63 protein-coding genes and 1 tRNA gene (1 of these 64 running past the window's edge) are annotated in these 54,511 nt (G+C 75.1%); 29 read left to right on the top strand and 35 right to left on the bottom strand.

Going from position 1 to position 54,511, the window contains the following annotated elements:
- Window positions 1-540, top strand: a complete 540-nt coding sequence (locus tag ACI78Q_RS09830; RefSeq protein WP_456923157.1) for a DUF4188 domain-containing protein — start codon at window positions 1-3, stop codon at window positions 538-540.
- Between the two features lie 191 nt (window positions 541-731).
- On the opposite strand, the gene bcp is transcribed toward ACI78Q_RS09830, so the two are convergent.
- Complete coding sequence (gene bcp, locus ACI78Q_RS09825) at window positions 732-1,232, bottom strand: thioredoxin-dependent thiol peroxidase (RefSeq protein ID WP_456923156.1); 501 nt, start codon at window positions 1,230-1,232, stop codon at window positions 732-734.
- A gap of 144 nt (window positions 1,233-1,376) precedes the next feature.
- Here bcp and ACI78Q_RS09820 point away from each other — a divergent pair, with 144 nt between their 5' ends.
- Window positions 1,377-2,165, top strand: coding sequence for a methyltransferase domain-containing protein (locus tag ACI78Q_RS09820; RefSeq protein ID WP_456923155.1), 789 nt, complete (start codon window positions 1,377-1,379; stop codon window positions 2,163-2,165).
- Between the two features lie 10 nt (window positions 2,166-2,175).
- On the opposite strand, the gene ACI78Q_RS09815 is transcribed toward ACI78Q_RS09820, so the two are convergent.
- Window positions 2,176-2,580 carry a YjbQ family protein gene (locus tag ACI78Q_RS09815; RefSeq protein ID WP_456923154.1) on the bottom strand — a complete coding sequence of 135 codons (405 nt, stop codon included), beginning with the start codon at window positions 2,578-2,580 and terminating at the stop codon, window positions 2,176-2,178.
- Window positions 2,581-2,639: 59 nt separating this feature from the next.
- Between ACI78Q_RS09815 and rph the strand changes: the two genes are divergently transcribed.
- Window positions 2,640-3,395 carry a ribonuclease PH gene (gene rph / locus ACI78Q_RS09810; RefSeq protein WP_456923153.1) on the top strand — a complete coding sequence of 252 codons (756 nt, stop codon included), beginning with the start codon at window positions 2,640-2,642 and terminating at the stop codon, window positions 3,393-3,395.
- Window positions 3,392-4,003: an RdgB/HAM1 family non-canonical purine NTP pyrophosphatase gene (rdgB, locus tag ACI78Q_RS09805; protein WP_456923152.1), complete on the top strand. Its 612-nt coding sequence runs from the start codon at window positions 3,392-3,394 to the stop codon at window positions 4,001-4,003. Before rph ends, rdgB begins: the two co-directional genes overlap by 4 nt.
- A gap of 6 nt (window positions 4,004-4,009) precedes the next feature.
- Here the strand turns inward: rdgB and ACI78Q_RS09800 are convergent, their stop codons facing one another.
- From ACI78Q_RS09800 to ACI78Q_RS09780, 5 genes are all read right to left on the bottom strand, one after another.
- Complete coding sequence (locus ACI78Q_RS09800) at window positions 4,010-4,588, bottom strand: hypothetical protein (protein WP_456923151.1); 579 nt, start codon at window positions 4,586-4,588, stop codon at window positions 4,010-4,012.
- On the bottom strand, window positions 4,585-6,633 hold the full coding sequence (locus ACI78Q_RS09795; RefSeq protein ID WP_456923150.1) for a glycosyltransferase: 2,049 nt from the start codon (window positions 6,631-6,633) through the stop codon (window positions 4,585-4,587). Before ACI78Q_RS09795 ends, ACI78Q_RS09800 begins: the two co-directional genes overlap by 4 nt.
- Before the next feature lie 69 nt (window positions 6,634-6,702).
- Window positions 6,703-6,888: a hypothetical protein gene (locus tag ACI78Q_RS09790; protein WP_456923149.1), complete on the bottom strand. Its 186-nt coding sequence runs from the start codon at window positions 6,886-6,888 to the stop codon at window positions 6,703-6,705.
- 79 nt (window positions 6,889-6,967) lie between these two features.
- Window positions 6,968-7,105 carry a hypothetical protein gene (locus ACI78Q_RS09785; protein ID WP_456923148.1) on the bottom strand — a complete coding sequence of 46 codons (138 nt, stop codon included), beginning with the start codon at window positions 7,103-7,105 and terminating at the stop codon, window positions 6,968-6,970.
- 40 nt (window positions 7,106-7,145) lie between these two features.
- A tRNA-Leu gene (locus tag ACI78Q_RS09780) sits at window positions 7,146-7,226 on the bottom strand.
- Between the two features lie 90 nt (window positions 7,227-7,316).
- Between ACI78Q_RS09780 and ACI78Q_RS09775 the strand changes: the two genes are divergently transcribed.
- Window positions 7,317-7,547 carry a DUF3618 domain-containing protein gene (locus ACI78Q_RS09775; RefSeq protein WP_456923147.1) on the top strand — a complete coding sequence of 77 codons (231 nt, stop codon included), beginning with the start codon at window positions 7,317-7,319 and terminating at the stop codon, window positions 7,545-7,547.
- Between the two features lie 24 nt (window positions 7,548-7,571).
- On the opposite strand, the gene ACI78Q_RS09770 is transcribed toward ACI78Q_RS09775, so the two are convergent.
- Window positions 7,572-8,195, bottom strand: coding sequence for a TetR/AcrR family transcriptional regulator (locus ACI78Q_RS09770; RefSeq protein ID WP_456923146.1), 624 nt, complete (start codon window positions 8,193-8,195; stop codon window positions 7,572-7,574).
- 125 nt (window positions 8,196-8,320) lie between these two features.
- On the opposite strand from ACI78Q_RS09770, the gene ACI78Q_RS09765 reads away from it, so the two are divergent.
- Window positions 8,321-9,415 (top strand): EAL domain-containing protein, encoded by a 1,095-nt coding sequence (locus ACI78Q_RS09765; RefSeq protein ID WP_456923145.1) that lies wholly within the window; start codon window positions 8,321-8,323, stop codon window positions 9,413-9,415.
- 174 nt (window positions 9,416-9,589) lie between these two features.
- On the opposite strand, the gene ACI78Q_RS09760 is transcribed toward ACI78Q_RS09765, so the two are convergent.
- Together ACI78Q_RS09760 and ACI78Q_RS09755 are read right to left on the bottom strand one after the other, a co-directional pair.
- Entirely contained in the window at window positions 9,590-10,171 is a 582-nt protein-coding gene (locus tag ACI78Q_RS09760; protein ID WP_456923144.1) for a histidine phosphatase family protein, read from the bottom strand.
- Between the two features lie 123 nt (window positions 10,172-10,294).
- Window positions 10,295-10,789 (bottom strand): STAS domain-containing protein, encoded by a 495-nt coding sequence (locus ACI78Q_RS09755; RefSeq protein ID WP_456923143.1) that lies wholly within the window; start codon window positions 10,787-10,789, stop codon window positions 10,295-10,297.
- Between the two features lie 173 nt (window positions 10,790-10,962).
- Between ACI78Q_RS09755 and ACI78Q_RS09750 the strand changes: the two genes are divergently transcribed.
- Together ACI78Q_RS09750 and ACI78Q_RS09745 are read left to right on the top strand one after the other, a co-directional pair.
- Window positions 10,963-12,117 carry an acyl-CoA dehydrogenase family protein gene (locus ACI78Q_RS09750; protein WP_456923142.1) on the top strand — a complete coding sequence of 385 codons (1,155 nt, stop codon included), beginning with the start codon at window positions 10,963-10,965 and terminating at the stop codon, window positions 12,115-12,117.
- The gene (locus ACI78Q_RS09745; protein ID WP_456923140.1) at window positions 12,110-12,799 is read left to right on the top strand and encodes a PaaI family thioesterase; all 690 of its coding nucleotides are present in this window, start codon (window positions 12,110-12,112) and stop codon (window positions 12,797-12,799) included. The genes ACI78Q_RS09750 and ACI78Q_RS09745 overlap by 8 nt, the downstream gene beginning before the upstream one ends.
- On the opposite strand, the gene ACI78Q_RS09740 is transcribed toward ACI78Q_RS09745, so the two are convergent.
- Window positions 12,796-13,914: an NAD-dependent epimerase/dehydratase family protein gene (locus ACI78Q_RS09740; protein ID WP_456923139.1), complete on the bottom strand. Its 1,119-nt coding sequence runs from the start codon at window positions 13,912-13,914 to the stop codon at window positions 12,796-12,798. The genes ACI78Q_RS09745 and ACI78Q_RS09740 overlap by 4 nt on opposite strands.
- A gap of 153 nt (window positions 13,915-14,067) precedes the next feature.
- On the opposite strand from ACI78Q_RS09740, the gene ACI78Q_RS09735 reads away from it, so the two are divergent.
- Window positions 14,068-15,423: an ammonium transporter gene (locus tag ACI78Q_RS09735; protein ID WP_456923138.1), complete on the top strand. Its 1,356-nt coding sequence runs from the start codon at window positions 14,068-14,070 to the stop codon at window positions 15,421-15,423.
- A 97-nt stretch (window positions 15,424-15,520) separates the two neighbouring features.
- Here the strand turns inward: ACI78Q_RS09735 and ACI78Q_RS09730 are convergent, their stop codons facing one another.
- The 9 genes from ACI78Q_RS09730 to ACI78Q_RS09690 form a co-directional block, all read right to left on the bottom strand.
- Window positions 15,521-16,861 carry an MFS transporter gene (locus tag ACI78Q_RS09730; RefSeq protein WP_456923137.1) on the bottom strand — a complete coding sequence of 447 codons (1,341 nt, stop codon included), beginning with the start codon at window positions 16,859-16,861 and terminating at the stop codon, window positions 15,521-15,523.
- Between the two features lie 52 nt (window positions 16,862-16,913).
- Window positions 16,914-17,105 (bottom strand): hypothetical protein, encoded by a 192-nt coding sequence (locus ACI78Q_RS09725; protein WP_456923136.1) that lies wholly within the window; start codon window positions 17,103-17,105, stop codon window positions 16,914-16,916.
- A gap of 106 nt (window positions 17,106-17,211) precedes the next feature.
- Entirely contained in the window at window positions 17,212-18,201 is a 990-nt protein-coding gene (locus ACI78Q_RS09720) for a heme-dependent oxidative N-demethylase family protein (protein WP_456923135.1), read from the bottom strand.
- Window positions 18,198-19,136, bottom strand: coding sequence for a PDR/VanB family oxidoreductase (locus ACI78Q_RS09715; protein WP_456923134.1), 939 nt, complete (start codon window positions 19,134-19,136; stop codon window positions 18,198-18,200). The genes ACI78Q_RS09720 and ACI78Q_RS09715 overlap by 4 nt, the downstream gene beginning before the upstream one ends.
- Window positions 19,133-19,687, bottom strand: coding sequence for a dimethylamine monooxygenase subunit DmmA family protein (locus ACI78Q_RS09710; RefSeq protein ID WP_456923133.1), 555 nt, complete (start codon window positions 19,685-19,687; stop codon window positions 19,133-19,135). Before ACI78Q_RS09710 ends, ACI78Q_RS09715 begins: the two co-directional genes overlap by 4 nt.
- Entirely contained in the window at window positions 19,684-20,676 is a 993-nt protein-coding gene (locus tag ACI78Q_RS09705) for a heme-dependent oxidative N-demethylase family protein (protein WP_456923132.1), read from the bottom strand. Before ACI78Q_RS09705 ends, ACI78Q_RS09710 begins: the two co-directional genes overlap by 4 nt.
- Window positions 20,673-21,659: a PDR/VanB family oxidoreductase gene (locus tag ACI78Q_RS09700; RefSeq protein ID WP_456923131.1), complete on the bottom strand. Its 987-nt coding sequence runs from the start codon at window positions 21,657-21,659 to the stop codon at window positions 20,673-20,675. Before ACI78Q_RS09700 ends, ACI78Q_RS09705 begins: the two co-directional genes overlap by 4 nt.
- A complete protein-coding gene (locus ACI78Q_RS09695) occupies window positions 21,656-22,195 on the bottom strand; it encodes a dimethylamine monooxygenase subunit DmmA family protein (protein ID WP_456923130.1) in 540 nt (179 codons plus the stop codon). The genes ACI78Q_RS09700 and ACI78Q_RS09695 overlap by 4 nt, the downstream gene beginning before the upstream one ends.
- Window positions 22,196-22,200: 5 nt before the next feature.
- Window positions 22,201-22,560 carry a cupin domain-containing protein gene (locus ACI78Q_RS09690; protein ID WP_456923129.1) on the bottom strand — a complete coding sequence of 120 codons (360 nt, stop codon included), beginning with the start codon at window positions 22,558-22,560 and terminating at the stop codon, window positions 22,201-22,203.
- A 220-nt stretch (window positions 22,561-22,780) separates the two neighbouring features.
- Between ACI78Q_RS09690 and ACI78Q_RS09685 the strand changes: the two genes are divergently transcribed.
- Window positions 22,781-23,395, top strand: coding sequence for a helix-turn-helix domain-containing protein (locus ACI78Q_RS09685; RefSeq protein ID WP_456923128.1), 615 nt, complete (start codon window positions 22,781-22,783; stop codon window positions 23,393-23,395).
- Window positions 23,396-23,641: 246 nt separating this feature from the next.
- On the top strand, window positions 23,642-24,970 hold the full coding sequence (locus ACI78Q_RS09680) for an ammonium transporter (RefSeq protein ID WP_456923127.1): 1,329 nt from the start codon (window positions 23,642-23,644) through the stop codon (window positions 24,968-24,970).
- A gap of 141 nt (window positions 24,971-25,111) precedes the next feature.
- Here the strand turns inward: ACI78Q_RS09680 and ACI78Q_RS09675 are convergent, their stop codons facing one another.
- On the bottom strand, window positions 25,112-25,597 hold the full coding sequence (locus tag ACI78Q_RS09675) for an SDR family oxidoreductase (RefSeq protein ID WP_456923126.1): 486 nt from the start codon (window positions 25,595-25,597) through the stop codon (window positions 25,112-25,114).
- Window positions 25,598-25,896: 299 nt separating this feature from the next.
- Here ACI78Q_RS09675 and glnT point away from each other — a divergent pair, with 299 nt between their 5' ends.
- From glnT to ACI78Q_RS09650, 5 genes are read left to right on the top strand one after another with little or no spacing between them, the layout of a single operon-like run.
- Window positions 25,897-27,258 (top strand): type III glutamate--ammonia ligase, encoded by a 1,362-nt coding sequence (gene glnT, locus ACI78Q_RS09670; protein WP_456923125.1) that lies wholly within the window; start codon window positions 25,897-25,899, stop codon window positions 27,256-27,258.
- Window positions 27,259-27,290: 32 nt separating this feature from the next.
- The gene (locus tag ACI78Q_RS09665) at window positions 27,291-28,184 is read left to right on the top strand and encodes a hypothetical protein (RefSeq protein WP_456923124.1); all 894 of its coding nucleotides are present in this window, start codon (window positions 27,291-27,293) and stop codon (window positions 28,182-28,184) included.
- Window positions 28,172-28,915: a GltB/FmdC/FwdC-like GXGXG domain-containing protein gene (locus ACI78Q_RS09660; protein WP_456923123.1), complete on the top strand. Its 744-nt coding sequence runs from the start codon at window positions 28,172-28,174 to the stop codon at window positions 28,913-28,915. Before ACI78Q_RS09665 ends, ACI78Q_RS09660 begins: the two co-directional genes overlap by 13 nt.
- Window positions 28,916-28,926: 11 nt before the next feature.
- Window positions 28,927-30,231: an FMN-binding glutamate synthase family protein gene (locus ACI78Q_RS09655; protein WP_456923122.1), complete on the top strand. Its 1,305-nt coding sequence runs from the start codon at window positions 28,927-28,929 to the stop codon at window positions 30,229-30,231.
- Entirely contained in the window at window positions 30,228-31,346 is a 1,119-nt protein-coding gene (locus tag ACI78Q_RS09650) for an FAD-dependent oxidoreductase (protein WP_456923121.1), read from the top strand. Before ACI78Q_RS09655 ends, ACI78Q_RS09650 begins: the two co-directional genes overlap by 4 nt.
- A gap of 44 nt (window positions 31,347-31,390) precedes the next feature.
- On the opposite strand, the gene ACI78Q_RS09645 is transcribed toward ACI78Q_RS09650, so the two are convergent.
- The 5 genes from ACI78Q_RS09645 to paaK form a co-directional block, all read right to left on the bottom strand.
- Window positions 31,391-31,918 carry a DUF6653 family protein gene (locus ACI78Q_RS09645; protein ID WP_456923120.1) on the bottom strand — a complete coding sequence of 176 codons (528 nt, stop codon included), beginning with the start codon at window positions 31,916-31,918 and terminating at the stop codon, window positions 31,391-31,393.
- Window positions 31,919-32,041: 123 nt separating this feature from the next.
- Window positions 32,042-32,281, bottom strand: a complete 240-nt coding sequence (locus tag ACI78Q_RS09640) for a hypothetical protein (protein WP_456923119.1) — start codon at window positions 32,279-32,281, stop codon at window positions 32,042-32,044.
- Window positions 32,282-32,399: 118 nt separating this feature from the next.
- Window positions 32,400-33,233 (bottom strand): alpha/beta fold hydrolase, encoded by an 834-nt coding sequence (locus ACI78Q_RS09635; protein WP_456923118.1) that lies wholly within the window; start codon window positions 33,231-33,233, stop codon window positions 32,400-32,402.
- A 44-nt stretch (window positions 33,234-33,277) separates the two neighbouring features.
- Window positions 33,278-33,874 carry a TetR/AcrR family transcriptional regulator gene (locus ACI78Q_RS09630; protein WP_456923117.1) on the bottom strand — a complete coding sequence of 199 codons (597 nt, stop codon included), beginning with the start codon at window positions 33,872-33,874 and terminating at the stop codon, window positions 33,278-33,280.
- A gap of 94 nt (window positions 33,875-33,968) precedes the next feature.
- Window positions 33,969-35,342 (bottom strand): phenylacetate--CoA ligase PaaK, encoded by a 1,374-nt coding sequence (paaK, locus tag ACI78Q_RS09625; RefSeq protein ID WP_456923116.1) that lies wholly within the window; start codon window positions 35,340-35,342, stop codon window positions 33,969-33,971.
- 117 nt (window positions 35,343-35,459) lie between these two features.
- Here paaK and paaA point away from each other — a divergent pair, with 117 nt between their 5' ends.
- The 9 genes from paaA (at window position 35,460) to ACI78Q_RS09580 (ending at window position 42,045) form a co-directional block, all read left to right on the top strand.
- Window positions 35,460-36,419: a 1,2-phenylacetyl-CoA epoxidase subunit PaaA gene (gene paaA / locus ACI78Q_RS09620; protein ID WP_456923115.1), complete on the top strand. Its 960-nt coding sequence runs from the start codon at window positions 35,460-35,462 to the stop codon at window positions 36,417-36,419.
- Entirely contained in the window at window positions 36,416-36,781 is a 366-nt protein-coding gene (gene paaB, locus ACI78Q_RS09615; protein ID WP_456923114.1) for a 1,2-phenylacetyl-CoA epoxidase subunit PaaB, read from the top strand. Before paaA ends, paaB begins: the two co-directional genes overlap by 4 nt.
- Window positions 36,782-36,873: 92 nt before the next feature.
- Window positions 36,874-37,785, top strand: a complete 912-nt coding sequence (gene paaC / locus ACI78Q_RS09610; RefSeq protein ID WP_456923113.1) for a 1,2-phenylacetyl-CoA epoxidase subunit PaaC — start codon at window positions 36,874-36,876, stop codon at window positions 37,783-37,785.
- A 5-nt stretch (window positions 37,786-37,790) separates the two neighbouring features.
- Window positions 37,791-38,291 (top strand): 1,2-phenylacetyl-CoA epoxidase subunit PaaD, encoded by a 501-nt coding sequence (gene paaD / locus ACI78Q_RS09605; RefSeq protein WP_456923112.1) that lies wholly within the window; start codon window positions 37,791-37,793, stop codon window positions 38,289-38,291.
- Entirely contained in the window at window positions 38,291-39,367 is a 1,077-nt protein-coding gene (gene paaE, locus ACI78Q_RS09600) for a 1,2-phenylacetyl-CoA epoxidase subunit PaaE (protein ID WP_456923111.1), read from the top strand. Before paaD ends, paaE begins: the two co-directional genes overlap by 1 nt.
- Window positions 39,368-39,424: 57 nt before the next feature.
- Window positions 39,425-39,967: an isopentenyl-diphosphate Delta-isomerase gene (idi, locus tag ACI78Q_RS09595; RefSeq protein ID WP_456923110.1), complete on the top strand. Its 543-nt coding sequence runs from the start codon at window positions 39,425-39,427 to the stop codon at window positions 39,965-39,967.
- A gap of 91 nt (window positions 39,968-40,058) precedes the next feature.
- On the top strand, window positions 40,059-40,874 hold the full coding sequence (locus ACI78Q_RS09590) for a polysaccharide deacetylase family protein (RefSeq protein WP_456923109.1): 816 nt from the start codon (window positions 40,059-40,061) through the stop codon (window positions 40,872-40,874).
- A 77-nt stretch (window positions 40,875-40,951) separates the two neighbouring features.
- Window positions 40,952-41,731: an SDR family NAD(P)-dependent oxidoreductase gene (locus ACI78Q_RS09585; protein WP_456923108.1), complete on the top strand. Its 780-nt coding sequence runs from the start codon at window positions 40,952-40,954 to the stop codon at window positions 41,729-41,731.
- A 29-nt stretch (window positions 41,732-41,760) separates the two neighbouring features.
- Window positions 41,761-42,045 carry a hypothetical protein gene (locus tag ACI78Q_RS09580; protein WP_456923107.1) on the top strand — a complete coding sequence of 95 codons (285 nt, stop codon included), beginning with the start codon at window positions 41,761-41,763 and terminating at the stop codon, window positions 42,043-42,045.
- Here the strand turns inward: ACI78Q_RS09580 and ACI78Q_RS09575 are convergent.
- A complete protein-coding gene (locus ACI78Q_RS09575; protein ID WP_456923106.1) occupies window positions 42,042-44,351 on the bottom strand; it encodes a SpoIIE family protein phosphatase in 2,310 nt (769 codons plus the stop codon). The two genes, ACI78Q_RS09580 and ACI78Q_RS09575, sit on opposite strands and share 4 nt — an antisense overlap.
- A complete protein-coding gene (locus ACI78Q_RS09570; RefSeq protein ID WP_456923105.1) occupies window positions 44,348-44,953 on the bottom strand; it encodes a biliverdin-producing heme oxygenase in 606 nt (201 codons plus the stop codon). The genes ACI78Q_RS09575 and ACI78Q_RS09570 overlap by 4 nt, the downstream gene beginning before the upstream one ends.
- A 157-nt stretch (window positions 44,954-45,110) precedes the next feature.
- Between ACI78Q_RS09570 and ACI78Q_RS09565 the strand changes: the two genes are divergently transcribed.
- Window positions 45,111-46,046 (top strand): proline dehydrogenase family protein, encoded by a 936-nt coding sequence (locus tag ACI78Q_RS09565; protein WP_456923103.1) that lies wholly within the window; start codon window positions 45,111-45,113, stop codon window positions 46,044-46,046.
- A gap of 52 nt (window positions 46,047-46,098) precedes the next feature.
- Complete coding sequence (pruA, locus tag ACI78Q_RS09560) at window positions 46,099-47,724, top strand: L-glutamate gamma-semialdehyde dehydrogenase (RefSeq protein WP_456923102.1); 1,626 nt, start codon at window positions 46,099-46,101, stop codon at window positions 47,722-47,724.
- Window positions 47,725-47,768: 44 nt separating this feature from the next.
- Here pruA and ACI78Q_RS09555 read toward each other — a convergent pair whose 3' ends face one another.
- The gene (locus ACI78Q_RS09555; RefSeq protein ID WP_456923101.1) at window positions 47,769-48,413 is read right to left on the bottom strand and encodes a nitroreductase family protein; all 645 of its coding nucleotides are present in this window, start codon (window positions 48,411-48,413) and stop codon (window positions 47,769-47,771) included.
- Complete coding sequence (locus tag ACI78Q_RS09550) at window positions 48,410-48,949, bottom strand: DUF488 domain-containing protein (RefSeq protein WP_456923100.1); 540 nt, start codon at window positions 48,947-48,949, stop codon at window positions 48,410-48,412. The genes ACI78Q_RS09555 and ACI78Q_RS09550 overlap by 4 nt, the downstream gene beginning before the upstream one ends.
- A gap of 87 nt (window positions 48,950-49,036) precedes the next feature.
- On the opposite strand from ACI78Q_RS09550, the gene ACI78Q_RS09545 reads away from it, so the two are divergent.
- Both ACI78Q_RS09545 and ACI78Q_RS09540 read left to right on the top strand, forming a co-directional pair.
- Window positions 49,037-50,185 carry an MFS transporter gene (locus ACI78Q_RS09545; RefSeq protein ID WP_456923099.1) on the top strand — a complete coding sequence of 383 codons (1,149 nt, stop codon included), beginning with the start codon at window positions 49,037-49,039 and terminating at the stop codon, window positions 50,183-50,185.
- 51 nt (window positions 50,186-50,236) lie between these two features.
- Complete coding sequence (locus ACI78Q_RS09540) at window positions 50,237-50,677, top strand: nuclear transport factor 2 family protein (RefSeq protein WP_456923098.1); 441 nt, start codon at window positions 50,237-50,239, stop codon at window positions 50,675-50,677.
- Window positions 50,678-50,680: 3 nt separating this feature from the next.
- Here the strand turns inward: ACI78Q_RS09540 and ACI78Q_RS09535 are convergent, their stop codons facing one another.
- From ACI78Q_RS09535 to ACI78Q_RS09515, 5 genes are all read right to left on the bottom strand, one after another.
- On the bottom strand, window positions 50,681-51,022 hold the full coding sequence (locus tag ACI78Q_RS09535) for a hypothetical protein (protein WP_456923097.1): 342 nt from the start codon (window positions 51,020-51,022) through the stop codon (window positions 50,681-50,683).
- A gap of 96 nt (window positions 51,023-51,118) precedes the next feature.
- Window positions 51,119-51,931: an ABC transporter permease subunit gene (locus tag ACI78Q_RS09530; protein WP_456923095.1), complete on the bottom strand. Its 813-nt coding sequence runs from the start codon at window positions 51,929-51,931 to the stop codon at window positions 51,119-51,121.
- Window positions 51,928-52,845: an ABC transporter ATP-binding protein gene (locus tag ACI78Q_RS09525; RefSeq protein WP_456923094.1), complete on the bottom strand. Its 918-nt coding sequence runs from the start codon at window positions 52,843-52,845 to the stop codon at window positions 51,928-51,930. The genes ACI78Q_RS09530 and ACI78Q_RS09525 overlap by 4 nt, the downstream gene beginning before the upstream one ends.
- A 264-nt stretch (window positions 52,846-53,109) precedes the next feature.
- On the bottom strand, window positions 53,110-54,174 hold the full coding sequence (locus ACI78Q_RS09520; protein ID WP_456923093.1) for an NAD(P)-binding domain-containing protein: 1,065 nt from the start codon (window positions 54,172-54,174) through the stop codon (window positions 53,110-53,112).
- A gap of 51 nt (window positions 54,175-54,225) precedes the next feature.
- A protein-coding gene (locus tag ACI78Q_RS09515) for a hypothetical protein (RefSeq protein ID WP_456923092.1) crosses the window boundary here: on the bottom strand, window positions 54,226-54,511 show its 3' portion. It continues 71 nt past the right edge of the window; 286 of the gene's 357 nt are visible here — the last part of the coding sequence; the start codon falls outside the window, past its right edge; its stop codon occupies window positions 54,226-54,228.

Below are 54,511 nucleotides of genomic sequence, written 5' to 3'. Positions count from 1 at the left end.
ATGGCGCGCATCCACCGCGGTCGCTTCGGCGCCGAGATCGACGGCGACTTCGTCGTCTTCGTCATCGGGGCGCGGCTCAACACCCCGTGGCGGGTGCTGCAGAGCCTGCGCGACCTCGGTGGCCGGCGGCGGGGCATGCAGGCGATGCTCGCGGAGCTGGTGCGCCGGCCGGAGAAGGGGCTGCTCGGCTACCGGATGTCAGGGCTGACCGTGATCCAGTACTGGCGCTCCTTCGAGCACCTGGAGGCCTTCGCCCGGGACCCCGGCGACCTGCACCGGCCGACCTGGCTGGAGTGGTTCCGGCGCGATCCGCAGGGGCGGACCGGCATCTGGCACGAGACGTACCTGGTGCGCGCGGGGGAGTACGAGGCCATCTACAGCGACGTGCCGGAGGCCGGGCTCGCCGCCGCCGGCCGGGTCGTGCCGCTCGCGGGCAACAGCTCGGCCCGGCTCCGGCTGCGCCGGGAGGCGGGTGCGGTGCCGGGGCCGCGGGCGCCGGAGCCGGATCCGGCGCCCGCGACGGGGCCCTCCGGCACCTGAGGCGCGCAGGCCGCGCCCCTCGGACACGAGCGCACCGCCGAGAGCCGTGCTGGGAGTGGTGCTCTCGCGGTGTTGCGCACGCTCCGGCGGCGTTGCCGCACCGCAAGAGCGAGGAGGACACCGCAAGACCCGGCGGCACCGGAGTCCGGCGGGATCTCTGCTCCCACCTCGACGTCACCCGGCTGCCGGCCTCAGGCCAGGCCGAGCTCCCGGCGCAGCTTGGCCACGTGCCCGGTGGCCTTGACGTTGTAGGACGCCTTCTCGATGCGGCCGTCGGCGTCGACGATGAAGGTCGAGCGGATCACGCCGATGACCTCCTTGCCGTAGAGCTTCTTCGGCCCGAACGCGCCGTAGGCCGTGAGCACCTGCTTGTCGACGTCGGAGACCAGGGTGATGTTCAGGCTCTCCTTCTCGCGGAACCGCAGCAGCTTCTCCGGCGGGTCCGGCGAGATGCCGATGATGTCCAGCCCGGCCTCGGCGAGCTCCCCCGCCGAGGCGGTGAAGTCGACGGCCTGGGTGGTGCAGCCGGGGGTGAGGGCAGCGGGGTAGCAGTAGACGATCACCCGGCGTCCGCGGTGGTCGGCGAGGGAGACCGGGGTGCCGTCCGCGTCGGGCAGCGTGAACTCGGGCGCCGGGTCGCCGGGGGCGAGGCGGACGGGGGCCGAGTCGGTGCTGCTGTCGGTGTCGGTCATGTCCGGCATCCTGCCGTGTCCTCCCGACCGGACTCCACGGGGTGCCGGGGTGGACCCGCGCGACGGGTCGTCGGGAACGGGCTGGCCACCGCGGGGGCGGAGGGCCACAGTCGGTCCGTCCGGCCGCACCGGGAGGAGACGGCCATGGCTGGCCCTCTGCACTACGACGACGAGGCGTCGCGCCGGCTCGAGGAGGCCTACACGGGCGACGCCCTGGTGGAGCAGCGCCGCGCGGTCGTGGAGCTGCTGGCCCTGCGTCCGGGGGAGCGGGTGCTCGACGTCGGCGTCGGTCCCGGGCTGCTCGCCGCCGACCTGGCACGGGCCGTCGGGCCGACCGGGCGCGTCTGCGGCGTCGACACCAGCGAGAGCATGCTCGCCCTCGCGGGCCGGCGGGCGACGGCGGAGGGAGCCGCGCCGGTCGAGCTGCGGTGCGCCGACGCGGTCGCCCTCCCGTACGCCGACGCCACGTTCGACGTCGCCGTCTCGACCCAGGTGCTCGAGTACGTCGAGGACGTCGCGGCGGCGGTCGCAGAGCTGTGGCGCGTGCTGCGGCCGGGGGGCCGGGTCCTCGTCCTGGACACCGACTGGGACTCGGTCGTCTGGCACTCGCGCGACCGTGTCCGGACGGCGCGCGTGCTGGAGGCGTGGGAGCAGCACCTGGCCGACCCGCACCTGCCCGTGCGGCTGGCCGGCCACCTGGAACGGGCCGGTTTCCGGGTGGAACCCGTCCGCGTGCTGCCCCTGCTCGACGTCGGCTACGGACCGCGCGCCTTCAGCGCGGGCCTGCTCGACCTGGTCGCGGCCTTCGTGGTGGGCCGGAACGGACTGACGGCGGAGGACGTCGAGGGCTGGGCCGGCGACCTGCGCTCGCTCGGGCCGGAGTACTTCTTCAGCCTCAACCGCTACGTCTTCCGCGGCACGCGGGTCGGGTGAACTGCAGCTGTCAGCCGGAGAGGAACGACAGCCGCACGTGGCGCTGCGGGTTGTCGGCGTTGGTGTCGACGAGGCAGATCCGCTGCCAGGTGCCCAGCTGCATCCGTCCCTCCAGCACCGGGACGCTCGCGTGCGGGGGCACGAACGCCGGCAGCACGTGGTCGCGGCCGTGCCCGCGGCTGCCGTGCCGGTGCCGCCAGCGGTCGTCCCGGGGGAGCAGGACGTCGAGCTGGGCCAGCAGGTCCTCCTCGCTGCCCGAGCCGGTCTCGATGATCGCGACCCCGGCCGTGGCGTGCGGCACGAACACGTGCAGCAGCCCGTCGGCCTCGGCGCGCACGAAGTCGGCGCACTCCTCGGTGAGGTCGACGACGGTGGGGACGCCGCCGGTGCGGACCGCTCGCAGCTCCGATCGCATGCCCGCGATCCTGCCCGGGCCGACCGGGAACCGCCCGGTGCGCACTACTGTCGGCGTACGTGACGGCGACCCCCGCGAAGACCCGCCCCGACGGCCGGGCGGCCGACCAGCTCCGGCCGGTGGGCATCACCCGCAACTGGCTGGACCACGCCGAGGGCTCGGTGCTCGTCGAGTTCGGCCGCACCCGCGTGCTGTGCGCGGCGAGCGTGACCGAGGGCGTGCCCCGCTGGCGGAAGGGCTCGGGCCTGGGCTGGGTGACCGCCGAGTACTCGATGCTGCCGCGCGCCACCCACACCCGCAGCGACCGCGAGTCGGTCAAGGGCCGGATCGGCGGTCGCACCCACGAGATCAGCCGGCTGATCGGGCGGTCCCTGCGCGCGTCCATCGACCTGGCCGCGCTGGGGGAGAACAGCATCGCGATCGACTGCGACGTGCTGCAGGCCGACGGCGGCACCCGGACCGCGGCGATCACCGGGGCCTACGTGGCCCTGGCCGACGCCGTGTCGTGGCTCGGTGCCCGGAAGAAGCTGGCCCGGCCCAAGGCGATCGTGCAGTCGGTGGCCGCGGTCAGCGTCGGCGTCATCGACGGGCAGCCGCGGCTGGACCTCGCCTACGAGGAGGACGTCCGCGCCGGCACCGACATGAACGTCGTCTGCACCGGCGACGGCAGCTTCGTCGAGGTGCAGGGCACCGCGGAGAACGGCGTCTTCGACCGGGCGACGCTCGACGCGCTGCTGGACCTCGCCGTGGGCGGCTGCGCCGAGCTGAGCCGGCTGCAGGCCGAGGCGCTGGCCCGGTCGGAGGGAGCCCGGTGAGCACCCGGCTGCTGCTGGCCACCCGCAACCCCGGCAAGCTCGCCGAGCTGCAGCGGCTGCTGGAGTGCGCCGTCCCGGGGGTGGAGGTCGTCGGCCTGCGGGACGTCGAGGAGTACCCCGAGGCGCCGGAGACCGGTGTCACGTTCGCCGAGAACGCGCTGCTCAAGGCGCGGGAGGCGGTGCGGTACACGGGCCTGCCCGCGGTCGCCGACGACTCCGGGCTGACCGTCGACGCGCTCAACGGCATGCCCGGGGTGCTCAGCGCCCGCTGGTCGGGGCGGCACGGGGACGACGCGGCCAACACCGCGCTGCTGCTGGGCCAGCTGGCCGACGTCCCCGACGAGCGGCGCGGCGGGGCGTTCGTCTGCGCGGCCGCCGTCGTGACGCCGAGCGGTGCCGAGCACGTGCTGGAGCGCTCGTGGCGCGGCCGGGTGGTGCGGGAGGCCCGCGGCGGCAACGGGTTCGGCTACGACCCGGTGTTCCAGCCCGACGGTCTGGAGGTCACCGCGGCCGAGCTGGCCCCGGCGGAGAAGGACGCGCGGAGTCACCGCGGTCAGGCCTTCTCGGCGCTGGTCCCGCTGGTGGCCGAGTTGCTCCGGCCCGCCTGACCGGCCTCACCGCGAGGCGACCCACCCGACGAACCACAGCGACAGGGCGGTGATCGACGGGGGGAAGGCCAGGACGAGGAAGGCGGCGAACGCCCGGTCACCGCGCCAGACGATCCGCTGGCGGGGGCCCCGCATCCGGTGCCGGCCGGTGAGCGGCAGCGCGGCGCGGGCGACACCGGCCTCCTCCCCGGCGGTCAGCGCGACCGAGCGGGCGGCCTGCCACGCCTCGACCCGCGCCCACCCGGGGGCGATCCCGCAGAGCAGCGCGAGCACGGCCGCGCCGGCGAGCACCGGCACCAGCCCGACGACGCCGAGCACGAGCAGGCCCGCGGCGGCGGCACCGGCGGTGAAGCCGGCGACGGTCACCGCGGCGACGCAGAAGACCGCCCCGAAGGTCACCATGAGGATCGCGTAACCGGGCAGCAGGGCCTCGTCCCACGAGCGGCCCATGACCAGCATCAGGGGGATCTCGGCGGCCAGCACCAGGCCGCAGACGAGGAACACCCGCCGCAGGTCGACGCGGGGTGGGCGCACCGCCGAGGTGGCAGCCGGCCGGCCGGTCGCCGGCCGCGAGGTCGTGGTCACCGCTGCACCTCCGGTGCGATGTCGGACCAGGCCACCCGCCCGTGCACGTCGGCGGCGGCGTGCCGGCCGACGTCCGCGGACACCGGCGCCCCGGAGCGCGCCGTCCCCTCGGACGCGGCGGCCGGGGCGCCCGGGCCCTGGACGTGGGCGGAGAGCCCGTGCTGGGTCTTCTCCCAGTAGAACGGCTTGGTCACCAGCTGCCAGGCGGCCTTGTACGAGGCGATCGAGTGCAGCAGCCAGTACAGCGGCGACAGCAGCGCGAAGGGCACCAGGCCGTAGCTGCGCCGCTTGAAGCCGGCCAGCAGCGACAGGTAGATGATCACGCCGTTGCCGAACAGCAGGTTGGCCAGGCTGACGAGGGCGAGCCACTCCGGCAGGTCCGGGACGATCACGCCCGGCACCAGCAGGTCGGCGAGGAACAGCGCGTACAGCCACGGGGTGGCCAGGAACATCAGCGGGGTGCCGCCGATGAGCAGCGCGAAGCCCGCGGTCTGCCGCAGCCCCACGGTCCGGACCAGCGTGAGCGGGTGCCGGGTGTGCACCAGCACCGTCTGCATGTAGCCCTTGATCCAGCGGCTGCGCTGCCGGATCCAGTTGCCGACGGCCATGTTGGCCTCTTCGTAGGTCGTCGAGTTGACGACCGCGACGCGGTGCCCCCGGGCCGAGGCCCGGATGCCCAGGTCGGCGTCCTCGGTGACGTTGTACGGGTCCCAGCCACCGAGCCGGCGGAGCAGGTCGGTGCGGAAGTGGTTGCTCGTGCCGCCCAGCGGGATCGGCAGCCGCAGCTTGTCCAGGCCGGCCAGGGTGTAGTCGAACCACGAGGAGTACTCGAGGGTGAACATGCGGGTCAGCAGGTTCTCCCGCGCGTTGAAGTAGTTCAGCGCGGCCTGCACGCACACCAGGTCCTCGCCGCCCTTGCGGAACGCGATCAGCGACTTCTTCAGCTGGTCGGGATCGGGACGGTCCTCGGCGTCGTAGATGACGACGAACTCACCGCGGGCGAACGCCAGGCCGACGTTGCACGCCCGCGGCTTGGTCTTGGGCAGCGAGTGCGGGACGACGACGATCCGGACGAGGTCCGGCGGGGCCGCGGCCAGGGCGGCGCTCAGCGTCTCCGGGTCGTCCTCCTCCAGCAGCAGGAGGATCTCCAGCTTCTCGCGCGGGTAGTCCAGCGCGGCGAGGTTGCGCATGAGCAGGCCGACGATGCCGGCCTCTCTGTAGACCGGCACGAGGATCGTGTACCGCGGCAGGTCGGTGTCCTCGAGCGCCGCGACCTCGGCGTCGGTGACCTGCTCGACGGTCTCGTACGCGGTGCCCACGGTGCTGATCAGCGCCTTGGTGCCGACGGCGAGGGCGACGGCGACGTTCACGACGGCGACCAGCCAGGACATGGTCGTGGAGAACCACAGGGCGGCGCAGACGACCGTGCCGACGGTGAGGGTGAGGCCCAGGGCGACCTGCGGCCAGACGAAGACCTTGGACGCCGACTCGTCGGGACGCCGCTCGGCCAGGGACCGCACCGCGTCGTGCACCAGCTCCTCCCGCCAGACCGTGCGCAGCGCGCGCTGCACGTCCCAGTCGGTGGTCACCACCTGGCGCACCCGCTGGATGCCGGTGCGCTGCACGACCTCCTGGGCGACGTGCGCCGACGGGCGGCCGGCGGTCGCGACGACCACCTGCGGCTCGCCGTCGGCGTCCTGCTCGACCTGAAGCGGCACCCACACCTCGCGGGCGAGCATCGCCGAGGGGAACAGCCGGGCCAGGTCGGGGTCGACCTCGACCGGGTCGACGAACGCCATGTCCGCGCCCCACACGTCGGCGAGGGCCACGTACAGCTGCCGGCGGGTCACCAGACCACGGGCGAGGAGCACCGCGCCGAGCGGCTCGCCGACCTCCTGGTGCTGGCGGAGCGCGTCGGTGAGCTGGGCCGGGGTGAGCACGCCCTGCTCGACGAGGACGTCACCCAGCCGGCGCTCGGGGGGCGGCAGGACCGCGCCGGGTGCCGCTCGGCCGGAGGCCGCCGGGTGCGAGGGCAGAAGCGTCACGGCGAGGGAGTCGGCAGGCCCGGTGTCCCGGTCGAACCGGGACACCGGGCCGTCACCCGGACGGGTGGGTCAGCCGGCGGCCGGGGCGAACCCCAGCCAGTCGAGCAGGTCGCCGTCCACCCGGGGGTCGTACTCGGTGCGGTCGTCCTCGGGGGCGGCGTGCCGTCCCGGGCCGCGGTCGGCGGCGACGCGCACGACGGCGTCGGCGTCCGGGGCGAGGTGGCGGGGGCCGGTGGGGGAGAGGGAGAGGGGCACGGGACGTCGTCGGCAGGTCCGGCCCCGCGGCGGAGCGTCTCCGGCGAGGACGACCCGATCGGGGGACTGCGACGTGCGGCTACAGCCCGGCCGTGTCCAGGTCCGTGCACGTCCACGCCGGCGTCGCGCGCTGGTGCTCGAGGAAGCCCAGGAGGGTGGCGGTCCCGTCGGCCGCGCGGGGTGGCTCCGGCCGGCCGTGCTCGTCGAGGTCGGTCACGGGCGGAAGCCACCGAGCCACCCCGACCGGGCGGCCCGAGTGCGGGAGGGGGGAGTCGAACCCCCACGCCCGAAGGCACCAGATCCTAAGTCTGGCGTGGCTGCCGTTACACCACTCCCGCTCGAGGGCCGAGTGTAGGGATCGCCCGTGCGGGTGGCCCCCGACCGACGGGAACGCGCTGGACGGTGGTGCGTCTGGCAGGCTGTCGCCCGTGCCTCGCGACCCTCGACAGATCCAGCTGGAGATCGACGCCGCCCGTGAGTCGCTGGCGGCCACCCTGGACCAGCTGGTCTACCGGAGCAGCCCGCAGCGCCTGAAGGCCAAGGGGCAGGCCGCCGTCCAGCAGTTCCTGCAGACGCCGGTCGGCCTCGCCAGCGTCGGGGCGCTCGGCCTGCTGATGAGCCTCGTCGTCGTCCAGAAGGTCCGGCACCGCAACGACTGACCGGTCGCCGCGCGCGGCGGAGGCTCAGGCCTCCGGCCGCGCGTTGGCGATCAGCGGCAGGACGACGACCTCGAGCACGCGCTCCACGTACTCGTCGTCCACCGGCTCGCCGGTGAGCAGCCACCGCTGCACGATCAGCGCGCTCGTGGCCTCCGCCGTCACCGACTGCGCCAGCCCCGGGCGGACCTCGCCGCGGGCCTCGGCGCGCGCCCACATCTGCGCGTAGGCCGCCCGCCACACCGCGAGGGGGCCACTGCGGAACGCCTCGACCAGGGCCGGCTGGTGCTGCATGGCCGGCAGCAGGGAACGGATCGCGGCCCCGGCCGGGCTCGTGGTGGCCATGGCCACCCGGTGCATGAGCTCGCGCAGGTCGCCCTCGATGGTGCCGGTGTCGGCCGGCACGGCCATGGCGTGGCTCATGTCGGAGATGGTGTCGACCACGAGGTCCTGCTTGGTCCGCCAGCGGCGGTAGATGGTCGCCTTCCCGACGCCGGCCTCCGAGGCGACGGCGTCCATCGTCAGCGCGGCGTACCCGACCTCGGCCAGCAGCCGCAGGATCGCCGCCCGGATCACCTCGTCCCGGCTGGGGTCACGAGGGCGTCCGCCCCGGGCGGAGCGCGGCGGATCGATCATCTGTGGTGCGACCATGGAGCTGACCTTAGACATTCAAGTTGGTGACGCCCGACAGGCGTGCAACGTGTGTGTGTTCGGTGGGGTTCCGGCTTCCCGCGCGCCTGTGCGCGCTCGTGTGCCCGCTCGGTCATCCTGCTGGCGTGGGAACCACCGTCGGCGGCGCCCGGCGCCGGGAGTACTGGCACGTGCCCGGCTCGGCCGGCCGGGTGCTCCTGGGCAGCACCGACGGGGAGCTGCTGGGGGAGGTGGCCCGCTTCGCGCGAGCGGTCGGGCTGTCGGTGTCGGGTGGGCCGGACCTCCTCGACCTCACCGACGAGGACGGCGGCCGCGGCATCGACCGCCTGTTCCGGCGCCTCGCCCGTGAGCTGACCACCGCGGAGGCCGAGCACGTGCGGGTGGCCACCGACCCCCCGACGCAGGAGCCCGCGCTCGCGGCCCGGCTGCTGAGCGCACCCACGCTGGCCGTGGAACTGGCCCGCCGCGGGGTGACCGCCGAGATCGGCGTCCTCGCCGAGGCCGAGCTGTGGTCGGTGTACCAGCCGATCGTCCGCCTGTCCGACCGGTCGGTCGTCGCCCACGAGGCGCTGCTGCGCGGCCTGGTCGACGGCCGGGAGGTCGGCGGTGAGGACCTCTTCTTCGTCGCCGAGTCCGCCGGCTGGCTGCCGCGGCTGGACCGGATCGGCCGGGAGTCGGCGATCGCCGGCGCCGCGTCCTGGCTGGGTGACGCCGACCTGTTCGTCAACTCCGACCCGGCGTCGGTCGTCCGCCCGCGGACCGGCCTGGCCTCGACCGAGCAGGCGCTGCACGACGCCGGCATCGAGGCCGGCCGGCTGGTCGTCGAGGTGGGCGAGGTGTCGGCCGTCGCCGACCGGGGGCACCTGCTGTCGGTGCTCGAGCACTCCCGCTCGCTGGGCTGGCGGGTCGCCCTGGACGACGTCGCGGCCGGCTGGTCGAGCCGCTCCCTGCTGTCCACGGTGCGCCCGGACGTCGTCAAGCTGGGCAAGGCCCTGGTGCAGGCCCTGCCCGACGACGGCGCGCGGACGATGGTGCGGTCGGTGGTGGAGGTGGCCCACGGGCTGGGTGCCCAGGTCGTCGCCGAGGGCGTGGAGAGCGAGCGGGTCGCCGAGGAGGTCACCGACCTGGGCGCCGACCTGGGTCAGGGCTGGCTGTTCGGCCGCCCGGTCGCGCCCCCGGGGGACGGCGGGACGGCCGCCGTTCTCCGGGCGCCACGGTGATGGTCGGCTGAGCACTCCGGCAGCGTGCGCGCGGCCGCACGGACACGCGCGGGACCGACGACGTGTTCCGGGGGGTCCGAAGGACCCTGACCCCGGGGTGTCGCGCCCGGGGGTTCCCGCACCGTTCGGCACACCACTGCAGACGCCGCGGACCCCGCCGGATGACGGGTGGGGTCAGTGCAGGCCCCACCCGGTGAGCACCGGGCGGCTGTGCTCGTGGCCGAGGATCCCGTAGGAACCGGCGGGCAGGGCCAGCAGGCGGCCGGCCGCCGGGTCCAGGCCCAGCCAGCGGGCGGTGAGGATCCGCAGCACGTGTCCGTGGGCGACCAGCATCACGTCGCCGTCGTCCAGCAGCGGCCGCGCCCGTTCCAGGACGCGGTCCACGCGCCTGCCGACGTCGGCCAGCGACTCCCCGGGGGTGTCCCCGGCGACGGTGCCGTCGACCCAGATCGACCACGTGCGGCCGAGCTCCTCGCTGATCGCCGCCGTCGTCCGGCCCTCGTAGCCCCCGTAGTCGAGCTCGACGAGGTCATCCTCGGTGCCGGTCGGGGTGAGCCCGGCCAGCTCGGCGGTCCGCCGGGCCCGCAGCCGCGGGCTGACCCACACCGCGGCGAAGGTGCGGTCCCCGAAGACACCGGCCAGCCGCCGCGCCTGCTCCTCGCCCTCGGGGAGCAGGGGGAGGTCGGTGACGCTGGTGTGCTGACCGCTGAGGCTCCACTCCGTCTGCCCGTGCCGCAGTACGACGATCTCGCCCATGGGGCCTCCTGACTGTCCGGGAGGTCACATCGTCGTCAGCGTGCAGGATGCCGACAACCGGACCGACCGGGGTCAGCGGCCCCCCATCGGGCACGGCGCCGCGTCGCTCCCGGCGCCGGCCGGTCACCCCCAGCGGCGCAGCGTCGCCGTGCGGGCCCGCCGCCGGGCCGGCCGGTCGTCGGACCGCCGCGCCGACCGTCCCTGCCGCAGGGCGAGGGCGCGCCGGACGGCGGCCGGCTCGGCCGGCAGCGGCGGCAGGAGCGGGACGGTCGGCCCGGTCCGCACCGGGTCCGCGCCGCCGAGCGGGCCGTCGAGCTCCAGCCGGTCGGCGAGCCCCGCGTCCCGCACCAGCCGGCGGGTGTCGGCGGGGGCGCCGACCACCCGGCACTGCCGGCCCGCGGGCGCCAGCGTGTCGGTGAACGCGGTGAGCGCCTGCAGCCCCGAGCAGTCACGGAAGCGGGCACCGGCGACGTCCACCACCACCCGCCCCGTGCCGAGGCCGGCGGCCCGGCGGAGGGCGTCGGTGAGCCGGTCGACGGTGGAGACGTCCGCGTCGCCGGTCACCCGGACGACGACCTGGTCGGGAGCGGGGACGAGGGCGACCTGCAGGTGCGGCACGGGCACTCCGGCGGGTTGTGCAGGGGCCGCCGCGGGTTCGGGCGACTGCCGTCGACGCTAGTTCCGAGGGCCTCCCGCCACAACAGGCAGTGCTGGTTCGACTGCGCTGTGCGCTGGCGTGTCAGGTGCGACCCGCCGAGGCGGGGCGCTGCCAGTCGCGGCAGCATGACGGCGTGGACGCCGAGGACTTCAGCCAGGTCAGGGACGCCGTCCGGCAGCTGGTGCGGGACGTCGTCATGCCGCTCGAGGAACGCATCGAGGACGAGGACCGCATCCCCGACGAGTTGCGGGCCCGCGCGGCGGAGATGGGCCTGTTCGGGTACGCCCTGCCCGAGGAGTACGGCGGGCTCGGCGTCACCATGGCCGAGGACGTCGAGCTGGCGTTCGAGTTCGGCTACACGACCCCGGCGTTCCGGTCGCTGTTCGGCACCAACAACGGCATCGCCGGCCAGGTCATCGCCCGGTTCGGCAGCGCGGAGCAGAAGCAGCGGTACCTGCCCGGGCTGGCCGCGGGGGAGCTGATCGGGTCCTTCGCCCTCACCGAGGCCGAGGCCGGTTCCGACCCGGCCGGGCTGCGCACCACCGCCCGGCGGGACGGCGGGGAGTGGGTGCTCACCGGCAGCAAGCGCTACATCACCAACGCCCCGCTGGCCGACCTCTTCGTCGTCTTCGCCCGCAGCGACCCCGCCGAGAGGGGCGGCCGCGGCATCTCCAGCTTCGTCGTCGACGCGCGGACGCCCGGGCTCACGGTCGGCCCGCACGACGCGAAGATGGGCCAGTCCGGCGCCTGGACCGCCGAGGTCTTCCTCGACGACGTGCGCGTCCCCGCCGGCGCGCTGGTCGGGGAGGAGGGCCGCGGCTACGCCAAGGCGCTGACCGTCCTGTCCCGCGGTCGGCTGCACATCGCGGCCCTGTGCGTCGGCATGGCGCAGCGGGTGCTCGACGAGTCCGTCGCCTACGCCGCCACCGCCAAGCAGGGCGGGGCGCCGATCGGGCGGTTCCAGCTGGTGCAGGCCCACCTCGCCGACATGCACGCCGAGCTGCTCGCCGGGAGGGCCATGGTGCGCGACGTCGCGGCCCGCTACGACACCGGCGAGGACACCTCGGTCGGGCCGTCGTCGGCGAAGCTGTTCTGCACCGAGATGGTCGGCCGCGCCGTCGACCGGGCGGTGCAGGTGCACGGCGGTCTGGGCTACCTGCGGACCACCCCGGTGGAACGCTTCTACCGCGACGCGCGGCTCTACCGCCTCTACGAGGGCACCAGTGAGGTGCAGCGGGTGATCATCGGCGGCGGCCTGCTCCGCGCGGCGGGCATGCCCCGTGCCTGAGCTGCCGCCGACCGAGCGCGCCGCCCGCCGGGAGGTCGTCGGCGAGCTCGGGACGGCGCTGCGGGACCTCGTCGACGCCGCCGTCCGCACCGAGGTGCCGGCCGACGAGCTGGCCGCCGTCGCTGCGGCGGCCCGCGCGCTCACCGCCCGGCTGCGGGCGGCCGACCGCGGCCTCCACGAGGTCGCCTCCGTCGACGACCCCGAGCGCGGGGAGCGCTGGTACAGCCCGGTCTACGGCCCCGGCAGCCCCGTCGCGCCGCCGCTGGAGGCGACCGACACCCCCGACGGACGGGCCACCGGCCGGGTCACCGTGGGCCGGGCGCACGAGGGCCCGCCCGGGCTGGTGCACGGCGGCGTGGTCGCCACCCTGCTCGACCACGTGCTGGCCCGGGCGGTGCGCGCGGCCGGGCGGGGCGGCCTGACCGCCACGTTGACCGTCCGCTACCGCCGTCCGGTGCCGCTCGGCGTCCCGCTGCTGGTGGCCGCGGAGGCGGGGGAGGCCAACGGCCGGCGGACCCCGGCGACCGCGCGGCTGGTCCCCCAGGACGACACGGGCACCGTGCTCGCCGAGGCCGAGGCCCTGTTCGTGGCCCTGCGCCCCGAGCGGTCAGCGGAGGTGTTCGCGCCGATGGGCCGCCCGATCGCCGCCTGGACTGCCCGGGAGGACAGGGCCGGCGACTAGTCGGCCCGCGGGCCGGGCGCGTTGGCCGGGTCGCCGGCCGGGTCCCGCTCCGGGCCGCCGGCCGGGCGCAGCAGCGGCCCCGGCGCACCCTCGCCGCGGCCGAGTGCGGCGACGAACTGGGTGAGCACGTCGTCGCCCTTGTGGAACGGAGCCCAGTCCAGCAGCTTGCGGGCGCGGGTGGTGTCCAGTGCCGGCGCCTGCGTGCCGAGGTCCAGCCAGCCGGGCTCGGTGGGCACCAGATGGGCGTGGAAGGCGGCCGACAGCCCGGCGCGCAGCACGAACGCCGGCGTCGGCACCCGGACGCTGCCCAGCGCGCGGGCGATGTCGTCGGCGTCCATGACGGGTTCGGCGGCGAGGTTGAACGGGCCCGGGGCGCGGCGGTCCAGCACCCGGCCGAGGGCGTCGGCGACGTCGTCGGCGTGCACGAACGACACGTGCACCGAGGGCAGCGGCAGCGGCAGCAGCCTCGCGACCGCACCCGGCAGGAGACGGGCGGCGCCGAACAACAGCGGGCCGAGGAAGTAGCGGCCGATCTCGCTGCTGGCCTCCGGCTGCAGCACGAGGGTCGGGCGCACCACGGTCAGCGTGGTGTCCGGACGCCGGCCCAGGACCTCCCGCACCACCCGTTCGGCCTCGGACTTGTCCCGGCTGTACTGGGAGCTCGGGATGCCGGTGGTCGGCCAGTCCTCGGTGACCTTCTGCCCGCCGGAGCCGGCGGCGTAGGCGCCGAGGGAGGACATGTGCACGAACTGGGCCACGCCGGCGGCCGCGGCCGCCCGGGCCACCCGCCGCGTGCCCTCCACGTTCACCCGGTGCAGCCGCTCCGGCTGCCGGCCGGGCTGCAGCGCCCAGGCCAGGTGCACCACCGCGTCGGCGCCGTCGAGGAACCGGGTCAGCACGTGCTCGCTGCGGGTCTCCCCGAGGTCGGCCGGGAACCACCGGACGCCGTCGTACGGTGCGCCGTCCGGCGGCCGGCGACGGGCCAGCCCGCGCACCTCGGCCACCCCGCTGCCCGGCGCGGTGAGCCGGCGCAGCAGCGCCGTCCCGACGTTGCCGCTGGCGCCCGTGACGGCGACCGTCAGGCCCTGGAGGTGGTCCCGGGTCAGTTCAGCCATGGAGGGCGGCTACCCCCAGGACGGCCGGTGAACCCGGGAGCCGCGGGCCGGCGCGTCACCCGAATGTCACAGACGACGACCACGGCGGTAACCCGCGTCCCGTCTACTCGCACGCAACCGCGAACACCGCGAGTAGACGATCGAGAGGCCCGCATGGACGTCGGAAGCACAGCTTTCATCCTCGCCGCCACGATGGCCGTCGCCCTGATGATCCCGGGGCTGGCGCTGTTCTACGGGGGGATGGTCTCCTCCCGCGGCATCCTGAACATGATCATGATGGTGTTCGGGGCCGTCGCTGTCGTCGGCGTGCTCTGGACGCTGTTCGGCTTCTCCGCCGTCTTCGGGAACAGCTACGGCGGGACCGGCCTGCTGGGCGACGTGACCGAGTACCTGGGGCTCGGGTCCCTCGTGTCCGGCGACGAGAGCGCGGCCCTGCCACCGGCGCTGGTCGCGGTGTTCCAGGCGCTGTTCGCGGTCATCACGACGGCGCTCATCGCGGGCGCGGTCGCCGACCGGGTGCGGTTCGGCCCGTGGCTGCTGTTCGCCGGGCTCTGGGCCGCGCTGGTGTACTTCCCGGTCGCACACTGGGTGTTCGCCTTCGACTCCGCCGACGGCAGCGTGCTGGGCGGCTGGATCGCCAACGACCTCGCCGCGGTCGACTTCGCCGGTGGCACCGCGGTGCACATCAACGCCGGTGTGGCCGCGCTGGCCGTCGTCCTCGTCGTCGGCAAGCGGACCGGCTGGCCGCGCCAGGCCCGGCCCAACAGCCTGCCGCTGGTCGCCCTCGGCGCCGGCATCCTCTGGTTCGGGTGGTTCGGCTTCAACGGCGGCTCGGCGCTGGCGGCCGGCAACAGCGCGTCGGTCGTCATGCTCAACACCTTCAACGCCACCTGCGCGGCGATCCTCGCCTGGCTGCTGGTCGAGCGGCTGCGGGACGGGCACGCCACGGTGCTCGGCGGGATGTCCGGCGCCATCGCCGGTCTGGTCGCCATCACCCCGGCCTGTGGCGCGGTCACCCCGATGGGCGCGCTCGCCGTCGGTGCCGTCGCCGGCGCGATCTGCCCGCTGGCGGTCGCCCTGAAGTACCGCTTCGGCTACGACGACTCCCTGGACGTCGTCGGCGTCCACCTGGTCGGCGGCATCGTCGGCACCCTGCTGGTCGGCGTCTTCGGCTCGGCCGCGGCGCCCAGCGGCCGCGACGGCCTCCTCTACGGCGGCGGATTCGAGCTGCTCGGCGTGCAGGCGGTCGCGGCGGTCGCGGTGGTCGGCTACTCGTTCGTCGTCTCGCTGCTGATCGCCCTGGCGATCCACAAGACGGTCGGCATGCGGGTGACCAAGGAGGTCGAGGTCAACGGCATCGACCTCGCCGAGCACGCCGAGGTCGCCTACGACCTGGAGGGCGCTCTGCACACGCCGGGAGCGACGAGCACGCCGGAGAGCGTCATCGCCTCCGCCGAGCGGATCGCCGCCGGTGCGCCGTCTCCGCGGGCGGAGACGCCCACGCGCTGACCGGGCCTTCACGGCTCCGCGACGATCATGGCGCCGTGACCACCCGGGACACCCTCCCGGTGGTCACGGCGCCATGATCACGGTGGAGTCGGGCGCGCTACGCCGCGCCGACGTCCTCCAGCGTGCGGCCGCGGTGCTCGGGCAGTGCCCACGAGGCCGCGGCGGTGAGCACGAAGAACGCGGCGAAGGTGCCGAACACCAGGCCGTTGCCGCCGGCCGCGAGCAGCGGCGGCACGCACAGCGGGGCGGCGATCGAGGCGATCCGGCCGAACCCGGCGGCGGCTCCGGCGCCGGTGCCCCGCAGCGCCGTGGGGTAGACCTCCGGCGTCACCGCGTACACCGCGCCCCAGGCGCCGAGGTTGAAGAACGACAGCACCATGCCGGTGACCAGCACGGCGGTGTCGCCGTCGGCCAGCGCGAACAGGCCGGCCCCCACCGCGGAGCCGAGCAGGAACACCACCAGCGTCGGCCGCCGCCCCCACCGCTCGATGAGCACCGCGGCCGCGGCGTAGCCGGGCAGCTGGGCGAGGGTGATCAGCAGGGTGAACCCGAAGGACCGCACCAGCGAGAACCCCGAGGCCACCAGCAGCGTCGGCAGCCAGATGAAGGCGCCGTAGTAGGCGAAGTTGATGCCGAACCAGACCGTCCACAGCGCCGCCGTCCGGCCGCGGTTCTCCCGCGCCCACAGCGCCCCGGGCCCGGGCGGCGCCGCCGGCTCGGGCGTCGTCGACGGCACCGGGGGCACCCCGGCCGCGGACTCGAAGCGGCGCACCGCCGCCTCCGCTTCGTCTTCCCGGCCGCGCAGCTCCAGGAAGCGCACGGACTCCGGCAGCCCGCGGCGGACGACGACCGCGTAGACCGCCGGGACCGCGCCCAGCGCCAGCGCCCACCGCCAGCCCGCGTCGCTGCGGGGGACGACGAAGTAGCCGATCAGCGCCGCGAGCAGCCAGCCGACCGCCCAGAACGCCTCCAGCGCCACGACCACCCGCCCGCGGACCCGCGCCGGCGCGTACTCGCTGACCAGCGTGGAGGCCACCGGCAGCTCGGCGCCCAGGCCGAGGCCGATGAGGAAGCGGAACACCAGCAGTGCGCCGACCGACCACGCCAGCGCCGCGGCGCCCGTGGCCAGGCCGAACAGCAGCAGGGTGAGCGCGAAGACCTGGCGGCGGCCGATCCGGTCGGCCAGCAGCCCGCCGAGGGTCGCGCCCAGGGCCATGCCGACGAAGCCGATCGACCCGATCCAGGACAGCTCGGTGGGGCCCAGCGACCACTGGACGGCGAGCGCGGCCATCACGAAGGAGATGAGGCCGACGTCCATCGCGTCCAGGGCCCAGCCGAGGCCGGAGCCGACGACGAGCCGGCCGTGCTCACGGGTGAACGGCAGCCGGTCCAGCCGCTGGGCCCGGGTCGCCGAGGTCGTCGTCGCGTCGGTGCTCATCGCCCCCGCCCTACCCCGCGGGGTCACCGGTCACGCGGTGGCGCCGGCGGGCTCAGCCGTTCTCGCCGTCCTCGCCGTCGGTGGCGTCCTCCACCTCCTGCTCGACGTCGTCGACGCCCTGCTCGACGTCCTGCTGCACGTCGTCGTCGACCACGTCACTGCCGCAGCCGGCGGTGGTGACGGAGGCGAGGGCGATGGCGAAGCCGGCGGCGACGGTGCGCCAGCGGCGGCTGGATGCGGACACGGGGACCTCCCGGTGGTGTCTCCGATGGGCTCCCGGGGTGCCCGCCGGAGCCCCGCTCCATGCGTGGCGGCGCCCCCACGGTGGCCGCGGGGGCGCCGGGGCCCGGCTACGCCGCGGCGACGTGGGCGCGGGTGGCCTCGGTCAGCCAGGCCACGACCTCGTCGCGGTAGGGCGCGATGCCCTTGTACCCGGCGATGTCGTCGGGCAGTTCGGCGACGACGGCCGCGAGCTGCCCGCTCCACTCGGGGATCGTCGCGATCTCGGCCAGCGGGGCCATGTAGGTGCGGATGTTGAACGTCAGCGTCCCGGTCAACGGCAGCCGGGTGAGGTGCTCCAGCTCGATGCGCAACTGCAGCCGGCCGAAGTCGCCGTCGCGCACCAGCTGCGGCACGTCGGCGTCCCACTCGGGCTTGACCTCGAGGCTGATGTCGCGCCGCGGTGACCCGTGCGCGGAGAACGTCCAGTTGACCCGGCGGTAGGTCTGCTCGGTCGTCAGGCTGCGCATGAACCGGGTCGCGCGGCTGGTCACGCCGCCCTCGTTGAGTCCCGGCACCGGTCCGTGGATCTCGTCCAGGTGCATGCCGACGTCGAACTTCACCGACCATGCGGCCGCCCAGGTCACCAGGGCGGCGTCGAACCACAGCCGCCCACCGCGGTCGCTGACCATGAGGATGTCGTCGGGCACCTGGCAGCCGATCCACGTCAGCGGGTCGGTCGGCAGCGTGGCGGCGTCGCCGAGGACGAACTCCTGCTCGATGCCGAGGAGGTCGTTGCGCCAGCCGAACTCCCGGCCGTCCCCGGAGAGGTGCATCACGTCGGGGCGGGCGGCGACCAGCTCCCGGAGCAGGTACAGGAGCATGTCCCAGCAGGCCGGTTCCATGTGCGGGAGCACCTGCCGCCGTCCCGGGTCGCGCGCGAGCAGCTCACGGCGCATCCGCATCTGCTCCTCGTAGTCGTCCCCGAGGTCGACGACGTGCGCGCCCCAGGAGCCGGCGGGGGTCTCGACGCGGCGGCGGGCCGGCTCGACGTTGACCGCGTACCGGAACGCCCGCTCACCGGGCGCGAACGGCCAGGGCAGCCGGGACAGATCACTCACAGGTCGAGCTCCACTTCGCTGTCGGCCGCCCGCGACACGCAGGCGAGCATGCTGGTCGAGGCCTGTCTGTCGGCCTCGTCGAGGACGAGGTCGCGGTGCTCGACGCGGCCGGCGGTGACGGGCACCAGGCACTGCCCGCAGACGCCCTGGCGGCACATGTTGGGCACGTCGACCCCGGCGCCGAGCACCGCCTCGAGCAGGCTGGTGCCGCTGGGCACCGGCAGCCGGCGGCCGCTGCGCCGCAGTCGCGCGGTGAACGGCCGGCCGGGGTCGAGCGGCGGCGCCGCGAAGTGCTCCAGGTGCACGCGGGCGGACGGCCAGCCGGCCGCCCGGGCCGTCTCGGTGAACAGGTCGAGGACGGCGACCGGTCCGCACGCGTAGGCGTGCGTCCCCCACGGCTGGGCCGGCAGCCGCTCGCGCAGGGCGCCGGCGAGCGCGTACCGGCCCGGCGCCTCGACCAGGTCGGCCCCGGCCAGGTCCCGCAGCTCCGCCAGGTGCGCCGCGGCCCCGGGGCGGTACCCGTAGACCACCTCCACGGGACGGCCCCACATCCTTGCGGCCCTCAGGTGCGACAGGATCGGGGTCACGCCGATGCCCGCCGCCACCAGCAGCGACTTCGTCGATGCCAGCTCGGGCCGGAACGCGGCCCGCGGCCCCTCGACCTCCAGCAGGTCGCCGACCGACACGGAGTCGTGCAGCCAGGCCGACCCCTCGCCGCCCCGGGTGCGCAGCACGGAGATCCGGTAGTCGGCGGGGGCGATCCCGGACCCGGTGAGGGAGTAGGCGTTGCGCTTGCCGCCGGCGGTCACCACCAGGTGGCTGCCCGGTGCGTACCCCGCCAGAGTCCGGCCCTCGGGGTTGGTGAGGACGAACTGTCGGACGCCGTCGGTGACCTGGTCGACCCGGGAAACGCGCATCCGGGTGGTGGCGCTCACGAGGCGCCCCCGGCCACGGCGGAGGCGAGGTAGCTGCCCCGGTGCCCGGAGACGTGCTCGTGCACCTCCAGCCGCGTGCCGCAGCCCGGGCAGTCCACCTCGGCGCCGGGGTCGGCGGCCAGCCGCGAGGTCACCTCGCAGTGGACGCAGAAGACGCGGAGGGACTCCCGCCCGACGGCGAAGGTGGTGATCTCCTCCGGTACGAGACCCGCCCGGCGGGCGTGCGCCGCCATCGCGAGCACGTCGGCCTCCGGGCCGGCGATCACCAGCCGCGCGCCCACGCACAGCGCGCCGAGGCGACGGGCGAGCTCGGCACCCGAGCCCTCGTCGGTCCGCGGCAGGCCCCACAGGCGCACCGGCCGGCCCTGCTCCCGGGCCTGGGCCAGCCACTGCTCGACCACGCCGTGGGCCGCGGGGCCGATGTGCACGATCAGGAACGACCGGCCCGTGAGGTCCAGGGGCGGGGGCTCGGGGGGCCAGACCGGCACGCTGGTGAGGCGGGGCCGCAGGGAGGGCGGGGCGGCTGGGGGAGGGGGCAGCAGGGCGGTCACGCGGCGCTCCTCAGCCAGGCGACCGCGGCCTCGCGGTACCGGGTCAGGCCCTTGTAGTCGGCCATGTCCTCCGGCAGCTCCTCGAGGACGGCGGCGAACCGGTCCCGCCAGGCCGGCACACGGGCGACGTCCTCCAGCGGCAGGAGGTACGTGCGGATGAGGAACAGCACGGCACCGGAGCCGGGCAGGCGGACCAGGTGCTGCACCTCCACCCGGAGATGAAGGCGGGCGCCGAGGTCCTCCTGGAGCACGAGCCTGCGGTCGGGCCCCCACTCGGGATAGGTCTCCGTCGCGGTGTCCAGGCGCCGGCCGACGGTCATCGTCCAGTTCGTCCGCCGGTACACCTCGCCGGGCTGGAGTCGCATGAGGAACTGGTGCGCACGGTTGACCACGCCGGCCGGGTGGACCCGGGGGACGGGACCGTGGATCTCCGGGAAGCTCATGCCGACGTCGAAGCGCATGGACCAGTCGGCGGCCGCGGTGACGACGCCGGCGTCGGCCCAGAGGGATCCCTCGCGCTGGTCGAGGAGCACCAGGTCGTCCTGCACCTGGGGGGCGGTGAAGCGCAGCGGGTCGGTGGGCAGGGTCGCCTCGTCGCCGAGGACGAACTCCTGCTCGATGCCGAGCAGCCGGTTGCGCCAGTGCCAGCGGTCCCCGCCGAGGTGGTCGAGGGTGAAGGCGTCGGGCCGGGCCCGCTGGAGCTCGCCCATGACGTAGAGCATCGCGTCCCAGCACGCCGGCCTCATGTGCGGCAGCTCCTGCAGGCGGGCGGGGTCGGCCGCCAGCAGGGCGGCGCACTCGGCGCTGTCGGACCCGTAGTACTCGTCCACGTGCAGGACGTGCTCGCCCCAGCTGCCGGCCGCGGTCTCGTGGGTCGCACCCGCCGGCTCGACGTTGGTGCTGTAGCGGTAGCGGTCGGTGGGGAACGGGAAGGGGAAGGAGGCGATGCGGTCGGGCAGCGCCCGATCGATCAGGTCGGTGCTGGTCACAGGTCGAGCTCCAGGGACGGACCGGTGCTGCGCGACACGCAGCACATGACGCTGTCGGCGGCGGCCTTCTCCTCCTCGGTGAGGAAGAGGTCGCGGTGGAGGGGACGGCCGGCGAGGACCGGGACGCGGCACTCGCCGCAGACCCCCTGCCGGCAGAGGTTGGGAACGCTGATCCCGTCGCGTTCCAGGGCCTCCAGCAGGCTCACGCCGGAGGGGACGGCGATGCGGCGTCCGGACCGGGCCAGCGTGGCCGCGAAGGGCTCGCCGGGGTCCAGCGTCTCCGCGGAGAAGCGCTCGGTGTGCACCCGGTGCTCCGGCCAGCCGAGCCGGTCCGCCGTGGCGAGCACGAAGTCCAGCAGCGGCGCGGGCCCGCAGGCGTAGAGGTGCGTGCCCAGCGGTGCCGAACCCAGGACGGCCTCGAGGCGGGGCAGGAAGGTCGCGACGTCCGGGTGCTCCTCCAGCCGCGGCCCGCACAGCTCCCGCAGCTCGGCCAGGTGTGCACCCGCACCGGGGCGGTAGCCGTAGAGGAGGGTGAAGTCGCGACGCCAGCGGACCGCCGCCCGGGCGTGGGAGAGCATCGGCGTGATGCCGATGCCGCCGGCGACGAGCAGGTGGTGCCGGGCGGTGGCGACCGGGGCGAAGGCACTGCGCGGCCGCTCGGCGCGGACCACGTCGCCCGCCGCCAGCCGGTGCACCCACCGCGAGCCACCGGCGCCGTCCGGGCAGAGCAGCACCGAGATCGTGTAGCGGTCCGGTGAGGTCCCTGATCCGGTCAGCGAGTAGGCGTTGCGGCGGGCGCCGCAGTGCAGCACGAGGTGGCTGCCCGGGGGATGGGCCGGCAGCATGCTCCCGTCCGCGGCCACCAGGGTGATCGACCGGATGCCGTCGGCGGCCTCCCGCACCTCCGCCACGACGAGGTCGAGCGGGCCCCGACCGGGCGGGACGGCGACCGCGGCCGGGGTCGGCAGGGACAGGGTCGTCACGCGGGGACCCCCGCCGCGAGAGCCGGCTCGGCGTCCTCGGCGTCGACCATGTAGCCGAGGTAGGCGCCCAGACGGCGGGAGACGTGGTGGTAGACGTGCAGCGTGCGGCCGCAGCCGCGGCACGTGCACGTCCCGTCCACGGGGGCGGTCGTCTCCGTCTCCTCGGCGCAGTGCGCGCAGTGGACCCGTCGCACCGGCACCCCGGTGACCGAGGTCAGGATCTCGGCCGGGACGGCGCCGAGCTGCAGCGCCCGGGCGCGGGCCCGGAGGACGTCGGCCTCCGGGCCCGCCACGAGCAACCTCCAGCCGACGACGGCGTCCGCCATCTGCGCCGCCAGCCAGGGCAGCGCCTCCGCGCAGCCCCGGGTGCGCATCGCCCGCGCGTCGATCCCGGCCTCCGCGGCGGCCGCCTCCCAGGAGGTGACGACCTGGTCCGCGGCGTCGTCCAGCGCCAGGAGCGTGACGCTCCGGGCGTTGCCGGGGAGTGCCGGTGCCGCGGTCTCCCACCGCGGCACGCTGGTGTGCTCGATCCCCATGCCGATCAGGGGGCGAAGGACCGCTGGCCGGTGTAGAAGCCCAGCGCGCGCTCGGGCGTCTCGAACCGGATCCGCGACCCCTTGGGGAAGAAGAGCACGTCCTTGGCGCGGGCGACGACCTGCTGACCGCTGTCGAGGTCGGTCAGGTGGAACTCGCCCTCGACGACGACCTTCATCTCGTCGTAGGTGTACGTGTACTCCAGCGGCTCGCCGGCGTGCAGTTCGAAGAACCCGGAGCAGAGCTCCGAACCCCCGGGGTTGGCGAACGTGTCGCCGATGAAGGCGTGCACCCCGGGGACCTCCATGCTGGGCAGTCCCTCGTACGTCCCGCTCGCGTGCCCGAAGACGATGGTGTCCGTTGCCATGTGTGGCCTCCTCAGCGTCGGGACCCGCCGGAGTGGCGCGGTCCCTGTGGGTGGACGCCATGTAACGACAGTGGACGTAGCGATGGGTGACGGCGCTGTAACGAGTGGGTGACCACTGGAGGCCGGGGTCGACACCGGGCCGAGTGCGGCCCTGTCACCGCGGGGTTACGTTCCCTTTTCGCCGGGCCGGGTGGGGCGCTCGGGCTCCTATGCTCCGGCTGTGGAGGTCACCCCGCTGCCCGGTGGGCACGACGACGCGCCCGCTGGGCACCTCGAGGACGTCATCGCCGTGCGCGTCCGCGAGTTCCGGCTGGCCAAGGGCATCTCGCTCGCGGAGATGGCGCGGCTGGCCGGCATGAGCAAGGCGATGCTGTCGAAGATCGAGCACGCCCAGACCTCGTGCAGCCTGTCCAGCCTGGCGCGTCTGGCGGATGCGCTCGCCGTGCCGGTGACCGCGCTGTTCCGCGGGGTGGACGCCGAGCGCGAGGCCGTGTTCACCCCGGCCGGTCACGGCGCCCGGATCGTCCGGCGGGGCAGCAACGTCGGACACCTCTACCAGTTGCTCGGCGCACTGCGCGGGGAGCACAAGCGGCTCGAGCCGCTCCTGGTGACGCTCACCGAGGCGAGCGAGGTGTTCCCGCTCTTCCAGCACCCGGGGACCGAGTTCCTCTACATGCTGGAGGGCGTGATGGTCTACGGGCACGGCGAGGCCCGGTACGAGATGCGCTCCGGCGACTCCCTCATCTTCGACGGGGAGGGCCCGCACGGTCCTGCCGAGCTCGTCGAGCTGCCGGTCCGCTTCCTGACCGTCACCGGGTACGGGCACGTCGTCTAGGTCGCCGGGCGCCGGCCGGCGCCGGAGGCCCGGCACCGTGCTGCACCACCGTTCGTAACGCGGTTTCACGCCACGGTAACCACCGGCGCGTTTCCCCCCACGAGACTGGGTCTCCCGCGGCGACACGACTCCGCGGGTTCTCGCCGAGGAGCGTGGGCGTCCCCGTGGTGACGCGACCGTCTCTCGCACCCCCACCCTTCCCGAGGCGTGGCACGTCCACGCCCGGACGACCCGAGGAGACCTCTCATGCCCGCAGCCGACCTGGCGTGGCTCCTGGCGGCGTTCGCGCTGGTCCTGCTGATGTTCCCCGGGCTCGCCCTCTTCTACGGGGGGATGCTCGGCGGCAAGAACGTGCTGAACATGTTCATGATGGTGATGAGCACGCTGGCGGTAACCAGCGTGCTCTACGTCCTCTACGGCTACGGGCTCGTCTCGGGGGACTCGCTGGGCGGCTGGGGGCTGATCGGCAACCCGGTCGAGCACCTCGGCCTCGCCGGCTTCCACGAGGACGGCGGTTCCGGAGGCGCTGAGGGCGTCTACTGGACCGCGTTCTTCATCCTCTTCGCGGCCATCACCGTCGCCATCGTCGCCAGTGGCGCGGCCGGCCGGATGACGTTCGGGGGCTGGCTGGTCTTCTCGGCCGTCTGGCTGACGCTGGTCTACTTCCCGCTGGCGCACTGGGTCTTCGCCTTCGACGACGAGGGGAGCGGCGTCGTCGGCGGGTGGATGCGCAACGTGCTGCAGCTCCACGACTTCGCGGGCGGGACGGCCGTGCACATGAACGCGGGCGTCGCCGCGCTGGCGCTGGCCATGGTCCTCGGCAAGCGCCGCGCGCCGACCCACCGGCCGCACAACATGCCGCTGGTCGTCCTGGGCGCCGGGATCCTCTGGTTCGGCTGGTTCGGCTTCAACGGCGGCTCCGCGGGCGGGGCCAACTTCACCGCCCAGTACGTCGTCCTCACCACGCTCCTGGCCGGGTCCACCGGCATCCTCGGTTTCCTGCTCGTGGAGAGGATCCGCGACCGGCACGCCACCACCCTGGGCATGGCCTCCGGGGCGATCGCCGGCCTGGTCGGCATCACGCCGTCCGCCGACGCGGTCAACTCCCTCGGCGCCCTGGTCGTCGGCTTCGTCTCCGGCGCCGTCGTGGCCTGGGCGGTGACGTGGAAGGCCCGGCTGGGCATCGACGACAGTCTCGACGCGTTCGCCGTCCACGGCGTCGGCGGCATCGCCGGGACCGTCTGCGTCATGCTGATCGGCGCCTCCAACGCGCCGGGTGGTGTCACCGGCGTCCTCCTCGGCGGCAGCTGGGACATCGTCTGGCGGGAGCTGGTGGCGATCGTGGCCACCTGCACCTTCTCCTTCGTGATGACCTACGCGATCGCCTGGGTGCTGCAGCGGACGATCGGCCTGCGCGTCGACCCCGCGGCGGAGGACGCCGGCCTCGACGTCTCGGTCCACGCGGAGTCCGCCTACGACCTCGACCGCGGGGCGAGCCCGACGCGGGTGACCCCCAGCGTCTACGGCCCCGACCACGTGCCGCCGGCGCCGACCGCCGCCCCCACGCCGGCCTGACGGGGGAGTTCGCCGCCCTGCCGGCGCCACACTGCGGGCGTTCTCCGCGCATCCCGGGTCGTGCAGGACCCGCGGGGCGCGAGGAACGCCCGCAGTGCTGTCGGGGGGTCGCGCCGGGGGTGCAAGCGGGAACGGGACGGGTCAGCGCACGAGCATCCCGGCGTCCACCGGCGGCGCCACGCCCGTGACGTAGCGGGCCTCGTCGGAGGCGAGGAAGGCGACCGCGGCGCTGACGTCCTCGGGCTGGACGAGGGTGACGTCGAGCAGGTTGCGGACATCGTCGACCGGCTTGGCCGGGGTGCCGCCGCCCCCGCCGAACAGCGCCTCGACCGCGGGGTCGAGCACCATCGGCGTCGCGACGCCCGAGGGGTTGACGCAGTTCACCCGGATGCCGTGCGCGGCCAGCCAGTTCGCCCACGTGCGCATCAGCCCGACCACGCCCGCCAGGCGGGCGGTCTCGGCGAGGTCCTCGGCGGTGGCCAGGCCGTAGGCCACCGTGTCGATCGGCGCGCACCGGTCGACCGCGACCACGTCCGCGCCCTCGCCGGCCAGTCGGACGGCGTGGCTGCGGCCCTGGCCCCGCGCCGCGCCGGTGATGAAGGCGACCTTCCCGTCGAACCGTCCCACGAGCCCTCCCCGATCGGTGTCCCGGACTCCGACTGCGCCGGGCGCGGGAACTCGTCGCCGCACCGACGCTCCGCCGGCCCACTGTCGCGGTGGTTCGCGTACTCCTGCGGTGGCGCACCGCCGCAGAGGCGGGCAGCCGGCCGCAGGAGCGGGCCGGGCGGGGCCCGGCACCCCGGCCGGGGGTCTGGGACGGCGGGCAACACGAACTCCCCGCGGCGGTAACGGGTCGGAAACCCGGCGCGGGTTCACTCTCAGGCGACAGCAGTTCACCTCAGTGGACGCAACGCCAGGAGGCTCCCGTGTCGCTCACCGCCACCCGCCCCGACGCCCCGCCCGCGCCGCGGGCGGCCGCCGCCGTCGAGCCCGACCTCGCCACCCGCGCCCGCGCCGACGGCATCGAGTTCGTCATGGCGCTGTTCGTCGACCTCACCGGCAAGCCCTGCGCCAAGCTCGTGCCGATCGAGGCGGTCGAGGAGCTGCAGACCGAGGGCGTCGGGTTCGCCGGCTACGCGGTCGGCGCGATGGGCCAGCAGCCGCGGGACCCCGACCTCATGGCCATCCCCGACCCGTCGTCCTACATGCCGGTGCCCTTCGTCAAGCCCGGCCTCGCGATCGTGCACTGCGACCCGCACGTCGAGGGCCGGCCCTGGCCGTACGCGCCCCGCGTGATCCTCAGGGAGCAGCTGGCCCGCGCCGCCGAGCTCGGCCTGGAACTCAAGGTCGGCGCCGAGGTCGAGTACTTCCTCGTCGAGCGCGGCCCCGACGGCGCCCTGCGCCCGGCCGACCCCAAGGACACCGCCGCGCGCCCCTGCTACGACGCCCGCGGCCTGACCCGCATGTACGACCACCTCACCGAGGTGTCCAAGGCGATCAACTCCCTGGGCTGGGGCAACTACGCCAACGACCACGAGGACGGCAACGGCCAGTTCGAGCAGAACTTCGCCTACGCCGACGCGCTGACCACCGCCGACCGGGTGGTCACCCTCCGGTATCTGCTCGGCGTGCTGGCCGAGCAGCGCGGCATGACCGCGACCTTCATGGGCAAGCCGTTCACCGACCGCACCGGCAGCGGGCTGCACATGCACCTGTCGCTGTGGCGCGACGGCCAGGCGGCCTTCCCGGACGCCGGTGACCCGCGCGGGCTGGGCCTGTCCCCGCTGGCCTACTCCTTCGTCGCCGGCCTGCTCGACCACGCCTGCGGCCTGCAGGCGGTGCTCGCCCCGACGGTGAACGCCTACAAGCGCACCGGTGCCAGCTCCACCCGCTCCGGCGCCACGTGGTCCCCGCGGACGGCGACCTACGGCGGCAACGACCGCACCCACCTGCTGCGGGTGCCCGACGGCAACCGGGTGGAGCTGCGCGGCGGCGACGGCTCGGCCAACCCCTACCTCGCCGCGGCGGCCGCGCTCGCCGCCGGGCTCGACGGCGTCCGCCGCGGGCTGGACCCCGGCGACCCCGGCGCCACCCGCAGCAACCCGCTGCCGCCGACCCTGCTGCACGCGGTCGAGGCGATGGAGGCCGACCCGGTCGTCGCCGGGGCCCTCGACGTCGCCGGCCCGGGCGTGGCCGGCTACTTCGCCGGCCTCAAGCGCGACGAGTTCTTCGAGTGGCACGGGCAGGTGACCCCCTGGGAGGTCGACCGCTACGTGACCGCCTTCTGACCGGCAGAACCAGAGAGAGGAAACCCACTGACGTGTGCGGGATCGTCGGGCTCCACCTGCGGGAGCCCTCCCTGTACCCCCGGCTCGGCGAGCTGCTGACCGGCATGCTCTGCCAGGTCACCGAGCGCGGCCCGGACTCCGCCGGCGTCGCCGTCTACGGCGACCCGCGCTGGTCGCCGCCGGGGCGGTCCGCCGTCTCGCTGCTGGCCGGCGACCGGACGGCGGACGACGTCGCCGCCGCCGTCCGGGCGCCCCTGCCGGAGGCGGAGGTGGTCGACGCCGGCCAGACGCTGGTGGTGCACGCCGCGACCGATCCGCAGACCCTGACCGCCGCGGTCCGGCAGACGGTGCCGGGCGCCCTGGTCATCGGCGCCGGCGAGGAGGTCGCCGTCCTCAAGGGGGTCGGCCACCCGCAGGCGCTGGCCGCCGAGTTCGGCCTACCCGCGGCGCAGGGCTGGCAGGGGGTGGCGCACACCCGGATGGCCACCGAGTCGGCGGTGACGCCGGCGCACTGCCACCCGTTCTCCGTCGGCACCGACCAGTGCCTGGTGCACAACGGCTCGTTCGCCAACCACGCCACCATCCGCCGCGAGCTGACGGCCGCCGGTGCGGTCTTCGACAGCGACAACGACTCCGAGGTCGGCGCCCGGTTCGTCGCCGCGCAGCTGGCCGCCGGATACGACCTGTCGACGTCGCTGAAGCTGCTGTGCGAGCGCTTCGACGGCTTCTACACGCTGCTGGTGTCGACCAGGGACAGCTTCGCCGTCGTCCGCGACGCCATCGCCTGCAAGCCCGCCGTGGTCGCCGAGACCCCGCAGTGGGTGGCGATGGCGTCGGAGTACCGCGCCCTGGCCGGCCTGCCCGGCATCGACAACGCCCGCATCTTCGAGCCCGAGCCGGAAGAGGTCTACGCATGGCAGCGCTGAGCACGTCCCTCGACCCCACCCCGGTGGAACTCACCGAACTGACCGAACCCGCCCTCGTCGACCTGTCGGTGGCCGGCGTGCGCGAGCTCAACGCCGCGCTGCACGCCCGCGACGTGGCCGAGAAGGCGCCGTCGTGGCGGGTCACCCACCCCGACGGGAAGCACAGCCTCGCGGTCGGCCTCGACGCCGACATCGACGTCCGCATCGAGGGGCACGTCGGCTACTACTGCGCCGGCATGAACAAGACCGCGACGGTGACCGTCGAGGGCAACGCGGGCGTCGGCGTCGCGGAGAACATGATGAGCGGCACCGTGCGGGTGCGGGGCAACGCCTCGCAGTCGGCCGGCGCGACCGCGCACGGCGGGCTGCTCGTGGTCGAGGGCTCGGCCGCGGCCCGCTGCGGCATCTCGATGAAGGGCGTGGACATCGTCGTCGGCGGCGACGTCGGGCACATGAGCGCCTTCATGGGCCAGGCCGGCCGGCTGGTCGTCTGCGGCGACGCCGGCGACGCGCTCGGCGACTCCCTCTACGAGGCCCGGATCTACGTGGCCGGCTCGGTGAAGAGCCTCGGCGCGGACTGCGTCGAGAAGGAGGTCCGGCCCGAGCACCTCGCCGAGCTGGCCGGCCTCCTCGCCGCCGCGGGCCTGGACGCCGACCCGCGGGAGTTCCGCCGATACGGCTCGGCCCGCCGTCTCTACAACTTCCACGTCGACAACGCCTCGGCGTACTGAGGAGCGCAGCCATGACCCTCCGCGAGTCCGCCACCTTCGACCGCACCACGATCGCCGAGATCCAGCGCGCCGCCGAGACCGGCATCTACGACATCCGCGGCGGCGGCGCCAAGCGCCGCGTGCCGCACTTCGACGACCTGCTCTTCCTCGGCGCTTCGATGTCGCGTTACCCGCTCGAGGGGTACCGCGAGCGGTGCGACACCGACGTCGTCCTCGGCGACCGCAACGCCACCTACCCCCTGCACCTCTCCACGCCGGTGACCATCGCCGGGATGAGCTTCGGCGCGCTCTCCGGCCGGGCGAAGGAGGCCCTGGGCCGCGGCGCCAGCGAGGTCGGGACGTCGACCACCACCGGCGACGGCGGGATGACCGAGGAGGAGCGCGGCCAGTCCAAGCACCTCGTCTACCAGTACCTGCCCTCCCGCTACGGCATGAACCCCGACCACCTGCGCATGGCCGACGCCATCGAGGTCGTGCTCGGCCAGGGCGCCAAGCCCGGCGGCGGCGGCATGCTGCTCGGCCAGAAGATCACCGAGCGGGTCGCCGGGATGCGCACCCTGCCGGTCGGCGTCGACCAGCGCAGCGCCTGCCGGCACCCCGACTGGACCGGCCCCGACGACCTGGAGATCAAGATCCGGGAGCTGCGGGAGATCACCGACTGGGAGAAGCCGGTCTACGTGAAGATCGGCGCCAGCCGCACCTACTACGACGTGAAGCTCGCGGCCAAGGCCGGCGCCGACGTCATCGTGCTCGACGGCATGCAGGGCGGCACCGCCGCGACCCAGGACGTCTTCATCGAGAACGTCGGCATCCCCACGCTCGCGGCGCTGCCGCAGGCGGTGCAGGCGCTGCAGGAGGAGGGGCTGCACCGGCAGGTCCAGCTCATCGTCTCCGGCGGCGTCCGCAACGGCGCCGACCTCGCCAAGTGCATGGCCCTCGGCGCCGACGCCGTCGCGATCGGCACCGCCGCGCTCATCGCCCTCGGCGACAACTCCCCGCAGCTCGATGAGGAGTACCGGGCGCTGGGCTCGGCGGCCGGCTTCTACGACGACTGGCAGGCCGGCCGCGACCCGGCCGGCATCACCACCCAGGACGACGAGCTGGCCGCCCGCCTCGACCCGGTCGTCGGCGGCCGCCGGCTGGCCAACTTCATCCGGGTGATGACGATGGAGGCGCAGATCATCGCCCGTGCCTGCGGCAAGGCCCACCTGCACTCGCTGGAGCCCGAGGACCTCGTCGCGCTCACCATCGAGGCCGCCGCCATGGCGCGGGTCCCGCTGGCCGGCACCTCGTGGGTCCCCGGGCGGGGGCTGTGACCGACCTGCGGGTCGAGGTCGCGGTCGTCGGCGCGGGCCTCATGGGCGCCGCGACGGCGTGGGAGCTGGCCCGGCGCGGGGTGTCGGTGGCGCTGGTCGAGGCCTTCGACCCGGGGCACGTGCACGGCAGCTCGCACGGCACGTCCCGGATCGTCCGGCGGGCCTACGCCGACCCGTTCTACGTGCGGCTGACCGGGCGGGCGTTCGACCGCTGGGCCGAGGCGGAGGCCGACACCGGGACGACGCTGCTGCAGACCACCGGCGGGCTCGACCACGGCGCGGCGCGCGACCCGGCCGGCCTGGCCGGGCTGATGCGGCGGGAGGGCGTGCCGCACGAGCTGCTGTCCGCGGACGACGCCGAGGCGCGCTGGCCGGGGATGCGCTTCGACGGGCCGGTGCTGTTCCACCCCGAGGCAGCGGTCCTCGACGCCGACGCCGCGGTGGCCGCCTGGGTGCGCCGGGTCGGTGAGCTCGGGGGCACGGTGCTCGGGCGGACCCGGGTCCTCGGCGCCGAGCCGCTGGGGGACGGCGTCCTGCTGCGCACCGACGGCCCGGCGGTCGCCGCCGACCGGGTCGTCCTCGCCGCCGGGCCGTGGCTGCCCGAGCTGGCGCCGGAGGTCGGCGTGCCGCTGGCCCTGCCGCGGCTCACGGTGACCCAGCAGCAGGTGTTCCACTTCCCACTGCGGGACCCCGGCGCCGCCTGGCCGACGTTCGTGCACAAGGGGGAACTGCAGCTGTTCGGGCTGCCCGCGGGCGCCGACGGCGGCCCGCGCCCGGCGTTCAAGGTCGCCCAGCACGACGGCGGCACCGCCACCACGGCGGCCACCCGGGACGGCCGGGTCGACCCGGCGTCGCGGGAGCGGGTCGTCCGGTACGTCGAGGAGTTCCTGCCCGGGCTGGCCCCCGAGCCGATCGCGCAGGGCAGCTGCCTCTACACCACCACCCCGACCGAGGACTTCGTGCTCGACCGGGTCGGACCGGTCGTCGTCGTCTCGCCGTGCTCGGGCCACGGGGCCAAGTTCGCCGCGCTCGTCGGCGAGCTCGCCGCCGACCTCGCGTTGGACCGCGCGGCCGCGGAGCCCCGCTTCGCCCTGCCGGCGGCGGCGACGGTGTGACGCGGAGTGGCCCGGGAGCGGATCCCGCTCCCGGGCCACTCCGCTCAGTACTCCCAGGCGGCGTACTCGGGACGGCGCGCCTTCACGTCCTCGAACAGCAGCACCATCCGGTCGGCGAACCACGCCTTGGCGCACTGCACGAGCAGGAGCCCGGCGACGGTGGCCAGCGGGTCCAGCACGACCAGGCCGTAGGTCAGCTGGGCGAGGCCCGCCACCTGGAACGCGTAGGTCACCGCCTCCGCCCGCGCGGACCGGAACTGCGCGGGGAGGTCGGCGCGCGCCGTCTCGGACCGCACCCGCTCGCCCAGCACCGCCTTCGACGCCCAGTTCCGGGTGGACGCCGGCGGCGGGAACAGCAGCGGGTTGACCACCATGAAGACGACCGACGCGGCGACCGCGACCAGCGACCACCAGCCGATCCAGTCCCGGCTCCAGACCGACAGCGCCAGGAGCGGGAGGACGGCGAACCGGGTCCAGACGCTGACCGGGTTGGCGTGCCGCATCCAGCTGTCGCCCTGGAGGCCGAACAACCGGGCCAGCCGGGCGTCGGTGCCCGCGCCGGAGCTCCCCACGCCAGTCCTCGGTGATGACATGGCATCCCCTTCCGGGCAAGGGGCCCGTCGGCCCACGGCTCCCGGGGAGGGTGACGCCCCGGCGCCGCCCGTGCCTCGCACGCAGCGGATGAGGCGCCGGGCCTACGCGGCGTGCTCCGCGCAGTCGGCGCAGCGCAGCACGCCCACCGTCGGCAGCTGCCAGTCCCGGTTCGGCAGTGGGATCACCTCGGTGCCGCAGACGGCGACGGCGCGCCCGGTGGCGGCGGCGCGGGGGACGGCGTGCGCCACCCCGGCGGGCTGGTCGTCGTCCCGCCGTCCGACGACGGAGGTCGGCCCGACGGCGACGATCCGCTTCGCCCCGACCACGTAGTCACTCCGCACCCGGAACACTGTGCCACCGTCTGACCACGCACAGGGACGGGCGGCCTGTGACCGTTGCCCTCTTGCCCGCCCCGGCCGGGTGTGCCCGGCGTCCTGGCCTGGACGGCCGCGGTCGCGGTCAGGGGTGCGCGCGGACGTGCTCGACGACCAGTTCGGCGACGCGGTCGGGAGCGAGCTCGGGGATCCAGTGGGTCAGGCCGTCGAACACCTCCAGCCGGTAGGGGGCGTCGACGAAGTCGCGGGTGGCCTCGGTGGCGGTGCGGCCCAGGAACGCGTCGCCGGTGCTCCACAGGTGCAGCGTCGGCACCCGCACCGTGCCGACCGTGTCGCGGGCGCTCAACGGCAGTGCCCGGTACCAGGCCAGCGCCGCCGCCAGGGCGCCCGGCTCGCGCATGCGGGCCACGTAGTGCTCGCACACGTCGAGGGGCAGGTCGCTGCGCAGGAACATCCGGCGCAGCGGCTCGCCGCCGGCGGCCAGCAGCAGCCGCTCCGGCAGGAACGGCACCTGGAACAGCCCCACGTAGTACGAGCGCAGCGCCTGGTCGCTGGTGAGCATCGCCCGGGCCATCGCCGCCGGGTGCGGCACCGACAGCGCGGTCAGCGTGCGGACCCGCTCCGGGTGCCACGCGGCCAGCGCCCACCCGACGATGCCGCCCCAGTCGTGGCCGACCACGTGGGCGCTGCCCAGCCCGGCCTCGTCCAGCAGGGCCAGGACGTCGGCGGTGAGCTCGCGCACCCGGTAGGCCGAGCGTCCGGTGGGGCGCGCGCTGGGGGAGTAGCCGCGCTGGTCCGGAGCCAGCGTGCGCAGGCCCGCCGCGTGCAGGCCGGCGGCGGCCGCGGCCCAGGCGGTGGAGTCCTGCGGGAAGCCGTGCAGCAGCACCACCGGGTCGCCGTCGGGCGGGCCGCCGTCCCGGACGTCGAACACCATGCCCTCGCGCCGGAAGCCGTCCATCCCGCGACCCTGACCCCGTGGGCCGCCCCGCGCCACCCAGCCGGTCAGCGGGCGGCGCGCAACCCCGAGAAGGCGACCGCGACGACGGCGTCGGCGAGCGCACCGGGGGGCAGGCCGCCGTCCGGCCGGTACCACTCGGCCAGCGAGTTGACCGTCCCGAACAGCAGCCGGCTGGTGACCGCGGGGTCGACGTCCGGCCGCACGCTGCCCTCCTCCTCGGCGGCGCGCACGAGGTCGGTGACCAGCCGGTCGAACTCCCGCCGCCGCTGCAGCGCGGCCCGCTCGACCGCCGAGTTCCCCCGCACGCGCAGCAGCAGCGTGACGAACGGCAGCTCCGCGGCGAGCACCCGGACCGAGCCCCGGACGACGTGCTCGAGCCGGTCGATCGCTGCCCCCGTCGTCGCCGCCGGCTCGCGGGTGACGGCGAACAGCGCGTCGAGCGCCCGGTCGACGGCCAGCCGCAGCAGCTCCTCCTTGCTGCGCACGTGGTGGTAGATCGCCGACTTGGTGACGCCGAGCCGGGCGGCCAGCTCGTCCATGGTCGTGGCCTCGTAGCCGCGCTCGTTGAACAGCTCGACGGCGACCGGGAGCAGCGACTCCAGCGAGTGCCCGGGCCGCCCCCGGCGGACCGCTGCGGTCACGGCTGCACCCGGCCCGGGCCCCGTGCAGTCACTCCTTCTCCCTCCGCCACCGGGTCGCTCCCGCGGGGCGCTCCGCTCCTCGCTCGCTGCGATCTCACGCCCCTGTCCGCTCGCGTTGGTCGATGAGCCGCTTCAGCTTCCCCACCGAGCGGGGCAGGGTCTCCGGGTCGACGACGGCGACGTCCACGCTCACCCCGACCGTCTGCTTGACCGCCGCCGCCACCTCCCGTGCGGCCTCGTCGCGCCGCTCCGGCGGACAGTCCGGTCGCGCCTCGACGTGTACCGCGAGGGCGTCCATCCGCCCCTGCGTGGAGAGCACGAGCGTGAAGTGCGGGGACAGCCCCGGCGTCCGCAGCACGACCTCCTCGATCTGGGTGGGGAAGAGGTTCACCCCGCGCAGGATGATCATGTCGTCGGTGCGGCCGGTGACCTTCTCCATGCGGCGCATGGCCGGCCGCGCCGTGCCCGGCAGCAACCGGGTGAGGTCACGGGTGCGGTACCGGACGACCGGCATCGCCTGCTTGGTCAGCGAGGTGAACACCAGCTCGCCGACCTCGCCCTCGGGCAGCACCTCACCGGTCAGGGGGTCGATGACCTCCGGGTAGAAGTGGTCCTCCCAGACGTGCAGGCCGTCCTTGGTCTCCACGCACTCCTGGGCGACGCCGGGGCCCATCACCTCGGAGAGCCCGTAGATGTCGACGGCGTGGATGCCCAGGCGCTCCTCCATCTCGCGGCGCATCTGCTCGGTCCACGGCTCGGCCCCGAAGATGCCGATCTCCAGCGAGCTGGCCTGCGGGTCCAGGCCCTGCCGTTCGAACTCGTCGACCAGGGCCAGCATGTAGGTCGGCGTCACCATGATGACCCGCGGCCCGAAGTCGGTGATCAGCTGGACCTGCCGCGGCGTCATGCCGCCGGACACCGGGACGACGGTGCAGCCGAGCCGCTCCGCGCCGTAGTGCGCACCCAGCCCGCCGGTGAACAGCCCGTAGCCGTAGGCGTTGTGCAGGACGTCGCCGGGCCGCCCGCCGGCCGCCCGGATCGACCGCGCCATCACCGTCGCCCAGGTGTCGATGTCGTCCCCGGTGTAGCCGACGACGGTGGGCCGGCCGGTCGTGCCGGAGGAGGCGTGCACCCGGCGGACCTGGTCCCGGGGGACGGCGAACATGCCGAACGGGTAGTTGTCGCGCAGGTCGGCCTTGCTCGTGGTCGGGAACCGCGCGAGGTCCCCCAGCGACCGGCAGTCGTCGGGGTGCACGCCCACCTCGTCGAAGGCCCGCTGGTAGTGGGGGACGTGCTCGTAGACGCGGTGCAGCGTCTCCTGCAGGCGGGTCAGCTGCAGCGCCCGCAGCTCGTCGAGCCCCATCCGCTCCGTGGGGTCCAGCGTCGCGGGGTCGGGCGCCTCGCCCAGGCGCCGGGCGCTGCCGGCGTCCGGGGGCGTCGCCGTCGGGGTCGCGTCGGTCGTCGTCATCGTCGGCCGTCCCTGGGGTCGGTGCCGGGCGATCGGCCCGGACGCTTGTGGTCGTCGGGTGCTCTGGGTCACACTATTCCTGACCGCCCGGTCAGTAAATGCCTGTGAGGAGGACCCGTGTCCGCTCCGACGCTGGACCGGCCGGCCGTCGACGAGGCGGCCCTGCAGCAGCACTTCGACGCCACCATCGCCGCCGAGCACCGGATCGAGCCGCGGGACTGGATGCCCGAGGGCTACCGCAGGACGCTCGTCCGGCAGATCGCGCAGCACGCGCACTCGGAGATCATCGGCATGCAGCCCGAGGGCGACTGGCTGCTGGCCGCGCCCAGCCTGCGCCGCAAGGCGATCCTGCTGGCCAAGGTGCAGGACGAGGCCGGGCACGGCATGTACCTGTACTCCGCGGCGGAGACCCTCGGCGCCGACCGGGCCGACCTCACCGACAAGCTCATCGAGCGCAAGCAGAAGTACAGCTCGATCTTCAACTACCCGACGCTCACCTACGCCGACGTCGGCGTCATCGGCTGGCTGGTCGACGGCGCGGCGATCTGCAACCAGGTGCCGCTGTGCCGCTCCTCCTACGGCCCCTACGCACGGGCGATGATCCGCATCTGCAAGGAGGAGTCGTTCCACCAGCGGCAGGGCTACGAGCTGCTGATGACGATGATGCGCGGCACCCCCGAGCAGCGGGCGATGGTGCAGGACGCCGTCGACCGCTGGTGGTGGCCGTCGCTGATGATGTTCGGCCCGCCGGACGCCGACAGCCCCAACTCCGCCCAGTCGATGGCGTGGGGCATCAAGCGGCACGGCAACGACGAGCTGCGCCAGCGGTTCGTCGACATGACCGTGCCGCAGGCGGAGTTCCTCGGCGTGACGCTGCCCGACCCGGAGCTGCGGCTGGACCCGGAGACCGGCACGCACCACTTCGGCGCCATCGACTGGGACGAGTTCAAGCGCGTCCTGGCCGGCGGCGGCCCGCGCAGCGAGGAGCGCATCCGCCGGCGCCGGGCCGCCCGCGACGACAACGCCTGGGTCACCGAGGCGGCCACCGCCTACGCGCGGAAGCACGCCGCGTCGTGAGCGACGTGACCGCCGAGGGCGGGCACGGCGCCGTCCCCACGGGGCCGGAGGTGCCGGTCGCGCCGGCGCCGGCCGTCAGCCGTCGCGACTGGCCGCTGTACGAGGTGTTCGTGCGCGGCAAGCGCGGGCTCAACCACGTGCACGTCGGCTCGCTGCACGCCCCGGACGACGAGATGGCGATCGACGCCGCCCGCGACCTCTACACCCGGCGCAACGAGGGCGTGAGCATCTGGGTGGTCCGGGCCGCCGACATCACCGCCTCCAGTCCTGACGAGAAGGACCCGCTGTTCGCCCCCAGCGGCGACAAGGTCTACCGCCACCCGACGTTCTACGAGATCCCGGAGAACGTCCCCCACATGTGAGAGGACCCCCTGCCCCCACCGCTCGCAAGCTCGCGGCGGGACCCTGCAGGGGGCCTTCCATCCACCCGTCACGAGGCAAGGAGCGTTCCGACGTGGTGCACGAGGAGACGGTGTACGAGGCGCTCGAGCACGCGCCTGGCGACGAGGCGCACTGGGTGTTCGGCACCGGCTTCGACGACCCGCTGGCCGGGGTGGACACCACCGTCCCCGACGGCGTCGACCCGGCCGACCTCGGCGTCTACTGCCTGATGCTGGGCGACGACGCGCTCGTGCTCGCCCAGCGGCTGATCCAGTGGACCACCCGCGCGCCGGAGCTGGAGGAGGAGGTCGCGCTCGCGAACGTCGCCCTCGACCTGCTCGGCCAGGCGCGGCTGCTGCTGGCCCGCGCCGGGTCGGTCGGCGTCCTCGGCCGCTCCCGCGAGCACGCCACGGCGTCGATCCCCGACGAGGACGCGCTGGCCTACTTCCGCGATCCCGACGAGTTCCGCAACACCGGCCTGGTCGAGGCGCCCAACGGGGACTTCGCGCAGACCGTCATCCGGCTGTTCGTCGCCGCGAGCGTCCGGCTCGCCCTGTTCGCCCGGCTGCGCGACTCCCGGGACCCCGTGCTGGCCGCGATCGCCGCCAAGGGCGTCAACGAGCTGGCCTACCACCGCGACCACGCCGCGCGCTGGCTGCTGCGGCTCGGCGACGGGACGGCGGAGTCGCACCGCCGGGCCCAGGACGGCGTCACCGCGGTGTGGCCGCTGCTGGCCGAGCTGTTCACCGCGACCGACGTCGAGACCCGCCTGGCCGCCGCGGGGGTGGCCGTCGACCCAGGGGAGCTGCGCGCCGAGGTGCGGTCGGTGCTGCTCGAGGTGCTGGACCGGGCGACCCTGTCCGCGCCCGCCTGGCCGGCCGACACCCCGCCCCGCGGGCGGGCCGGGGAGCACGGGCCGGAGCTCGCCGACCTGCTCGCCGAGCTGCAAGGACTGGCGCGAGCGCACCCGGCGGCGACATGGTGAGTGTGATGACCACCACAACCGAGCCCCGTGCCGTGGCCGACACCGTCACCGACCCCGAGCTGCCGATGCTCACGCTCTCCGACCTCGGCGTGCTGCGCGACGTCCGCGTGGAGGAGGGGATCGTGGTCGTGGAGATCACCCCCACCTACACCGGCTGCCCGGCGATGGGCACGATGCGGGCCGACCTGCTGCGCGCCCTGCACGAGGCCGGCTTCCCCGACGTCGACGTCCGCACGGTGCTCGCGCCGCCGTGGAGCACCGACTGGATCACCCCCGACGGCCGCCGCAAGCTCATCGAGGCCGGCATCGCCCCGCCCGGTCCGGCGCCGCGCCGCGAGCCCGGCCCGGTGCCGCTGCAGCTGGGGCCGTCCCGGCGGACGGCGTCCTGCCCGCTGTGCGGGTCGGCCGACACCGAGGAGCTCAGCGAGTTCAGCGCCACCGCGTGCAAGGCGCTGCGCCGGTGCCGCTCGTGCCGCGAGCCGTTCGAGCACGTGAAGGAGATCTAGTGACGGCGAGCACCCGACGGCGCCCGCAGTTCCACCGGCTCGAGGTGGCGCGGGTCGAGCGGCTGACCGACGACGCGGTCGCGGTCACCTTCGCCGTCCCCCCGGAGCTGGCCGCGGACTACGCCTTCGAGCCCGGCCAGGCGCTGACCCTGCGCCGCGTCGAGGGCGACCGCGACGAGCGGCGGTCCTACTCGATCTGCGCGCCGATGGGGGCCGCCCCGCGGGTCGGCGTCCGCGAGGTGCCCGGCGGCTTCTTCTCCTCCTGGCTGGTGCACTCGGTGCGGCCCGGCGACGAGATCGAGGTGCTGCCACCCTCGGGCACGTTCACCGCCGACCTCTCCGTGCCCGGCGACCACGTCTTCGTCGTCGCCGGCTCCGGCATCACCCCGGCGCTGTCGCTGGCCGCCACCGTGCTGCGGGACGGCGAGTCGACCGTGACCGTCTTCTACGGCAACCGCCGCACCAACACGGTGATGTTCGCCGACGAGCTCGCCGACCTGAAGGACCGCCACGGCCCCCGCCTCCAGCTGGTGCACGTGCTCTCCCGGGAGCCGCGGGACGCCGAGCTCACCAGCGGCCGGCTCGACGGGCCGCGGCTGCGCACCCTCGTCGAGCGGTTGGTCGACGTCCCGCACGTCGACCACTGGTGGCTGTGCGGCCCGCACGGGATGGTCACCGACGCCCGCGCGCTGCTGGCCGAACTCGGCGTCCCGGCGGAGCGGGTGCACCAGGAGCTGTTCTACGTCGACGACGTCCCGCCGCAGCCGGTGCGGGGGGACGACGAGACCGTCGCCGGCCCCAGCTGCGAGGTCACGGTCGTACTGGACGGCCGCTCGACGACGATGGCGCTGCCCCGCGACGTGCCGGTGCTCGACGCCGCCCAGCGGGTCCGCGGCGACCTGCCCTTCGCCTGCAAGGGCGGCGTGTGCGGCACCTGCCGGGCGCGGGTCACCGACGGCGAGGTGCACATGCGCCGCAACTACGCCCTCGAGCCCGGCGAGGTCGAGGCGGGCTACGTGCTCACCTGCCAGTCGCTGCCGGTGTCGGAGACGGTGACCGTCGACTTCGACGCCTGACACCCAGGGCGGTCACGGTCGGCGGCGCCGGTCGGGCCGATCCGGGACGATGGGGGAGTGACGGCACCCGCGCAGGAGCTCATCGTCCTGGTCGACGACGACGGGACGGCGATCGGCACCATGCCCAAGCCGCTGGTGCACCACGGGGAGACCCCGCTGCACCGCGCCTTCTCCGCCTACCTGTTCGACGACGCCGGCCGGCTGCTGGTCACCCGCCGCGCCGAGGGCAAGCAGACCTTCCCCGGCATGTGGACCAACACCGTCTGCGGCCACCCCGGCCCTGGGGAGGACGACGCCGCCGCCATCGCCCGCCGCGCCGACTTCGAACTCGGCCTGCGGGTCGGCGAGCTGCGGGAGGCGCTGCCGGGTTACCGCTACCGCGCCGAGTTCCGCGGCGTCGTCGAGAACGAGGTCTGCCCGGTCTACCTCGGCCGCTTCACCGGCACCCCCGCGCCCGACCCGACCGAGGTCGGCGACTGGGAGCTGCTGGACTGGGCGGCGTTCCGCCGCCGGCAGGAGACCGAGGGCGACGCCTGGTCGCCCTGGTGCCGCGAGCAGGCCCGGCTCATCGAGGACGCCGGGCTGGCGCCCCTGAGCTGACCGTGAGGGCAGCACCACGGGCAGTGTCGGCCACTCTCCACGCCCGTGTCGTTGCGGTGCGCCACGCCACCCCGCTCCTAGCGTCCGCCGCGTGGAACGCCGACGGTTTCTGCTCGTCCTCGCAGCCGGCCTCGCCGGGACGGCGCTGGGCCGCGGTGCCCTCGACCTCGCCGCTCCGGACGTCGTCGCCCGGGCGGCCACCGTCCCGGTCCCGGCCGCCGAGCCCGTCCCCCGGGTGCAGCTCCCCGAGCCGCCGGTCGGCCCGGTGTCGTCCCTGCCCGGCGAGGGCGCGTCGATCGCCCTGACCATCGACGACGGCACGAACTCGGAGGTGGTCGCCGCCTTCTGCACGTTCGCCGCCGAGACCGGTGTCCGGCTCACCTTCTTCCCCAACGGCAGCTGTCGCTCGTGGGAGGAGAACGGCGACCGGCTGCAGCCGCTGATCGACTCGGGCCAGGTGGCGCTGGGCAACCACACGTGGTCCCACCCCGACCTGACGGCCGTCTCCGACGACGAGGTCGCCGAGGAGATCGGCCGCAACCGCGAGTGGCTGCTGACCACCTTCGGCGTCCGGACGCCGTTCCTCCGGCCGCCCTACGGAGCGCACGACGAGCGCACCGACCGCATCGCCGCCGAGGCCGGCCACCCGACGGTGGTGCTGTGGGACGGCACCCTCGAGGACAACCGGCTGGTGACCCCCGACGAGCTCGTGGCGGCGGCCGACCGGTGGTTCACCGCGCAGTCGATCGTCGTCGGCCACGCCAACCGGCCGACCGTCACCGCCGTCTACGACCGGTTGCTGGCCCTCCTCGCCGAGCGCGGCCTGCAGACGGTCACCCTCGACGACGTCTGGCCCAGCGGCCTGGCCCGCGTGGACGCCACCTCGGGGAGCGCGTCCTGCACCTGACCACCGCCGACCTGCGCCGCCCGCCGTTGTCGGGAAGGGTGGTCGCCGACAGACACGGTCGGTGGACGGAGGAGCGGATGGTCGACAGCGGGACGTTGGCGGGGCGGGTCGCACTGGTCACCGGGGGTGCGAGCGGGCTGGGGAGGGCCACCTGCGTCGCCCTGGCCGAGGCCGGTGCGCACGTCGCCATCGCCGACATCGACGCGGCCGGCAGCGAGGCGACCGCCAAGATCGTCGCCGAGGTGGGCGGCTCGGCCGAGGTGGTCCCGCTCGACGTCACCGACGACGCCAGCCGCCGCGAGGTCGTCGCCCGACTGTTCGACGCCCACGGCGACGCCTTCGACGTCCTGGTCAACGTCGCGGGCATCGACCGGCCCGGGTACGTCACCGACATCGACCTCGCCGACTACCAGCGGGTGCAGGCGGTCAACTGCGAGGGCCCGGTGTTCCTGACCAGCGAGTTCATGAAGCGGGTGCAGCACCTGCCGGAGGGCCGCACCGCGGACGTCGTCCACATCGTGTCGCTGTCGGCGATCACCTCCGGCAGCGGCGCGATCGCCTACAACGGCTCCAAGGCCGGCTTCCTCAACGCGACGAAGTGCATCCAGCGCGAGCTGCGCGAGAAGGCGGTCACGGCCGAGGACGGCACCGAGCGGCCGTTCCCGTGCCGGGTGCAGGCGGTCATCCCGGCCGCCATGGACACCCCGATGATGGAGCAGTGGGGCATCCCGTCCCACCTGATGATGCCGCCGTCGGCCGTGGCCGAGATGGTGCGCTACCTCGTCACGCTGCACCCGGCGGCGTTCGTGCCGGAGATGCAGATCGTGCCGCGACTCGAGCCCAACTTCCCCCGTTGATCCCCGTGACCGGCAAGAGGAGGCGCGGCATGAGCGCGACCGACCCCGAGGACCCGACCCCCGACACCGCGATGGCCTCCGGCTCGGACGCCGGGGAGCCCGGTGGTCACCTCGGCCCCGGTGACCTGGCCCCGGACGAGGAGCGGCTCCTGGCCGCCCTCGAGCGCGACGCCCGCACCGGGAGCGCCGCCCCCGAGGACACGACCGCCGAGGTGCGGGCGGCCGAGGACGAGGCACCGCTGCCGGCCGAGGGCGGCGACCAGGGCGACGGGCTCAGCGCCCGGTTCGCCGCCCCGCCGGAGGACCAGGGCTAGGAGCGCAGCCGGACGGCGACCAGCGCGACGTCGTCCTCCGCGCCGTCGGCGAGCAGCCGGTCGAGGACCTCGTCGCAGACCTCCTCGACCGGCCGCTCCCGCACCCGCGCGAGCTCGGCGCCCAGCCGCTCCACGCCCTCGTCGAAGACCTGGTCGCGGCGCTCGACCAGCCCGTCGGTGTAGAGCAGCAGCGTCGAGCCGGCGTCGAGCACCTCCTCCTGCTCGCTGCGGACGGCGCCGGTGTCCACACCCAGCAGCAGCCCCGCCCACGGGGCCGACAGCGTCCGGACCGTGCCGTCGGGGCCGGCCACGAGCGGCGGCAGGTGCCCGGCGCTGGCCCAGCGCAGCCGCGCGCCGCCGGTCGCCGGGTCGGGCACCAGCCGGCCGACGAGCACCGTCGCCAGGGCGCGCAGCCCCAGCCCGTCGATCGCGCCGTCCAGCCGGCGGAGGACGGCGGCCGGCCCCTCGGCGTTGTCGAAGGCGATGCCCCGCAGGACCCCGCGCAGCTGCCCCATGTCGGCGGCCGCGGCGGTGTCGTGGCCGACCACGTCGCCGATGACCAGCACCGTCGAGCCGTCGGGCTGGTCGAACACGTCGTACCAGTCGCCGCCGACCTGCGCCTCGCGGGCGGCCGGCACGTAGCGCACCGCGATCTCCCGGTCGACCCGCCGCGGCGGCTCGGTGAGCAGGCTGCGCTGCAGCGTCTCCGCGGCGCGCACGATGCTGCGCGAGCGGGCGTAGAGCGCCTCGAGCAGGTGGGTGCGCAGCTCGGTCACCTCGGCGAGCTCGTGCGCCGTCCACGGCTCGGAGCGGTCGCGCACCGTCTCCCGCCACCGGTCGAAGCTCTTGCGGGGGCTGAGCCGGACCTCGTCGCCCTCGCGGGCGGCGATCGCCTTGTTGTGCGGGTCCCCGCCCCAGTCGACGGTGCGCACCGCCTCGGCGCGGTGCCACAGCACGTACTGGCCCTCCGGGAGCGGGAGCACCAGCACCCCGCAGGCCGGGCCGGCCGGGACGCCCGGTGCGTCCAGCGGCAGGGAGGCGGTGGCCACGACGTCCTCGCCCTGCGCGGCGGCCCAGGCGGCGATCGCCTCCGCCACGCCCTCCGGCAGGGGTGCGCCGCGGGTGCCGCTGTGCCGCTGCAGGCACACCACGACGCCGTCGGCCGGCAGCAGGTCGAGCAGGCTGGGGGAGCCCAGCAGGGTCTCGGCCAGCGGGCGGTCCTCGTCGAGGGCCGCCGCGGTCAGCCAGGCGAGGGTGGAGCGCACCCGCAGCGCGCGGTGCACCTCGTCCTCCTCGGCCCGGTCGACCAGCCGCAGCGACAGCGTCGAGCCGAGGAACTCCGCAGCTGCCCGGGTGGCGTGGGGCGGGGCGTGCGGGCCGGTGTAGTGGTGGCAGGCGATGAGGCCCCACAACCGGTCGTCGCGCAGCAGCGAGATGGACATCGACGCCCGCACGCCCATGTTCTGCAGGTACTCGACGTGGATCGGGGAGACGCTGCGCAGCGCCGAGTAGGTCAGGTCGAGCGGCTGCCCGGTCGACGGGAGCGCCACCGGCCGCAGCCGGGCCGGCACGTAGTCGACGTCGGAGATCAGCCGGATCCAGTTCTTCTCGTACAGGGCGCGGGCCTGGGCCGGGATGTCGGAGGCCGGGTAGTGCAGGCCGAGGAAGGAGTTGAGCCCCGGCGCCGCTGCCTCGGCGACGACCTCGCCGTTGTGGTCGGCGTCGTAGCGGTAGACCATCACCCGGTCGAAGCCGGTGAGCTGCCGGACCGCCCGCGCGGTGATGTCGTAGAGCTCCTGCAGCGACGAGGCCCGGTTGAGCTCGCCGACCGTCCCGCGTACCGCCTGGTAGGTGTTCGGGAAGGAGAACGGCCGCGGCCCGTGGGCCGGCTCGAGCTCCACGACGAGGGTGGGCGCCGGGGGCGTCCCCTCCACCCCGGTGCCGGCCACGGCCCGGTGCAGCAGCGCGTCGACGGGCACCGGGCCGCCGTCGACGTCCAGGGTCACCTCGACCGGGTTGCGCTCGCGCAGGTCGCCGAAGGCGCTGGCCGAGCGGGCGACGGCCTCGGCGGCGACGACGCCGAGGACGTCGGGCAGCCGCCGGCCGAGGGCGTCGTCCGGCTCGACGCCGACCAGGTCCGCCAGGTTCTCCGACACCTGCACCACGACGAGGTCGGGCTCGGTCACGGCCAGCAGCACGCCGCGCGGCTGGATGCTGCCCGGCACGTGGATGGGCTCGCGCTCGCAGTTGGAGAGGTCCACCGGCGTGCCCGGCGGGAGCAGCTCCAGGCCGGGCCCGTCGGTCACGACGGCGTCCCGAGCGGGGCCACCCAGCCGGCCAGCGCGCCGAAGGTGGTGACCGCTGCCCCCACGAGCCGGTCGGCGTCGCCCCCGGCGGCCACCCGCTCGCGGGTCACCCGCCGGTAGGCGTGCCACATGGCGCCGGTCTCGGTGCCGTAGGGGGAGAAGGCGCCCACCCGCGCGTCGGGGCCGAGGGTGGGCAGCGTGGCCAGGTGCCGGGAGATGAAGGTGCCGCCGAGCGTGGAGCCCTCGAGCACGTAGAGCCGGCCCAGCGCCTGGTCGGTGTCCCCGACCTCCTCCAGCTCGGGGTCGGGGCCCGGCTCCGGCGCCGCGCCGAGTGCCGCCAGGTCGTCGGCGAACAGGTGCGCGCGGCGGCGGCGGGACCAGTCGACGGTCGCGGCGTCGGCCGGCTCGCGGCGGGCCCACGCGTCCAGCCCCGCCTCCGCCGCCGACCAGAACGCGTGCAGCCGGGCCAGCACGGCGACCAGGCGGTCGCGGCGCAGCTCCGGGTCCATCAGCGCGAGGGTGGCCTCCACCTGCTCGTGCTCGGCGGACGTCGCCGACCGCAACGTCGTGAGGACGTCGGCGCGCCCCGCATCTCGAGGCAACGCCTCTCCTCCCACACCGGCTGGCCACCCGAGGGTAGGCCACGCACGCCCTCGGGGGCGCGCGACGACGAGGCCGGCCGTACCGCTGTCGCTGGTGGGAAGGGCGGGAGCTGCCTAGCGTCGGGTGTGTCGACGTCGCCGGTGCCGGAGGTGGTCCGTGCTCTCGCAGAAGGCACTCCTGCTCGGCGCCTCGCGGCGGCCCGAACTGCGCCGGCTGGTCACCGGCACCGCCGCGACCCGGCGGGTGGTCGACCGGTTCGTCGCCGGCGAGACGCTGGACGACGCGCTGGCCGTCGTCCGCCGGCTGACCGGCGAGGGCCTCGCGGTCACCCTCGACCACCTCGGCGAGGGCGTGACCGACCGCGCCGAGGCGGTGCGCTCCCGCGACGCCTACCTCGCCCTGCTCGACGGGCTGGCCCCGCTGGGCCTGGGCCGGCGGGCGGAGGTGTCGGTGAAGCTGTCGGCGTTCGGGCAGGCGCTGCCGGGCGGCGGCACCGACCTGGCGCTGGAGCTGGTCCGCCCGGTGGCCGAGGCCGCCGGCGCGATCGGCACCACGGTCACCCTCGACATGGAGGAGTCGGCCACCGTCGACTCCACCCTGACCGTGCTCGCCGAGCTGCGCCGCGACCACCCGGGCACCGGCGCGGTCCTGCAGGCCGCGCTGCACCGCACGCTCGACGACGCGCAGGCGCTGGCCGTGCCCGGCTCTCGGGTGCGGCTGGTCAAGGGCGCCTACGACGAACCACCGTCGGTCGCCTTCCAGAGCCGGGCCGAGGTCGACGCCGCCTACGCCCGCTGCCTCGGCGTCCTGGTGCGCGGGCCCGGCTACCCGATGGTCGGCACCCACGACCCGCGGCTGATCGCGATCGCCCAGCGGCTGGCGGCGCAGACCGGCCGGACGCCGGAGACGTGGGAGGTGCAGATGCTCCACGGCATCCGCACCGCCGAGCAGCGCCGGCTGGCCGCGGCCGGGGTGTGCGTGCGGGCCTACGTGCCCTATGGCGCCGACTGGTACGGCTACTTCATGCGCCGCCTGGCCGAGCGGCCGGCCAACCTCCGCTTCTTCCTCCGCTCCCTCGCCACCACGTCCTGACCCTTCCCAGCCGAAGTGGCCACTTTGGCCGCCGTCCCCTCAGGAGGACCCGATGGACGCCGTCACCCGTGTGCCCGCGCCGCGCAACGAGCCGGTGCTCACCTACGCCCCCGGCTCGCCCGAGCGGGCGGCCCTGCAGCAGCGGCTCACCGAGCTGGCCGCCGAGCCGGTCGAGCTGACGATGGCGCTGGGCGGCACGCACCGCCTCGGCGGCGGTGAGCGCTTCGACGTCGTCCAGCCGCACCGGCACGCCGCCGTCCTCGGGACCGGCGCGCACGCCACGCACGCCGACGCGCAGGAGGCGGTGCGCTGCGCGAAGGAGGCCGCGCCCGGGTGGCGGGACCTCTCCTTCGACGACCGCGCCGCGGTCTTCCTCCGGGCCGCCGAGCTGCTCGCCGGGCCATGGCGGCAGACCCTCAACGCGGCGACCATGCTCGGCCAGAGCAAGACCGCCTACCAGGCCGAGATCGACAGCGCCTGCGAGCTGGTCGACTTCTGGCGGTGGAACGTGCACTTCGCGCGGGAGGTCCTGGCCGAGCAGCCGGTCTCCAGCCCGGGCGTGTGGAACCGGGTCGACCACCGCCCGCTGGAGGGCTTCGTCTACGCGATCACCCCGTTCAACTTCACCGCGATCGCCGGCAACCTGCCCACCGCCCCGGCGCTCATGGGCAACACCGTGGTCTGGAAGCCCGCGCCCACCCAGCAGTTCGCCGCGCACTTCCTCATGCAGCTGCTCGAGGAGGCCGGACTGCCGCCGGGGGTGATCACGATGGTCACCGGCAACGGCGTCGAGGTGTCCGAGGTGCTGCTGGCCGACCGCGACCTGGCCGGCATCCACTTCACCGGCTCGACGGCCACGTTCCAGCACCTGTGGCGGACCGTCGGGCAGAACATCGACCGCTACCGCGGCTACCCGCGCATCGTCGGTGAGACCGGCGGCAAGGACTTCGTCGTCGCGCACGCCTCGGCCGACGTCGACGTGCTGCGCACCGCGCTGATCCGCGGCGCCTTCGAGTACCAGGGGCAGAAGTGCTCGGCGGCGTCGCGGGCCTACGTGCCGCGCAGCGTCTGGGCGCTGCTGCGCGACGACCTGGTGGGGGAGACCGAGGCGCTGCCGATGGGCGACGTCACCGACCTGTCCAACTTCCTGGGCGCGGTCATCGACCGGCGGTCGTTCTCCAAGCTCGCAGGCGTCCTGGACCGGGCGACCGACGACGACGCGCTTACCGTCGTCGCGGGTGGCAAGGCCGACGACAGCGAGGGCTTCTTCGTGCGGCCGACGATCATCGAGGGCACCGACCCCGGACACGAGGTGTTCACCACCGAGTACTTCGGGCCGGTGCTCGCCGTGCACGTCTACGACGACGCCGACTACGACGCGGTGCTCACGCAGATGGAGTCGGTGGCGCCGTACGCGCTCACCGGCGCGGTCATCGCCTCCGACCGCGCGGCCATCGCGCACGCGCAGCGCTTCCTGCGGTTCGCCGCGGGCAACTTCTACGTCAACGACAAGCCGACCGGCGCCGTCGTCGGCCAGCAGCCCTTCGGTGGCGGGCGGGCCTCGGGCACCAACGACAAGGCCGGCGCCGCACAGAACCTGCTGCGCTGGACGAGCACCCGCTCGATCAAGGAGACGTTCGTCCCGCCGACCGACCACCGCTACCCGCACATGTCGTGATGCGGAGGCTCACGGCGCAGGGAACCTGCGCCGTGAGCCTCCGCTCACCAGCGGTCGAGGTGCAGCACGCTGTCCAGCGGCTCGCGCGCGGCGGGCTTGAAGGTCTCGCCGGTGTAGAAGGCCGTCGGCACCAGGGCCGCCTGGTGGACGCCCTCCGGGAGGCCCAGGATCTCGGCGACCTCGGCCTCCCGCGCCAGGTGCAGCGAGGTCCACGCCGTGCCCAGCCCGCGGGCGCGGGCGGCCAGCATGTAGCTCCACACCGCGGGCAGCAGCGAGCCCCACAGCCCGGCCTGGTTGCCCGCGGGCAGCGGCCCCCCGGTGGCGATGCACGGGACGAGCAGCACCGGCACCCGGCCCATGACCTCGCCCAGGTGGACGGCGCTGTCGCCCACCCGCTGCTGCACCTGCGACCGCTCCGGCCGGTCGGCGAACAGCTTGCCCGCGAAGATGCCGGACTCCGCGTAGCGCTCCACCTGCTCGCGGTAGATCTCGCCGATCGCCTTGCGCTGCCCGGCGTCGGTGACCACCACCCACTGCCACGACTGCACGTTGGACCCCGACGGCGCCTGCAACGCGATCTCCAGGCACTCGCGGACCAGTTCCAGCGGCACCGGCCGGGTGAGATCCAGCCGCTTGCGCACGGCGCGGGTGGTGGTGAGCAGCTGGTCGGGTGTCAGCGGCAGCGTCATGGGGTCACCCTGCCCGACGCCGGCCAGTGCACCAGGCCGTCGGGACCGGTCACGGCACCCGCCGACGGGGCGTGCGGGGTCAGCCGGCCGTCGGGCATCAGGTGGTCGACGGGCACGCCGCGGGCCAGGACGGCGACGTCGGCGACCAGCCGCCGGTGGCAGCGCCACCACACGCTCTCGCTGCACATCACCGCGACGGTGGCCGCGCGGGCCTCGGCCAGCACCGCGTCCAGGGCGGCGCCGAACCCCGCCGTCCGGGTGTGCGCGGCGTAGGCGGCGAACTGCGCGACGGTCCACCAGTCGTCGGCGACCGGCTCGCCGGGCGGCAGCCGGCGCCGGCCGCCGAGGCGCTCCTCCCACCGGTAGCCGATCCCGGCCGCGGGCAGCCACTCCTCCAGCGCCTCGCGCCGCACGTCGGGGTGGGTGCGGCTGCCCGGGAACCGGCGGACGTCGACGACGAGGTCCACGCCCGCCCCGGCCAGCCGCGCGCCCAGGCGGGTGCGGTCGTCCCGGCCGTGGCCCACGGTCAGCAGCACGGGCGCTCCCTACCCGGCGGGCGGCCGCCCTCCCGCGCCGGTCATGCTGGTCGGCCGGGCGACGGGGCCCGGAGCGAGGGGAGCGGCGTGGCGGGGACGGCGGAGGTGCGGACGTCGCTGTGGCGGCTGCCCGCGATGCGGGCGCTGATCGGTGCGACGGCGCTGGGGTTCGCCAGCTACTGCCTGACGCTGGCGTCACTTCCGGCGTACGCGGTCACCGGGGGTGCCGGCGCCGGGACTGCTGGCGTGGTCACCGCGGTCTTCCTGGTCGTCACGATCGCCGTGCAGTCGGTCGTGCCGGCGCTGACCGAGCGGTTCGGCATCGGCCCGGTCCTCGCCGCCGGCCTGGTGGCCCTCGGTGCGCCGTCCCCGCTGTACGTGCTGGACGACGGGCTGGCCTGGCTGTCGGCGATCTCGGTGGTGCGCGGCGCCGGCTTCGGCGTCCTGACGGTGCTGGGGGCGACGCTCGCCGCCCAGGTGGCCCCGGTGGAGCGGCGCGGGGAGTCCATCGGGCTGTACGGCCTGGCCATCGCGGTGCCCAACCTGGTCGCCGTCCCCGCCGGGGTGGCGCTGGTCCTCGACGGGCACGTCGCCTGGCTGGCGTGGCTGGCGGCCTCCCCGGTGCTGGCGCTGCCGCTGGTGCCGCTGCTGGCCCGGTCGGTGCGCCTGGAGGCGACGGCCGGGCGGCCCTCCCGCGCGGCGGCGCTGGCCGCGCTCGCCCCGTCGGGAGTCCTGCTCGTGGTCACCCTCGCCGGCGGCGGGCTGGTGACGTTCCTGCCGATCGAGCGTCCCGAGGGGGCGGTGGCGACGGCGGCGCTGCTCGTCCTCGGCATTACCGGCGCGATCACCCGCTGGCGGGCGGGGTTGCTGGCCGACCGGCTGGGCCCCCGGTTGCTGATGCCGCTGGGACTGCTCCTCTGCGCCGCCGGGCTGGCCGTCGTGGCGCTGGGGCTGGTCGCCGGCGACGCGGTGGTCCTCGTCGGGGCGGGGGTGTTCGGCGCCGGGTTCGGGGCGGTGCAGAACCTCACCCTGGTGACCGCGTTCGCCCGGGCCGGGGAGGGCGGGGCGACAGCGGCCAGCGCCATGTGGAACGCCTCGTTCGACGTCGGCACCGCCGCCGGAGCGCTGGCGCTCGGGGTGGTCGCGACCGGGCTCGGGCTGCCGTGGACCTACGTCGTCGTCTCGGTGGCGCTGGTCGCCACGCTGCCGGTCGCGCTGGTCGCCACCCAGCGCTGACCGGGGCCGGCGACCCTGTCGGCCGGCCGGGGACGGGTGTAGGAGACCGGCATGGGCGAGGCCGAGGTGCTCGAGCTGTTCCGCCGCGCGGTGGCCGGCGACGACGCGCAGGCGATGCGGGCCGGGCTGGAACGGCTGCTCGGCCTCTCGTCGGGCGGCGCGCTGTCGGCCGAGGACGAGTACCGGGTGCGGCACCCGGACTACGTCATGGAGATGCCGCAGTCCGGCGAGCGCATCCGCGGCCGCGACGCCATGCGGGCCATGCAGGAGGCGTTCCCGGCCCCGCCGCGCATCCGGTTGCGGCGGGTCGTCGGAGCCGGCCGGGTGTGGGTCGTCGAGGGCGTCAACGACTACGGGGCCGGCGACGTCTGGCACGTCGTCCTGACACTGGAGCTCGACGACGACGGCCGGATCCTGCGCGACACCCGCTACTACGCCCAGCCGGTCGAGGCCCCGGCCTGGCGGGCCGCGTGGGTGGAGCCGCTCGGCTGAGCGTCAGCCGGCGAGGCCGTCGGCGACCGCCTGCTGTGACCGGATGAGCACGACCTCCTCGGCGGCCCGCAGCAGCCAGCGGCGCAGCCCCTCCGGGTCGTCGCGGTGGGCGTCGCGGAGCTGGCCGAGCCGCAGCTGCCGGGTGCTGGCCTGGGCCCGCTGCGCCGGGGGCAGGCGACGGCCCTCGGCGCGGGCGACCGACGTGAGGCCGGCGCCGACGAAGACCAGCTCACGGATGGTCGGGACGCCGGCCAGCAGCTCCTCGGCCGCGGCTGCGTCGTCCTCGGTGAGCAGGCGGAGCAGTTCGTCGGCGGTGCGCCGGCCGGTGCCGTGTGCGTCAGTCACGGGGAGCCATTGTCCTGCACCCGCACTGCCGGCGTTCCCCGCGCCCTGCGGTGCCTCCAGGACCCGCGGTGCACGAGGAACGCCGGCAACGGGGGACTACGCGTCGCGGCGCGAGAACGTCGTCGCCGCGAGCGCGAGGAGGACGGCGACCTCGGCGGCGAAGACCGCGAAGCCGGCCCACGGGTCGAGCAGCATCGGGTTGAACGACTCCGGGGTGGCGATCCGGCCACCGGCGTTGCCGGGCATGAGCTTGGTGGCCCACTCGCCCCAGGCGTCGGGCAGCAGCATCACCATGTTGCCGACCACGAACACCAGCCCCAGCACGATCGACAGCGCCGCGGCGGTGTGCCGGACCAGCAGACCGACCGCGGCGGCGAGCAGCCCGAGGCCGGCCATGTAGAGGCCGCTGCCGACCAGGGCGCGCAGCACCCCGTCGTCGGTCAGCGCGAGGCCGATGCCCTCCCGATCGAGGAACCAGTTGCCCGCGAGGTAGCCGGCCAGGGCGGTCAGCGTGCCGGCGACGGACAGAGTGCCGGTGAGGACGACGGCCTTGGCGGCGAGCACCGTGCCGCGGCGCGGGTTCGCGGCGAGGGTGGCCCGGATCATGCCGGTGCCGTACTCGCCGGTGACCGCCAGCGTGCCCAGCAGGATGGCGGTGACCTGGGCGAACATCATCCCCCAGGTGACGAAGGCGCCGGCCGGCTCACCGGTGTCCCCCGCGGCGAGGTCCTCGGCGGCCAGCGCGCAGACCAGCGTGGTCAGCCCGGCGCCGAGGACGAACATCGCCACGACCGACCAGGTGGTCGACCGCACCGTCCAGAACTTGATCCACTCGGCGCGGACGGCCGCGTCGAACCCGGGGGCGGGGGTCTCGGTGCGGGTCCAGGCGTGGGTGCCCACGGCGGTCATCGCTGTGCTCCGGCGGGGGTCGCGGCGTACTCGACGCTGTCGGCGGTCAGGGTCATGAAGGCGTCCTCCAGCGAGGAGCGCACGAGGGTGAGCTCGTGCAGCAGCAGCCCGGCGCGGCCGACGAGCTCGCCGACCCCCGGGGCGTCGAGCCCCTGCACGCGCAGCTCGTTCCCGTGCGCGGCGACGTCGAGGCCGTGCCGCCGCAGCACGGTGGCGGCCTCGTCGTGCTGGGGGCTGCGCACCCGCACGTAGGAGGCGGCGTGCTCGGCGATGAAGTCGGCCGTCGAGCAGTCGGCCAGCACCCGGCCGCGGCCGATCACCAGCAGGTGGTCGGCGGTCTGGGCCATCTCCGCCATGAGGTGGCTGGAGACGAACACGGTGCGGTCCTCCGCGGCCAGGTCGCGGGCCAGGGTGCGCACCCACCGGATGCCCTCCGGGTCCAGCCCGTTGACCGGCTCGTCGAGGACGACGACCGGCGGGTCACCCAGCAGCGCCGCGGCGATGCCCAGGCGCTGACCCATGCCGAGGGAGAACCGGCCCACCCGCTGCTCGGCGACCGCGGTCAGCCCCACGAGGTCGAGCACCTCGTCGACGCGGGCGCGCGGGATGCCGTTGCTCGCGGCCAGCCAGCGCAGGTGGTCGCGGGCCGAGCGGCCGGGGTGCAGGGACCGCGCCTCGAGCAGCGCGCCCACCTCGCGCAGCGGGGCGGGGGCGGTGGCGTAGCGGCGGCCGTTGACGGTGACGTTGCCGGAGGTGGGCCGGTCCAGGCCCAGGACCATCCGCATCGTCGTCGACTTGCCGGCGCCGTTGGGGCCGAGGAAGCCGGTCACCCTGCCGGGCTCGACGGTGAAGCTGACGCCGTCGACGGCGGTCCGGGTGCCGTAGGTCTTGGTGAGCCGGTGCGCGGTGATCATGCGATCACCGGGGCGGGAGAGGTCATGCCGTCGAGGCTGTCGGCTACGGGCGCCGGGGGACATCCGGGAACGCCCTGGACCGACCCTGAACGGTCCCGGACCCGTCGCCAGCGGCGAGATCGGCGATCTCGCCCGATTGGACCGCCGGGAGTGCGCGAAATCGGCGATCTGGGTGGGTTGGACCGCCGGGAGTGCGCGAGATCGGCGATCTGGGTGGGGTGGACCGCCGGGAGTGCGCGAGATCGGCGATCTCGGCGGCCCGGATCAGGCGGTGCGGGGCAGGTCCACGGCCGGGTGCAGCAGCCGCCGCAGGGTCACCGCGGCCTCCCGGCCGGCCCGGTTGGCGCCGATGGTGCTGGCCGAGGGGCCGTAGCCGACCAGGTGCACCCGCGGCTCCCCGGCGACGTGCGTGCCGTCCATCCGGATACCGCCGCCGGGTCCGCGCAGGCGCAGGGGTGCCAGGTGGCCGAGCGCCGGACGGAAGCCCGTGGCCCAGAGGATCGCGCCGGCACGGACCGACCGGCCGTCGTCCCAGGCGACGCCGTCCTCGGTCAGCCGGTCGAACACCGGCAGCCGGTCCAGGACGCCGCGCTCCCGGGCCGCCCGCACCCACGGGGTGACCACGAGCCCGGTGACGCCGACGACGCTGCCGGGGGATCGCCCCTCGCGGACGGCGTCGGCCACCAGCGCGACCGCCGCGCGCCCGGCCTCGGGACCGAACGCCTCCTCGCGCCAGACCGGCGGGCGCCGCGTCACCCAGGTGGTGTCGGCGACCTCGGCGATCTCGCCCAGCAGCTGCACCGCCGACGCCCCGCCGCCCACCACGACGACCGACTGCCCGGCGAACTCGTCGGCGCCGCGGTAGTCGACCGGGTGCAACTGGCGGCCGCGGAACAGCTCCTGCCCGGGGTAGCGCGGCACGAAGGGGCGGGTCCAGGTGCCCGTGGCGTTGACCACGGCCCGGGCGGTCCAGTCGCCCTGCGGCGTCCGGACCAGGAACCGGTCGTCGCCGAGACGCCGGACGGCGCGCACCCGGACCGGCCGCTGGACCGGCAGCCCGAACCGCCGCTCGTAGTCGGCGAAGTAGGCAGGCACCGCCTCGGCGGCCGGGACGTCGTCGGCCGCGGCGGGAAAGGCGAGGCCGGGCAGGTCGTGCACGTGGTGGGTGCGGGCCAGGGTGAGCGAGGGCCACCGGTGCTGCCACGCGCCACCGGCACGGGCGTCGGCGTCCAGGACGACGAAGCCCGTGCCGGGCGCGAAGCCGACCCGCGCCAGGTGGTACGCGGTGCTCAGCCCGGCCTGCCCGGCGCCGATGACCACGACCTCCACGTCCCTGTCCACGTACGGGACAACCGGGGGCGGGCCCGGCTGCTTCCACGGTCAGCCCGGCCGGGTGACGGTGAGCCGGGCCAGCTCCGCGCCGGAGAGCGTGACGGACTCCCGGTCGTACCCGAAGCGCACCGTGACCTCGCCCAGCCGCGCCTCGACCAGGGTGACCGGGCGCTCCGGGGACCCGTCGGCCGGGCGGTACCACCAGCGCTCGGCCAGCAGCGGCAGACCGCGGCGGCGCAGGAACTCGGCGGCCTGCTCGCGGTCCGCGAACTCCTGCAGCGGAGCGCCGAAGAGGGAGTGGGCCACGCACGCGTCGCCGTCCTCGCGGCGCGCG

The sequence above is a fragment of the Geodermatophilus sp. SYSU D00705 genome, assembly GCF_054050135.1.
This window is presented reverse-complemented; position numbering and strand designations above follow the sequence as displayed.

Excerpts from the sequence above, each read along its gene's own strand:
- ACI78Q_RS09830 (WP_456923157.1), top strand. The coding sequence starts at position 1 with ATGGCGCGCATCCACCGCGGTCGCTTCGGCGCCGAGATCGACGGCGAC.
- bcp (WP_456923156.1), bottom strand. The coding sequence starts at position 1,232 with ATGACCGACACCGACAGCAGCACCGACTCGGCCCCCGTCCGCCTCGCC.
- ACI78Q_RS09820 (WP_456923155.1), top strand. The coding sequence starts at position 1,377 with ATGGCTGGCCCTCTGCACTACGACGACGAGGCGTCGCGCCGGCTCGAG.
- ACI78Q_RS09815 (WP_456923154.1), bottom strand. The coding sequence starts at position 2,580 with ATGCGATCGGAGCTGCGAGCGGTCCGCACCGGCGGCGTCCCCACCGTC.
- ACI78Q_RS09770 (WP_456923146.1), bottom strand. The coding sequence starts at position 8,195 with ATGGTCGCACCACAGATGATCGATCCGCCGCGCTCCGCCCGGGGCGGA.
- ACI78Q_RS09760 (WP_456923144.1), bottom strand. The coding sequence starts at position 10,171 with ATGGGCGAGATCGTCGTACTGCGGCACGGGCAGACGGAGTGGAGCCTC.
- ACI78Q_RS09740 (WP_456923139.1), bottom strand. The coding sequence starts at position 13,914 with ATGGCTGAACTGACCCGGGACCACCTCCAGGGCCTGACGGTCGCCGTC.
- ACI78Q_RS09735 (WP_456923138.1), top strand. The coding sequence starts at position 14,068 with ATGGACGTCGGAAGCACAGCTTTCATCCTCGCCGCCACGATGGCCGTC.
- ACI78Q_RS09730 (WP_456923137.1), bottom strand. The coding sequence starts at position 16,861 with ATGAGCACCGACGCGACGACGACCTCGGCGACCCGGGCCCAGCGGCTG.
- ACI78Q_RS09695 (WP_456923130.1), bottom strand. The coding sequence starts at position 22,195 with ATGGGGATCGAGCACACCAGCGTGCCGCGGTGGGAGACCGCGGCACCG.
- ACI78Q_RS09690 (WP_456923129.1), bottom strand. The coding sequence starts at position 22,560 with ATGGCAACGGACACCATCGTCTTCGGGCACGCGAGCGGGACGTACGAG.
- ACI78Q_RS09680 (WP_456923127.1), top strand. The coding sequence starts at position 23,642 with ATGCCCGCAGCCGACCTGGCGTGGCTCCTGGCGGCGTTCGCGCTGGTC.
- ACI78Q_RS09660 (WP_456923123.1), top strand. The coding sequence starts at position 28,172 with ATGGCAGCGCTGAGCACGTCCCTCGACCCCACCCCGGTGGAACTCACC.
- ACI78Q_RS09655 (WP_456923122.1), top strand. The coding sequence starts at position 28,927 with ATGACCCTCCGCGAGTCCGCCACCTTCGACCGCACCACGATCGCCGAG.
- ACI78Q_RS09635 (WP_456923118.1), bottom strand. The coding sequence starts at position 33,233 with ATGGACGGCTTCCGGCGCGAGGGCATGGTGTTCGACGTCCGGGACGGC.
- paaK (WP_456923116.1), bottom strand. The coding sequence starts at position 35,342 with ATGACGACGACCGACGCGACCCCGACGGCGACGCCCCCGGACGCCGGC.
- paaD (WP_456923112.1), top strand. The coding sequence starts at position 37,791 with ATGACCACCACAACCGAGCCCCGTGCCGTGGCCGACACCGTCACCGAC.
- ACI78Q_RS09585 (WP_456923108.1), top strand. The coding sequence starts at position 40,952 with ATGGTCGACAGCGGGACGTTGGCGGGGCGGGTCGCACTGGTCACCGGG.
- ACI78Q_RS09580 (WP_456923107.1), top strand. The coding sequence starts at position 41,761 with ATGAGCGCGACCGACCCCGAGGACCCGACCCCCGACACCGCGATGGCC.
- pruA (WP_456923102.1), top strand. The coding sequence starts at position 46,099 with ATGGACGCCGTCACCCGTGTGCCCGCGCCGCGCAACGAGCCGGTGCTC.
- ACI78Q_RS09555 (WP_456923101.1), bottom strand. The coding sequence starts at position 48,413 with ATGACGCTGCCGCTGACACCCGACCAGCTGCTCACCACCACCCGCGCC.
- ACI78Q_RS09540 (WP_456923098.1), top strand. The coding sequence starts at position 50,237 with ATGGGCGAGGCCGAGGTGCTCGAGCTGTTCCGCCGCGCGGTGGCCGGC.
- ACI78Q_RS09530 (WP_456923095.1), bottom strand. The coding sequence starts at position 51,931 with ATGACCGCCGTGGGCACCCACGCCTGGACCCGCACCGAGACCCCCGCC.
- ACI78Q_RS09525 (WP_456923094.1), bottom strand. The coding sequence starts at position 52,845 with ATGATCACCGCGCACCGGCTCACCAAGACCTACGGCACCCGGACCGCC.